The organism is Thermostichus sp. MS-CIW-25 (assembly GCF_054060015.1).
In genome coordinates this window covers 112,104-166,944 of sequence record NZ_JBSSCS010000001.1, presented here as the reverse complement: position 1 = coordinate 166,944, position 54,841 = coordinate 112,104, and the positions used below count along the sequence as shown (strand labels likewise).

The following is a 54,841-nucleotide window of genomic DNA, read 5'->3' as shown; positions in this document are numbered from 1 at the left end:
CTTGGCTGTTCCTCCTGGCGGTTTTGGAGCAGGGGATCCTTGACAAAGTCCGACAAAGTCCGGCCTTTGGGATCCCGCTGCTCTGGCCATCAACGAATTAAGTCGAAGGAGATGTCGGTTTTGCCGGGGATGATGCTGCGCCGATCGGCCTCATCCAGAAGGGTGTTGACCAGCCAGTTAAGGAGGTTGAGCGCCCCCACATAGCCATAGGTGGGATAGCGGTGCAGATGGTGGCGGTCGAAGATGGGGTAGCCGATGCGCACCAAAGGCGTGCCCGTATCCCGCCATAGGTATTTGCCGTAGGAATTGCCGATCAGCAGATCCACCGGCTCGGTGAACATCAGAGAGCGCAGATGCCAGAGATCCTTGCCCCCCCAGACGGTTGCCCCCTGTCCATAGGGACTGGAGGCCAGCAGTGCCCGCGCCTCGGCTTCGAACTCCTCGTTGCTGTTGGTCACCACCACATGGATCGGCTCCGCTCCCAGCTCCAGCAACAGGCTGAGCAAGCCCATCACCAGATCCGGATCCCCGTACAGGGCCACCCGCTTGCCGTGGATCCAGGCTTGGGAGTCGGTGAAAGCATCCACCGCCCGGCCCCGCTCGATCTCCAGCTCGGGGGGAATGGGCTTGCCGGTTAGCTGAGATAGCTGCATCAAAAACTCATCCGTGCCCCGAATGCCCACTGGCCGCACCGTCAGGGTGGGCCGACCCGAGGCCTCTGCTAGAAACTCCAGGGTCTTGGGTGTGGTGTAGCGCTGGAAGGAAAAAGTGGCCTCGGCGTTCAAGCATTGGGCGGCCACCTCCAGAGGGGTTCCGCCGGGATACATGTGGAAAGTGCCGTCGTTGGGCGAATCCAAATAGTCGGAGTTGTCCGCCAGCAAAGTCAGCGGGATCCCAAATAAGCCGAAGATGCGCTTGATCTCCCGCAAGTTGCCCACGTAGGTATCGAAGCCAGGGATGACGTTGATGTGGCCATTGCTGCCTGTGCGGCCCACCGGCTCGGTGAGGGTGCTGAGAATGGCCTTGAGCATGTTGTCATAGCCGGTGATGTGGGATCCCACAAAGCTTGGCGTGTGGGCATAGGGCACCGGGAAGTTGTGGGGAATAACTCCCTCATTTCTGGCCGTGGTGATGAAGGCTCCCAGGTCATCCCCGATCACCTCCGCCATGCAGGTGGTGCACACGGCGATCATCTTGGGTTTGTAGAGGGTGTAAGCGTTTTCCAGTCCCTCGATTAGGTTTTTGAGGCCGCCAAACACCGCCGCATCTTCCGTCATCGAGGTGGAGACCGCCGAAAAGGGCTCCTTAAAGTGGCGGGTGAGATGGGTGCGAAAATAGGCCACACACCCCTGGGATCCATGGACAAAGGGCAGAGTTCCCTCGAAGCCGACAGCGGCGAAGATGGCCCCTAAGGGCTGGCAAGCCTTGGCAGGGTTTATCGTCAAAGCTTCCCGCTGAAAGTTTTTCTCCCGGTATTCCCAAGATTTTGTCCATTCGGCCACCCGGGCCACTTCTTCCGGGGAAGGGAGATCTTCAAAGGTTTGTTTGCACTGCAGAAGCGCCTGATACTCCGGATCTTGAAACAGGCGGGCATGATCTTTGATGTCTTGGATATCTTGCGGCATGGTCGGTCTCCTAATGAGGGGCAGGGGAAGGAAGGGCCGTTCGCGTTTGGGATCCCGGCGGCAAGCTAGGATTTCCAGGGGGCTTTGACCAGATCCCAGGTGGGGCTATTCAAAGCCAAATCCATATCGCGAGCGAACACGGCAAAGCCGTCGTAGCCGTGGTAGGGGCCGGAGTAGTCCCAAGAGTGCATCTGGCGGAAGGGCAAAGCCATCTTTTGAAAGACGTACTTCTCCTTGATGCCGGAGGCGATGAGATCTGGCTTCAACCTCTTGGCAAATTCTTCAAACTCGTAGCCGGACACGTCATCGTAGATGAGGGTGCCATCGTCGATGTACTGGGTGGTGCGCTTGTAGTCGTCGCCGTGGCCGAATTCGTAGCCGGTGGCAATCACCTCCATGCCCAGCTCCCGGAAGGCCGGGATGACGTGGCGGGGCCGCAGTCCGCCCACCATCAGCATCACCCGCTTGCCCTCGAGGCGGGGACGATACTTGGCAATGATGGCCTCGCTCTGGGGCTTGTACTTGGCGATCACCTGCTCTGCCTTGGCCTGGATGGTCTCGTCAAACCGCTGGGCGATGGCCCGCAGGGATTTGGCAATTTGGGTGGGGCCAAAGAAGTTGAACTCCAGCCAGGGGATCCCGTAGGCTTCCTCCATGTGGCGGCAGATGTAGTTCATGGAGCGGTAGCAGTGGATGAGATTCAGCTTCACCCGAGGGGCAAGCAGCATCTCGTTCCAGGTGCCATCGCCGGAAAACTGGGTCACTACCCGCAGGCCCATCTCCTCCAGCAAAATCCGGGAAGACCAAGCGTCGCCGCCGATGTTGTAGTCCCCAATCAGGGCCACATCGTAGGGGCCGGGCTCAAAGTTGAGGGATCCCTCCTTCGCTTTCTTGTCAGCAATGGGCAAAACCCAGTCCCGCACCGTATCGTTGGCGATGTGGTGGCCCAGGGACTGGGAGACCCCCCGAAAGCCTTCGCAGCGCACCGGTACCACCGGCTTGCCAATTTCTTTGGAAACTCTCTTGGCCACTGCCTCGATGTCATCCCCGATCAAGCCGACGGGGCATTCGGACTGGATGGTAATGCCTTTGGCCAAGGGGAAGAGTTCGCTGGCTTCCACCAAGAGTTTGGCCAGTTTTTTGTCCCCCCCGAACACCACATCTCGCTCCTGAAAATCGGAGGTGAACTGCATGGTAACGAAGGTATCTACCCCGGTTGTGCCGACGTAGTAATTGCGCCTTCCCGACCAGGAGTAGTAGCCGCAGCCCACGGGGCCATGGCTGAGGTGGATCATGTCTTTGACCGGCCCCCACACCACCCCCTTGGAACCGGCATAGGCACAGCCGCGAGTGGTCATGACGCCGGGGATCGACTTGATGTTGGACTTTACTCCGCAATCCGTTTTGCCCTTGTCGTAGACGTTGAGGTGTTTGGCTCGCTTTTGCTTGGCCTTTTCCGGATAGGTTTCCAGAACTTCTGCAATAACTTTTCGGTTTTCCTCTTTGATGGCGCTTTTTGGAGTAGTCATGGGAAGAGCCTCATCTACTGGATTTTTTTGAGAAAGAAACTAGGGGGAACCGAGGGCCGAGGGAGGAAGGGATCCACCCCCAGCCCATCTTTAAGTTCACACTGGGGCCAACTCTTTTTCGGTTTTGCCGATGAGGTGGGCGATTTTCTGGTCGTCGTCCAAAACGCCGAACTCTATCAACAACTGTTCCAGCTCATCCATAGAGATGGGGGTGGGGATCCTCAGATCCGTGTTGTTGATGATCTTTTTGGCCAAGGCCCGATACTCGTCAGCTTGGTTGCAGTCGGGGGAGTACTCGATCACCGTCATGCGGCGCAATTCTGCGTGCTGAACCACATTGTCGCGGGGGATGAAATGCAGCATTTTGGTGTTGAGCTTTTCGGCCAGAGCTTCGATCAGCTCGATCTCGCGATCCACTTTGCGGCTGTTGCAGATCAAGCCACCCAAGCGCACGCCGCCAGAGTAGGCGTATTTCAGCACGCCGCGGGCGATGTTGTTGGCCGCATACATGGCCATCATTTCGCCAGAGCAAACAATGTAGATCTCTTGGGCCTTGCCCTCCCGAATGGGCATGGCAAAACCGCCGCAGACCACGTCCCCCAGCACGTCGTAGCAGACAAAGTCCAGATCCTCGTAGGCACCGTTTTCTTCCAAGAAATTGATGGCGGTGATGATGCCTCGTCCGGCACAGCCAACACCAGGCTCGGGGCCACCAGACTCCACACAGCGCACCCCTCGGTAGCCGGTGAGCACCACCTCTTCCAGCTCCACGTCTTCTACGGATCCCCGCTCAGCCGCCAGGTGAAGGACGGTGGTCTGGGCTTTGCAGTGCAACATGAGGCGGGTGGAATCGGCTTTCGGGTCGCAGCCGACGATCATGATCCGCTGCCCCAATTCGGCCATACCGGCAACGGTATTCTGACAGGTGGTGGATTTGCCGATACCGCCTTTGCCGTAGAATGCAATTTGTCTCATGGTTCAGTTCTCCTAATGAAGACTTGAGGAAAAACTTGAGGGCGACTTAAGGGTTAGAAATCTCTTGCCAATGGGCGCAACTGGTCGCATTAGCGAGACGGGATCCTTACTGCAAAGGATTTCAGCTCGCGGGAAGACAGCCTTGGATCCCTTGGAATCCAAAAGCAAACCGGTCGAGCGGTGGGGCCCTCCCGAATGGATGCAGGAGATGGGGGAAGCGACGGGGGGTGAGAGTAGGGCAGATCATAGGGCTCTCAGGCTTATCGAGAATGGGCAACTAGAGGGCATGCACGGTTAACGTGGGCCACACCTGTTCTTGCAGGCGGGTTTCGATGAGCAACCGCAGCGTGTTTTGCTGGCTGGGGCAGGCGGCGCAGGATCCCTTGAGGCGCACCCACACCTGATCCCCTTCCAGGTCGTACAGCTCCACATCGCCGCCATCGGCCAACAGCAGCGGGCGAACTTCCTCCTCCAGGACGGCCTGAATGCGGGCGATCTTTTGCAAGGTGGTGAGGGGAGAGGGAGCAGCGGGAGAGGGCTCTGTCTGGTTTTGGGAGTTCCCTTTTGAATTTCTTGAATCTTCTGAAGGGGTTGCGTCAGTCTCGGCCAGAACAGCGGCGATCAGGTCTTCAATCTGGGCCAGGCAGGAACCACAACCGCCGCCCGCTTTGCTGTAGGCTGTTACTTCCTCAACGGAGGTGAGGCGGTTTTCCCGGATCAAGCGGCGGATCTTCTGCTCGCTGACGCCAAAGCAGGAGCAGACCAAGGCGCTGTCATCATCCGTATGGTCAGGTAGGGGAAGGCCGCGATAGCTGTAGATGGCTGCCTCCAGAGCCTCTTGCCCCATCACCGAGCAGTGCATCTTGGCGGGGGGCAAGCCGCCCAGGTAATCGGCGATCTGGCGGTTGTCGATCTGCAGGGCTTCATCCAGAGTGAGGCCGGTGATCAGCTCCGTCAGGGCCGAGGAAGAGGCAATGGCGCTGGTGCAGCCGAAGGTTTGGAAGCTGGCAGCCAAGATGCGCTCGCTGGCCTCGTCCACCTTTAAGTAGAGCCGCAGGGCATCGCCACAGGTGATGCTGCCCACTTCTCCCACCACCACCCGAACACCAGGCTCGGAGCTGGGATCCATTGCCCCTTGGTTTTTGGGGTGGTAGAAGAGTTCCAAAACTTTTTCGCTGTAGTCCCACATGGCTGGATCCTGAGTTGAGGATGCGAACGGTCGAGCGAAGATGAGTTTGAGCCGGGCGGTCAGCGGTGAGCCAGTTCCCGCTCCTGCTGTTGCAGCCAGTCTTCCGCCTCGTGGCTGAAGGGGGAGATGGCCCGCAAATGCTCGATGATCCCCGGCAAAACCTCCAGCACCCGCTCCACCTCTGCCGGCTGGGTAAAGCGAGAGAGGCTGAAGCGGATTGAGCCGTGCAAAACGGTGTAGGGCAGGCCCATGGCCCGCAGCACATGGGAGGGCTCCAGGGATCCGGAAGTGCAGGCGGAGCCGGAGGAGGCGCAGATGCCGTATTTGTTCAGCCAGAAGAGGATCGCTTCCCCTTCCACGAACTTGAAGCCCAAGTTGGTGGTGTTGGGCAGCCGCTGAGTGGGGTGGCCGTTAACCTGGACATCCGGGATCCGCTGCAGCAAGCCCTGCTCCAGGCGATCCCGCAGCAGCCGCTCATGGGGATCCCCGAGGTGGGCTTGGGCCAGCTCAGCCGCTTTGCCCAGGGCGATGATGCCCGGCACATTTTCCGTCCCGGCGCGGCGGCCTCGCTCCTGATGCCCTCCCAGCAGCAACGGACGGAAGCGCAAGCCCCGCCGCACATAGAGAGCGCCGATCCCCTTGGGGGCATGCAGCTTGTGCCCGGAAAGGGTGAGGAGATCCACCGGCAGGCGCTGCAGATCGAGAGGGATCTTGCCCACCGCCTGTACTGCGTCCACATGGACAACAGCCCCATAGCTGCGAGCCAGGGATCCCACCGCCTCGATGGGGAAAAGCACGCCCGTCTCGTTGTTGGCGGCCATGCAGCTCACCAGGGCAGTATCGCCGGTCAGGGCTGCTTCCAACTCCAGCAAGTCCAGGCAGCCTTGCTCATCCACCGAGAGGTAGGTGACGCGGTAGCCTTGTTTTTCCAGGTGCTTGCAGACATTCAGCACTGAAGCATGCTCCACCTGCGTGGTGATGAGGTGGCGCTTCTGGGGTTGGGCTGCCAAGGCTGCATAAATGGCCGTGGTGTTGCCTTCGGTGCCGCCACTGGTGAAGACGATCTCCGTCGGGTCGGCTCCCAGAAGGGCTGCCACCTGTTCGCGGGCTTGGTTGAGGGCACGCCCCACCTGGCCGCCAAAACTGTGCATCGAGGAGGGGTTGCCGTAGAAGGTCTGCAAATAGGGCAGCATCGCCTCCAGAACCAGGGGATCCACAGCGGTGGTGGCGTTGTTGTCCAGGTAGATCACAGGGTTCATACAGGCTCCGGTACAAGATAGGGGTTGGGCAAAGTTAAACGGCTTGCGGAGCGTGAGAATGGCACTGCTTTGGGCAAATGCGGGCGCAAGCCTGACAGCCGATGCAGAGGGCAGCGTTGAGGATGATCATCACCTTACGCTCGCTTTCCTCTTCCTCTTCGTTGTCGACAAACTCGCCGTCTTCGTTGAGGGCTCTGAGGGCAAACACACCACGGCCACAGACTTTGAGGCAACGGCTACAGCCGAGGCAGCGGGTGATATCCAGGCTTTCGATAAACTGTGGGATCCAGGGCAGTCCGCCTTTGGTGAGAGCAGTTGCAGTAGCCATAGCCAAGCTCCAAAGCGAGATTTTTAGGATCGGGGAGATTTGCTGTCCAGGGCCTGGTTGACCAACCAGGTGCGGTAAAACTTGAGGGCCACCGTTTCGATGAGGTCGTAGTCTTCCACCACTTCGATGCCGGCCTCGCGAATACGCTTCATGGGGCAATCGCCGATCTTGGAGACCAGCACGGCTCGGCAATCCCTGATGAGATCCAGGATTTGCTCTAGGTTGTTGTCCTCCCCGGATCCCCCGTGGCAGTACTGCGGGATCTTGCGGTGGCCGACAAACTGCGCCCCACGGGCGTTGACCTCGTAGATCAAAAACTCCCGCGCATGGCCGAAGTGGCGATTGACCAAGCCACCGCCTTTGCTGGCCACGGCCACCAGGATGGAGGGGCTGTCGGGAGGCAGGTCGGCTGTCCAGTGGGTCGGGGCTGCCTGCTGCTGAGCTTGCAGTTGGGCAATGCTTGCCTGTACCTGGCGGCGTTTTTCGGGGTCGTACTCGGGGGTCATCTGCATAAAGCGCTCCTTGGTGAACTCTTGGCTGCGGTCTTCCCCCAGAAGGCCCACCGCGTCCGCCCGACACTGGCGACAGTGGCGCATCATCCGCATGTTGCCGGAGCACCGATCTTGCAGGGCTTTCAACTCCTGAGGGGTGGGGCCCCGCTGGCCGATAAGGCCGAAGTAGGTGCCGTGTTCAGGCGCCGAGATCAGGGGCATGATGTTGTGCAAGAAAGCCCCTTTCTCCTGGATCACCCGGTTCACTTCCAAGAGGTGGGTGTCGTTGATGCCGGGAATGAGAACGGAGTTGACTTTGCAGAGGATGTCTGCCTCCCGCAGCAGATCCAGGCTTTCCATCTGCCGTTCGTGCAGGATGCGGGCTGCCTCCACCCCTCGAATGCGCTTGCGCCGCCAGCGGATCCAGGGGTAGATCTTGGCTCCGATCTCTGGATCCACCATGTTGATGGTCAGGGTGACGTGGTCGATGTTCAGCCGTTTGATCTCGTCGATGTAGTCCGGCAACATCAGGCCGTTGGTGGAAAGGCAAAGCTTGAGATCCGGGGCTTTCTCGGCGATGCGGGCAAAGGTTTCGAAGGTTTGCTTGGGGTTGGCCAAGGGATCCCCAGGCCCAGCAATGCCCACCACCGTCAGTTGCGGGATCTTGCCGGCAATCACCAGCACTTTGTGGGCGGCTTCCGCCGGGGTCAGCAGCTCGCTGACCACACCGGGCCGGCTCTCGTTGGCACAGTCGAACTTGCGGTTGCAGTAGTTGCACTGGATGTTGCAGGCGGGGGCTACCGCCACGTGCATGCGGGCGTAGTGATGGTGAGCCGCTTCGCTGTAGCAGGGATGGGTGGCGATGCGCTGCTGCAGATGAGGGGGGAGGGCCTGGCGGGGGCTGCTGCTGCAAGCGCAGGCCGATGGGGAAGGGGATCCCTGGCGGGGCGGAGTTGAAAGGGGCGGCATAGTGGGGTCAACCAGGGGATAGAACGTTACTGGCGGTTATATCAACCGCCCTCTGCCCGCTCCGTTGCACTCAGCCCGGTAGAACTGATCGAGTTTATTGGCTTTGTACTCAAGACCTGCAAAGCCTGATGGCAGGCCAAATCCAACTTTTTTTAGGGGTCAAGGGTCTGGTTTTTCAAGGCCGGGGATGCCGTATTTTGACCCAAAGGGGCGGGGGATCCGGCTGTGGGGAGGATCCCCGGAATCCCTGATTCGACAAGGGCTTGGGGCAATGCTTAAGAAATACTAAAAATCTGCTCAGATGCACTCAAGCGCCGCAGCCTCGGCTGCGTTTTGCATCAATTGCTACGATTTAATATCGTATCAGCCCAAAAGTGTATTGAAAATAGCCGTTTGAGTTTGAGGAAAGATCCCCCTGGGGCAAAGTCCTCGCCAAGGAAGTGAAGACTATTGCGGCGGCAGGCCGTCGGACTTTCTTGTTGTGACAGGGGGGATGTACTCGCTCAAATACCCATACCCTTCCCCAAAAATACCGGATCCCTGCGGGCAAAAGACTCAACCCCCTGCCCTCAGAAAAACTTTTTTTGCCCTCTGGGCCAAGCTTCCAGGGTTTGAGTACATCGGCAATAACTCAATCAATCCTGATCGCCCGCTGCCAAGCCTGAGCCCCTGCAGCCGCTTGCTATAAGCGGGGGATATAAGCGGGGGAACAGAAACCCAACGGTTCTGCCCTCTGCTGAGACTCCCTCCTGCTTCCCAACCGGTGAGCTTATGTCCCCCCTTGTTTCTCCCCCACCGAAAACGGCTGAAGTGCTGCAGGTGCCCCGTTGCGATCGCTGGCGGATTCTCTACCGTCTGCAGGAGCTGGATTTGACCTGTGGCTGTACCCCGACCGGCCAACTGTGGGTGATGATTCGCACCCCCACCGAAGCCCTCCTCGTCCACAGTGTGCTCCGCCTTTTCGCCCTTGACCGCTCTGGCTGGCTGAATTGGTTGGATCGCTGCTGGTCTCTCCAAACCTGGGATCCCCCTGAGAGATCTGCAGGAGGGGATGACCACCCCTGAACCTCTGCCGTTTGCCTCCTTGCTTCTCCTGTTCACCTCGTTTTGGTAGCGCCAATGAGCACTCCATCCCCCTCGACTCGCTCCTTCCAACAAGTCCGAGACAACCCCGTTCACCTGGGACGGGAGATCACGGTTCCCATCTGCGAGGGCCTCAACCTAGTTTGGGCCAGTCTTCAGGGGCTGTATTTGCAGTATCTGAAGCACCATCTGGTTGTGGAAGGAGCAGAGTTCTACTCAATTCACCAATTTTTCAACGAAAGTCTACAGGAAGTTCAGAACCACGCCCATGAGGTGGGGGAGCGCCTGAACGGCCTGGGTGGGATCCCGGCCTCCAGCTTTGCCAAGCTGGCGGAGCTGTGCTGCTTCAGCCCGGAAGGGGACGATGCATTGGCCGTGCGGCCCATGCTGGAAGCGGATTTGCGGGCCGAGCAAAGCCTGATCGATCTGCTGCGTCGCCAGGCGGCTCTGGCGGAAAGTGTTGGGGATCGCGCCACCCGTCACCTCTACGAGCAGATTTTGCTGCGGACCGAAGAACGGGCCTTTCACCTGGCCCACTTTCTGGCTGCCGACAGCTTGGTTTTGGGCTTGTCCCCATCCTAGCTTGCCCATCTACGCCCACCCCTCGTTTTGGGAGACTCTGCCATGCTTACCCCCGATCGGGCGCCGCTGCTCCAGTTTTTGCAAGTCGAGCTTGGGATCCCGGAATCCGCCCTCACCTTCGCCCTGAAACGGCATGGGTGTGAACAGGGCCCCCTGCCGATGATCCTCTGGCATTACGGGCTGATTTCCTTGGAGCAACTGGAGCAGATTTTTGAATGGTGTGCTCCCCCTCCTCTTGTTACCAATTCTACCCATTCGGAGGTTTAAGCCATGACTTATCCCTACCCTTCTCTTCCCTTTCCCAGAGTCGGCAACCCTTTGGGATGGCTCGGCCTGGTTTTGAACTCAATTTTCAGATCCGCCCTGAAGTGGCCGCGCCGCTGGCTCAACAGCATTGAAATTCGGGGATCCCGGCAGGCGCGTTGGATTTGTCGTTTGATCCCGGCTTCCTGTCCCTTTGAGCGGGATATCCGACTGGGATCCCGCACCGTTCACATTCCGGCCCTCTGTCGCATCAACCCCCTCTACGAGGAGATCATCGCCCTGCGGCTGCGGGCGGCGGCTTATCTGGCCGAAGCTGCGGCTCAACCCCAGCCCCCCTCTTCTCAGGAGATCCCATCATGCCCTTGATCAGCCGGACTAAAGTGGCGGAGCTGCTCAACGAGACCGCCTGCGAGCACAACCACAAGAAAGACGGCAAAGGCAAAAACAAAGTCTGTGCCGAGCAAGCCAAGCCAGGAGGAGCGCAGGGAGGCTGTGCCTTTGACGGGGCTTCGATTGCCCTGGTGCCGATCGCCGATGCCGCCCATCTAGTACATGGGCCAATCGCCTGCAGCGGCAACTCTTGGGGGACGCGGGGCAGCCTCTCTTCTGGCCCCCAGCTTTATCGGGTGGGCTTCACCACCGATCTGAGCGAGAACGAGATCATCTTCGGGGGGGAGGAAAAGCTGTTCCAGGCCATCCTTGACTTGCAGGCCAAATACCAGCCTGCCGCCATTTTTGTCTATCTCACTTGTGTAACTGCCCTCATTGGCGACGATGTGGAGGCCGTGTGTCAGCGGGCCAGCCGCCAGCTTGGGATCCCGGTCATTCCGGTGAATGCGCCCGGCTTTGTGGGCAGCAAAAACCTAGGCAACCGTCTGGCCGGAGAAGCCCTGCTGGACTATGTGATCGGCACCGCCTCCCCGGAGTACACCACTCCCCGCGACATTAACCTCATCGGCGAGTACAACATTGCCGGCGAGCTGTGGGATGTCTTGCCTCTGTTTGACGAGCTGGGGATCCGCATCTTGGCCAAGATCACCGGCGATGGCCGCTACCACGAGATCTGTACCGCCCACCGGGCCAAGCTAAACGTTCTCATCTGCGCTAAAGCCTTGCTCAATGTGGGCCGCAAGATGCAGGAGCGCTATGGGATCCCCTACATTGAGGCTTCCTTTTACGGGCTGCAGGAGATGAACCACTGCCTACGGGCCATTGCCCAAGGGCTGAAGGATCCCGAACTGCAGGAGCGTACCGAGGCCCTCATCGAGCGGGAAACTCGCGCCACCGAGGCGGCTTTGGCCCCCTACCGGCAGCGGCTGGCGGGCAAACGAGTTGTCCTTTATACCGGCGGGGTGAAAAGTTGGTCGATCATCTCCGCCGCTCGAGATCTGGGGATGCAGGTAACGGCCACCAGCACCCGCAAAAGCACCGAAGAAGACAAAGCCCGCATCCGCGAGCTGCTTGGCCAGGATGGCATTCTCTTGGACAAGGGCAGCCCGCAAGAGCTGCTCAAGGTGGTGGAGCGCACGAAAGCGGACTTGCTCATCGCCGGCGGACGCAACCAGTACACCGCCCTCAAGGCCCGCATCCCCTTTCTGGACATCAACCAGGAGCGGCACCATGCCTATGCCGGCTATCGCGGCCTGGTGAACTTGGCGCGGGAGATCGATGCCGCCCTCCACAGTCCCATTTGGGAGCAGTTGCGACGGCCTGCCCCCTGGGAGACCTCAGCAGCAAAGGAGGTGGGAGGATGGCCCAGTTGATTCAAGAACGCAAGCCCCTCAGCGTCAACCCCCTCAAACTCAGCGCTCCGCTGGGGGCGGCCCTGGCCTTTCTGGGGATCAAGGGCTGTCTGCCGCTCTTCCACGGTTCCCAAGGCTGTACGGCCTTTGCCAAAGCGCTGCTGGTACGTCATTTCCGCGAGGCCATTCCCATGTCCACCACTGCCATGTCCGAAGTGGACACCATCTTGGGAGGCGAGGAGAATGTCGAAGCTGCCATCCTCACCTTGGTGGAGAAGGCCCAGCCGGAGCTGATTGGTCTTCTGACCACCGGCCTCACGGAAACCCGCGGGGACGATATGCCGCGCATCCTGCGGGAGCTGCGCCGACGCCAGCCGCAATTGCAGGATCTGCCCATCGTCTTGGCCTCCACGCCTGACTTTAAGGGATCCCTGCAAGACGGCTATGCCATCGCCGTCAACAGCTTGGTCAGCACCCTGCCGGAATCGCCGTCGGGATCCGTCCGCCCTGCCCAGGTAACGGTGCTGTGCGGGCCTGCCCTCACCCCTGCCGACGCCCAGGAGATCAAAGAAATGGCGGAGGCTTTTGGCCTAGAGCCGATCCTGGTGCCGGATCCCGCGGGTTCCCTGGACGGACACTTGGGCATCGGCTTTAGGGCGACCCCAGACGGCGGCACCACCCTTGAGCAATTGCGCCAGCTCGGGCGATCCGGCCTCACCATAGCTGTCGGCGAGAGCATGCGCCCTGCCGCTCAGATCCTGGCCCAGCGCTTTGGCACCCCCTATCGGGTTTTCCCCCACCTGACCGGTCTCAAGGCTGTGGATCCCTTTTTGGCAACCTTGGCCGATCACAGCCAGCAGCCGGTGCCCTCTCGCTACCGCCGCCAGCGCAGCCAAGTCCAGGATGCCCTCCTGGATTGCCACTTTTTCTTCGGCAACCAGCGGATTGCCTTGGCCCTAGAAGCCGATCTGCTCTGGGGGTGGGTGGACTGGCTGCTGGATATGGGCTGTCAGATCCAGGCGGCCATCAGTCCCACACCGGATCCCCACTTGACCACCCTTCCCATTGAGGCAGTGCGGGTGGGAGATCTGGGGGATCTGGAGGAGCTAGCACCCGGGGCTGACCTGCTGGTGGGCAACTCCCACGTGGCGCGCCTGGGCAAGCGGCTGGGGATCCCAGTGCATCGAATGGGGATCCCTATCTTCGACCGGCTGGGGGCCAACCACATCTGTCAGGTGGGCTATCGCGGCACCCTATCCCAACTGTTTGCCGTCGGCAACCTGCTGATGGAGCAGGAGGAAGCCCGTCACCCCAGCCCACCCCAGGTTTCTAGGCAGGGATTCTAAGGGATCCAGAGCTTCGAAGGGCAGCCCAAGTGCCCCTAGCTCCCCCAAACCCTCAAGTTCACGTTTCTAAGGAGAACGCCTATGCAAGTGGCCTTTACAACCCGCGACGGCAAGCACGTCAATGCCCACTTTGGCTGGGCCAACCAGATCGACCTCTACGAAGTCACCCCCGAAGGCTACCGATTTTGTAAGACCCTCACCTTTGGGGGCAACTTGGAGGCAGATGGCAACGAGGACAAGCTGGTGCCCAAGCTGCAGGCTTTGGCCGATGTCACCCTCATCTACGTGGCTGCCATTGGCAGCAGTGCCGCCGCCCGCCTGATCAACCGCCGCATCACCCCCATCAAAGTGCAGTCGGAAGAAGAATCCATCGAGAGCTTGTTGCAGCGCCTGGTAACCACCCTGCACAATCCTCCCCCCTGGCTGCGCAAAGTGCTCTTGGCCGAGCGCGCCCGCAAAGCCGAAGCCCCAAATCCCTCTACTTCCCCTGCGGAGGTTTAGCCATGACGGTTACCCCTCTTTCCCCCTCGACCAGCCCCATCCTGCAGGAGATCGTCCGCCAGCTGCGGGCGGCGGATCCCTACGGCACCTACCGCACCTGGAGTGATGAGTTGCTGCTCAAGCCCTTTGTCGTCACCAAAGCCCAAAAACGCCAGATATCCCTCGAAGGGGAGGTGGATCCGGCAGTGCGGAGCCGCATCCTCATCTACTACCGCGCCATTGCCGCCCTGATCGAAAAGGAGACGGGCCTCCTGGCTCAGGTGGTGCTGGATCTCAACAGCGAAGGCTTTGGTTGGGTGCTGGTCTTCTCGGGGCGGCTGTTGTTGGTGGTCAACACCCTGCGAGACGCCCATCGCTTTGGCTTTGACTCCCTCGAACAGCTCAGCGAAAAAGCCACTGCCCTTATCGACAAAGGGATCCAACTGGCCCGAACCTACCCCGAGGTGGGCCGGCTGTAGCCGCCTGCCTCCCCTTTTGTCTGTGCAGCAATTTCTTTAGCCATCAGGAGTGCCTTGCCCATGTTGAATGAGAGTGACGTTGAGAATGTTGTGAACGGCCTGGATTTCGAGCCCTTTGAACACCTGTCTGCCGACCAGCTCCGCAGCGAGATCAAGCGCCTAAACAGCAAAGCAGGCCAACTGAAAATGGATCTGCACGATCTGGCCGAGGGGCTACCCGACGGGTTCGAGCGACTCCCCGACTTGGCAGCCCGCACCTATGCCCTGTTTGCCCGGCTGCACACCCTCAGACAACGCTTGAAAACCCTGGAGACCTGCCGATGAGTTGGAACCACAACCGCCGTTGGAAAGACTTCCAAGCCCTAGTCAATGCCGAGGATTATTTCGCTTTTTTCGAGCTCCCCTACGATCCGCGGGTGGTCAACGTGAATCGCCTGCATATCTTACGCAAATTCGCTCAGTATCTGGCTCCTCTGGAGCACTTCCAGGGCAGCGAAGAAGAATGGCTGGAGCAAGCCCGGCAAGCGCTGGAAAAAGCGTACCAAACCTTTCTCACCTCTACTCCGCAGCAGGAGAAGCTATTCCGAGTCTTTCAAGACTACGGTTGTCCAGATGCTGTCGGCGGCTGTGCCGGCTGCAGCTCTTTGGGAGAGCGGGGCGAATGCAGCCCTGGGATCCCTGCCTAAGCTCCCTTGTTTACCCCTCGTCAACTCTCTGGAGATCTCATCATGGCTACCTACACAGTTCACTTGGTTAACCCAAAACGACGGCTCGACACCTATATCTCAGTAGATGAAGATTCAACCATCCTAGAAGCGGCTGAGGATCAAGATGTGGACTTGCCCTCTTCCTGCCGCTCCGGTAGTTGTTCCTCTTGCGTGGCCAAAGTGGTAGAAGGAGAAGTCGATCAATCGGAGCAAACCTTTCTGGATGAGGAGCAAATAGCCAAAGGATTTGTGCTGCTCTGCGTGGCTAAACCTCGCTCCAATTGTACGATTCGCACTCACCAGGAAGCTTACTTGGTTTGATAGACCGCCGCTCTCCAGCTGCTTGCCGCTAGGCTTAAGCAGCCTTTTTTCTATTTTTTTCTAGAATTAGGGATCCCTATATGTTGGCACCGCCCACCGTCCCTAAGATCTCAATAACCATATCTCCTCTCCAACTCATGAAGGTTGGAGAAGAAGGTCGCATCTACCAACTGCGCGGATCCGAAGCTGCTTGCGCCCAATTGCAGCAAATGGGTCTCACTCCAGGTACCTATCTCCAGGTTATCCAATGTCACCCTGAGTGGATCCTACTCCTACCCAGTGGCCAACTTTCCCTTCCTGCTCATTTAGCTAAACCCATCTGGGTTTACATGGATCCCCGTTGCACCCTAGCGCCTCCCCAAGAACCGAATAAGAAAACAATCTTAAATTTGCCAAGAGCCTTCTAAAATGTAGTCTATTTACCCAATTTTTAACTTGCAATGAGAGACACTCAAGGTAAGGGAAGCTCATCTCTTCATAACCTATCTTGATTTGGGAGCAAAGCTATGAACACCTGTTTGTTGCACCTGGGCTCCATCCTTAAAGCTGCTGAAGAGCTTAGCCTTGTGGAAAAGCCATTTCCCAAGTTGCAACACATTCAACTCTGCACAGGGCTCAGCCCAGAAGAAATCGTGCGGGCGCTGGAGCTAGAACCCAATCCCTTGGGTTGGCATCTAGAGCCAAGCCACAACCTTGCCGATGAATCGACGTATTGGGTGGGCGGACGACCTTGTGTCGGCTTGGTTATTGAGCGTTTCGCCTGACACTTGTTGCAGTTCGGATCCCTAAAAGGCTCTCAAGGGGGGAGGAGTAGCCTGCAAAGCCATCTCAAAAGTTCACTGCAAACATTAGAAGTTAAGAGAAAACAAAGCTTTCCAGAAGGTTCACCCTAGACCAAATCTCCCTGGCCTGCCGGGGATCTTTTGAGGTATCGTTCAATCCAGTTCACGAATTGAGCTTAGGAAACAGACCTTAAACTAAGGTCTCTCGCCGGGCTGCCACGGCTTTGCGAGGAAGGTCTCCATGGCCGGGTTTAGGGTTGCGCAGATGCGATAGCAGGTGTGAACGAGGGAGAGCTACAGGGAAACGTTATGGAGTTTGAGGGCTATGGCTTATCAAATCTCAGGGGATTGTATCGGTTGCAACGCTTGTGTAGATAGCTGTCCTACAAAAGCTATCGTTGTCCAGGATGGGGAATACTGGATTAATCCTCTGTTGTGCAATGACTGCGAAGGTTTCTTCCCAGAACCTCAGTGCGTTAGCCTGTGTCCCGGTTCTGCCCCGCAGCCTTATGAAGCCATGAAAGGGCGCAACCGCACGGTCACGGCCCGCATTCGCAGCAGTCCACCTCTATTTTTGAACGGCCATAGCCAGGCTTTTGCTTCATCGATTGTGGTTTGGGAAGCCTGCAATTTCCTATCTCAATTTCAATCTCTCAATCTTCAGAAGCAGGGAGACAACCAGGTTTGCTATCAGAAATCTGTTGGCCACAACCAGGGATCCCTGACCCTAACTCTATGTTTGGACGGGATCCCACAAAGTGCTCCGATCGATGTGCGAACTGCCTGTTTGCATCTTATTTTTGCTGCCTATGCCGCCGGGTTGGATAGCCCCTGGAAGGAATCCTTTGTTTTCACCGACTCACAATTGGAGTCCTATTTGGGCTGGGATAAACGTAAAGATCTGAGCAAGATGACCCGTCTCCACCTGTTCATGACCTGGATAGAGCAGCTCTGTCGGATTCAAGTCTCCATCGATTGGCCGGATCAGGGGCGGGTGAAGGGGTTTTCGGTACCGGCTGGCCCTCTGTGGAGGCTGCTCAAGATGCATCGCCACTTTCAAAAAGATGAGCAGGGCTGCAACCATCTGGTGGGCCTGACTTGGGCGATTCAGCCCGGCGAATGGACACGGTACTTTCTCAATCGACAAGGGTGCCGCCAGGGGCAAGCCTTTTATCAGTACAGCAGCCTGCCCCTATCCCTGCTGCAGGCCGTGATGAGCCATTGGCAACACCATGAAGGAGCCATGCGCCTGCTGCTGTGGCTGTTGTTCAAAGTGAGGATGGGGCGGCAACAGCGTCTGACGGTGCCCACCCTGATGCGAGTGGCCTACGGGGAAGAGCGACTGCAGGAAGCTTATCTCAATCTCCAAGAACGCAAACGGCTGGTGCGCACCTTTGAAAGCGATCTGGAGGTTCTCAACCACTACGGCCTCAAGCCGGAGTTCGATCCCCTCACCTATCCTTCTTCCATTCAACCCCTGTGGGCTCGCCTGGAAGCTGTGCCCGAGGATGCGGACGAGGCATTGAACTTTTGGATTGAAGATGCCAACAACGGTGGCTTGCTGACGGCTGCCGGGCCGCGGGGCAAGTGGGGACTCTTGATGCAGGCTCGCATTCAACGATTTCATCTGCCCCCCGACTGGCATCGTCGAGTAGTTCAAGAAGCCAGATCCCCAACCCGAGAATCGGGATCTCGGCGGCAGCGTAGGGCAAAGTCTGCGCCTGTTGCAACAGACTCGGATCTCCCTGGCCCTCCCGAAAACCCAAAAGACTTCCCCTCAAGCAAAGCTTTGCGTGGAGCGGATATCTCGGCGGCACGCCAGCAAAAGGGAATCAGCCAGCGGGAATTGGCCCAGAGGCTGGGGCGCAGCCAGAGCTGGGTGCGGGATGTAGAGAATGGGCGGCTTCAGATCAGCCTAAACGATCGCCAGCGCCTTATCAAAGCCCTGTATTTGGATCCCAGGCAACAGCAAGTCTAGGCCAGTCACTCAATTTGATAATCCACCACTAATCCACGGCGATGACCACATCCGAGGCTTTGATGGCAGCATACGCTTCTTTCCCAACTGCTATACCCAACCGTTCGGCAGAGTGCTTAGAAATAATGGCTGTTATTTCTATGCCTGGTGCAACTTCCAGAACAATTTCGGCATTGACCATGCCCACCTGGAAGCTTTTTACAGTTCCTTTAAAAAAGTTGCGAGTGCTGATTTGCATGACTTCTCCTTTGTTGAACAAGCAGAGCAACAGGGGTGTTGACCGAACTGAACAAGAGAGGAGCTTGCCGGATGGTCATTCAACACCGGTTTCAATACTATCAGATGCTTATCGTTGCCTCTGGGGAGGAAGGGCTGCCAATAGTCTAGATTATGTATCTCAGAGATACAAACTGCAACCTCTAATGGTCAAAGTACCAAGCGATTGGTGGATTTTCCTGTTCTGAAAGTCGTCACGGGTCAAAGAAAAATGGCTATGAAACGAAGAACTGCAATGTTATTCCTGGGGATCCTGGCCGCTCTGGCTTTGAGGTGGGGGTCGGCTCCCGGCTTGGCGCAATCTCAGCCCATTTTGGTGGGGGCTGCGGTGAGCTTGCAACCGGCTTTAACGGAAATCGACCGGTTGTTCACCGCCCGCTATCCCGACATCAAGGTTGAGTACAACTTCGCCAATTCCGGCTCTCTCCAGCAACAGGTGGAGCAGGGGGCTCCTTTGGACGTAGTATTTTTCGCAGCCGCCTCTTTTATGGACGCCCTTGCCAAGCAAAACCTGCTGGTGGAGGGATCCCGGCGAGATCTTCTCAGCAACCGCATGGCTTTAATTGTGCCTGCCAATGCCAGAACCAAGGTTCAGAATTTTGCCGACTTGGTGGCGGAAGAGATCCGGGTTCTGTCCATTGGGGATCTGCAGGCCATGCCCGCCGGACGCTATGCCCAGGAAATTCTCACCGAGGCGGGGGTGTTTGAGACGCTGCGGCCCAAGATGGTGTTTGCCAGCACGGTGCGGGAAATTTTGACGGCGGTGGAGCAGGGCAATGCCGACGCCGGGATCCTGTTTACCTCGGATGCTCAGCTTTCGGATCGGGTGCGGGTAGTGGCTACGGCGGATCCCATTACGCCAATTATCTACCCGGTGGCATTGGTGCGCGATACTCCCGCCGGACAGTCTTACTTGGAGTTTTTAACCTCAGAAGAAGCAGCAGAGGTGTTTGTGAAGTACGGCTTTATCCGCCTGTGAGGGATCCCTCTGCAATGGCGCGGATGAGTTACTCCAAATGAGCGACTACGACCTATCCCCGCTTTGGATCTCCCTACGGATTGCCGGCTTGGCCACGGGCATCACCTTTGGGGTGGGGACGCTGGCGGCTTACGGGATGTTGCACTACCGAGGTCGCTGGCGCTCTCTCCTCGAGGCCCTCTTGTTGGCGCCGCTGGTGTTGCCGCCCACCATGGTGGGGTTCCTATTGTTGCTGCTATTTGGCCGGCGAACCCTTCTGGGACAACTTTTGGCCTCGCTGAACTTGTCGGTCATCTTCACCTGGTATGCCGGGGTGATCACGGCAGCGGTGGTGGCCCTGCCCCTGATGTACCGCACGGCCCTGGGAGCTTTCCAGCAGATCGACCCGACGCTGGTGGCGGCAGCCCGCACCCTGGGAGCAAGTAGGGCCAAGATTTTTACGCGGGTGCTGATCCCTTTGGCCTTACCAGGGATCCTGGCGGGGATTACCCTCAGTTTTGCCCGCGCTCTGGGGGAGTTCGGCGCCACCTTAATGCTGGCAGGCAATATCCCGGGCCGCACGCAAACCCTATCCATGGCCATCTTCTTTGCCGTTCAGGCGGGGGACATGCGGGGGGCAGCCATTAGCTCGGCCTTGGTCTTGATGTTGTCCTTGGGGGTGATGACGGCAGTTAACCTTTGGTTTCAGCGACGGCCCTGGCAGCGACCTCCCTCTCGTCCTCTACAGGTTCTCACCAGAAGGGATCCGGATTTCTCAACTCCGGCCCCTCGCCTCTGGGTAGACATCTACAAGAAGCTGCCCCAGTTTGAGCTTCAGGCACAACTGAGCTGCGATGGGCGACCCCTGGGCTTGCTGGGGGCCTCTGGATCCGGCAAAAGCCTGCTTTTGCGCTGCATTGCCGGAATTGAAACCCCGGATGGGGGGCGCATTTTGCTCAACGAGCGGGCCCTGTTCGACGCCGAACAGGGGATCCGGCTGCCCCCCGCTCAGCGACGGGTAGGGGTGATCTTCCAGAACTACGCTCTGTTTCCCCACCTCACCGTTGCCCAGAACATCGCTTTTGGGATCCCTGCGGGCTTGAGCGAAGCGGAAAAACAAGAGCGGATCCAGGCCCAGCTCCAGTTGGTCAAGCTGAAAGGCTGGGAAAACCGCTATCCCACGGAGCTCTCCGGAGGACAGCAGCAGCGGGTGGCCCTGGCGCGAGCCTTGGCTTCTGAGCCGGAGATCTTGCTGCTGGATGAGCCTTTTTCTGCTTTGGATGCCCACCTGCGCAGCCAACTGGAGCAGGAGATGGGGGAAATCCTAGCGGGCTACAAGGGAGTCACGCTTTTGGTAACCCACAACATTGAGGAAGCCTTCCGCCTCTGCGGGGATCTGGCTGTAATGGAGCAGGGGCGAATCATTGCCCAGGGGGACAAGCGTCAGCTATTTGAGGCTCCCCCCTGCCTTAGTGTGGCGCAACTGACGGGTTGCAAAAACATCTCGCGGGCCAAGCTCCTGGGCCCTCAACGGGTGCTGGCCTTGGATTGGGGCTGTGAGCTGCAGGTACAGGGATCCCCAGCCGGAGAATACATCGCCATCCGCGCCCACCACCTCACCTTCAGGCCCGACGGGAAGCTGCCCAACACGTTTCCGGCTTGGCTGGTGAAGGGGAGCGAGACCCCCCACCGACTGACTCTCTTCTTTAGGCTGGGCGGTCCTCCTGCCCACCGCCAGGACTATCACCTGCAAGCTGAGGTGTGGCGGGAGCGCTGGCGCGAGGTGGAGACTTGGGGATCCCCCTGGTGGCTACAGTTGGATCCCCGGCATCTGAGGGTGTTTTGAGTCTGGAGCCCAGGAGTCAGGTGGGCTCGCCCAAGCGGTAGCCCCGCGGGGTAATCAGCCGCTCCCCATGGCGAAAGGTCTGGGAGTTGCCGATAAAGACCAGGGTGAGCATGTCCACCTCCTCTGGATCCAGCTCCCCCAGGGTGGTAAGGCGGAGAGTTTCGCCAGGGCGGTAGAGGTTGCGGGCCAAAGCCACAGGGGTATGGGCGGGCCGGGCCTGCAAAAAGATCTGCAGAGCCTTGAGGAAGGGATCCACCCGCTGCCGCGAGCGGGGGTTGTAAAGGGCCACCACAAAGTCCGCCTGGGCAGCCGCCTGCAGGCGTTTTGCAATCACCGGCCAGGGGGTAAGCAGATCCGAGAGGGAAATGGCGCAGAAGTCGTGCATCAGCGGAGCCCCCAGCCGGGCAGCAGCCGCCTGGAAGGCAGAGATCCCCGGCAGCACCTCCAGAGAAGGGCGGATCCCATCCCAGCCAGAGCGGACCAAGCACTCCAGCACCAAGCCCGCCATGCCGTAAATGCCGGCATCCCCCGAAGAAATCACCGCCACCTTCAGCCCCTGCTGCGCCCAAGCGATGGCCTGTTTGGCTCGCTGCAGCTCTTGGGTAATGGGAGAGGCCTCCCGGATTTGGCCGGGGTGCAAAAGGGGATCCACCAGATCCAGATAAAGCTGGTAGCCAACAACCACATCGGCCTGAGTTAAAGCCATACGGGCAGCCAAAGTCAATTGACCCAGATCCCCAGGACCAGTGCCAATAAGCCACAGATGGCCGCTGCGAGGGGAATACTCCTGCGCCGCGCGGGCAATGGCCAGGGTACAGGCCCCTTCGGTTTCTGACGTGAAGACCTGCTTGGGGCAGAGGAGGGTTGCTCCCCCAAAGGGCTCTACCTTCTCCGCAACACAGGATAGCCTCTCAGGAACCTTGTCACCTCTTCCCCAAGTCTGACAAGTCTGAGCCGCCAAAAGAGCAGCCGCCTCGGCTACGGAGGGGGTGCCCACCGCCTGCCGCACCGCCTCCGAAGGGTGGGGCACTGGGATCCCAGCCAAGGCCTCTGCCGAGAAAAACTCAATGGGCCAGCCATAGGCTTGGGCCAGCTCCAGAAGACCTGGCTCGTCTTGCTTGAGCTCTAGGGTGGCCAGGCCGGCAATGGCCTCAAAAGCCAGCCCCTGGGCCTGCAACAGGCGGCGCAGGGATCCCTCTAGCCAAACGCGGGTAGTGCCCCGCTCGCAGCCCACCCCCACCCAGAGCACCCGCGGATGCCAGTGCACGGTTGGGATCCCCGTGGCAGGGGAGAGGTATTCCCCAATCCAAATGTGGGCCACAGGATGGGGAGGGGAGGCAGCCACCAGGGGATACTCTGCCGGCCAAGCCCGCCGCCAAAGTTGCGTGCCACAGGTTTGGTGAACGGCCACGGGCTCCCCACGAGCCAAGGCAGCGGCCACCTCATTCCAATCCCCTTGGCCCCGCCGCCAGCCATAGGGATCCCCCAGCAAATCCAAAGGCGGGATCCCCAGCCCCTCGGAAGCAGAGGTGAGAACCGGCTGGGCTCCCAAGGTAGCGGCCACCTGCCGCGCCAGGGCATCGGCCCCCCCCACATGTCCCCCGCACAGGCTAATAGCCCAGCGACCGGCTTCGTCCACCACCACCACCGCCGGATCCCGCTGCTTATCCTGCAGGAGAGGGGCAATGAGCCGCACCACCGAGCCGGCAGCCAGGATGAAAAGACAGCCCTGCACCTGGGGCCAAGTTTGGGCAACAGCTTCTGCCAGAGATCTGGGCGCTGTGGGATGGCTGGGATCCCCGTAGGCTTGCCAGGGGGAGGGCAGCCCCTGCGGGTCAGCTTTGCTCCAGCAGCTCACCTCCTTGCCCAAGAGCGGGATCAGAGAGTTGGCCAACCGGCGGGCGCGCGGGCTGGGGGCAAACAGAGCAAGCTTCATCGAGCGTGGGCCAAGGCCAGGATTCTCCCCAGATCCTATACTGGACATAGAGCCACCCGCGAAGGGACAAGTGCCGATGGTCATCCCACCTGGACTGATGCTGCCCCTAATCCCCCTGGAGGTTTTGCTCTCCACGAAGGGGCTGATGTTTTTGCTGCTATCGGCCTATGGGGGGGCCATGTGGACATTCTTAAGCGGCGCTCCCCGCGTCCACACCATCATCGTGCCGGACTTGGAGCAGGCCAGAGGGTTTTACGAGAAGGTGTTGAAACTGCCGGAAGCGGAGCTGCCCCTGCAGTACTACTACGGCTACGAGCAAAGCATGGTCGGCTACAGCCTGGGATCCGCTTACTTTCCAGGGGATATTGGCCTCAGTCCCCGCTTCGATGCCAAAGCCCGTCCCACCTCTGGGCCCACCCAATTGGATACCCCCGGACTTTGGTACCAACTCTCCGACAATGTTCAATTGCACGTGATCCCTGGCTCTACAGATCCCTATGCGGGGTCCGGTTCCTACGGCAACGCCTCTAGGCCTAGCTCCTCATCTGCTTCTGCTTACGGGACTGTACCGGCAGCGGGCCGCAGCAGCGGCGTTCGCTATCGCCATGTCAGCTATGAGCGGGAGTCCCTTAAGGCCCTTCTGAAGCGAATCAACAAACAAGGGATCCGCAACAGCATTCGCTCCGAGAAACCCTTTGTCTTTTGGGTGCGGGATCACCAGGGTCAGATCATCGAATTTGCCGAACTGAAAGGCTAGCGAGATCCTCTAAGATTGGTAAAGGAAAGCAAAAAGTCGGCGGTGGGGAGACGCCAACGGATGAAACGGGTGCTGCTGTTGGTGCTGGGCTTGCTGTGGCTTGGGGTGTGGGGCGGCCAGCCGGCCATAGCTCTATCGCGGGCCAAGGACAATCCGGTGGTGAGCGTGCAATCCCCAGCCAAGGACTTCATCACCACCGAGTCGGGATTGCAATACTACGATATTGCTCAAGGCAGTGGGCCTTCGCCTCAGCCGGGGCAAACGGTGGTGGTCAACTACGTGGGCAAGCTACAGGATGGCACCATCTTCGATAGCTCCTACAAGCGCAATCAGCCTTTTGTCTTCACCTACGGAGTAGGGCAGGTGATCCGTGGCTGGGAGGAAGGGCTGGCCACCATGCGGGTGGGGGGCAAGCGCTACTTGCGCATTCCGCCGGAGTTGGCCTATGGCAGCCGCGGGGCAGGCGGGGTGATCCCCCCCAACGCCACCCTGGACTTTGAAGTGGAACTCCTGGCCATCCAGTAGATTCAGATCTTGCAGAGACCGAATATCCAAGCGGCATTGGGCTTGTGCAGGAACTCCCTTCCCCGGAACTGTCTTCTTCTTGGCGGCCCAGTTCTCTGGCAGCAGATCCTGCCCTAGAAAAAGCTCGCCTGCGCCAGCACTTTCGCCAGGTGCGGCAGGGGTTGGACAGATCCCTCATCAGTCAAAAGGTAGTGGCTCACTTGGCTTCTTGCCCCCAGCTCTTGGCTGCCAAAACCATCCTGGCTTACGTAGCTTTTGGCTCCGAGGTAGATCTGGGATCCCTGTTTGTCCTTTTCCCGGAGAAGCAGTGGGGGATCCCCCGTTGTCTGCCGCAGCGGCAAATGCAGTGGCACCGGTACGGCTCGGCTGAGCTGATTCCCAATCGCCGGGGGCTACTGGAGCCCTCTCCCCACAGCAAAACCCTCGACCCCACCGAGGCGGATTTGATCCTGGTGCCTGCCCTGGCCTGCGATCGTTGGGGAAGGCGTTTGGGCTATGGCGGCGGCTATTACGACCGCTTTTTGGCCGCTTTGCCGGATCCCAGTGTGCCCAAGTGGGGCATTGTCCCCCAAGCCTGCCTACTGGAGCAGCCTCTACCTCAGGATCCTTGGGATCAGCGCCTGGATGGGATCCAAACCGAGGAAAGGTTCTACGAGACGGGGATCCCCTAGACTAAAGAGGGTGGGCCTTGGAGGAAAAACGATGAGCCAAGTTTGGAAGCCGGCGCAGTGGCTAACCCAAAAGCTGCGTCTTGTCTGCATGAGCTTTGGCTGTGTGGCATTGGCGGTGCTCTTGATGGGCTTTGGGGCGATCCCCCTGCAACTGAAGGATCTCCACGTCACCCCCTGTCCCGATACCCCCGAATACACCAACCTGGTGACCAGCAACGGCAACCCCATACCGGCCAGGTGCCTGTTCGTCGAAGGCACAGTGGTCAACCGCTCCAAAAATACCCTGCTGAACGCGGATGTCTTCGGTCGGCTTTACGATGCCAACGGCAACGAGGTTCTGCCGGAGCGTACCCGCCTGGGGGCCATTGCAGAAGTTCCTCCCGGCGAGAGCCCTTTTTCAATTCGCATCTCGGTGCCCATAACCAGCCCCCTGCCCCTCACCCTGGAGCAATTCAAAGCCAGCGGCTTCAGCGGTACCGTGCGCCGATGAGGTCCAAAGCTGGCGGGTGAACTCCACCTGGGTGGGGCGCTCAGGCAAATGGAGTTGCGCGACCACAGGCGGCGTTTGGGCGATCAGCCGGCCCCGGCGGAAGACATACAGGCAAGCCGGTTTCAGGCGAATAGCTTCGACAGCATCAGCAGCCTGGAGCACCACCAGATCGGCATAGCAACCGGGTTCTAGGCCGTAGCCTTCCAACCCCAGAATGCGGGCCGGGTTTTCTGTTACCGCCAAAAAACACTGGCGCATCTGCTCATAGCCAGTCAGTTGGGCGGCGTGGATGGCCATGTGGGCCACCTCCAGCATGTTGCCGCTGCCCAAAGGGTACCAGGGATCCATCACACAGTCATGACCAAAGGCCACCGTCAAGCCTGCGGCCATCAGCTCGGGCACCCGGGTCAGCCCCCGTCGCTTGGGGTAGGTATCGTGGCGACCTTGGATGACCATATTGACCAGCGGGTTGGCGATCACCCCCAGCTCTGCCTCGGCCATCAGGGGGATCAGTTTGCTGACGTAGTAGTTGTCCATCGAGTGCATGGAAGTTAGATGGGATCCGGCTACCCGCCCCTGCAAGCCCAGCCGCAGCGTTTCGTAGGCCAAGGTTTCCACATGGCGCGAAAGCGGATCGTCGGTCTCGTCGCAGTGCAGATCCACCCGCAGACCCCGCGCTGCTGCAATCTCGCACAGGGCCCGCACCGAAGCCGTCCCTTCGGCCATCGTCCGCTCGAAGTGGGGGATTCCGCCCACCACCTCCACCCCCAAATCCAGAGCCTTCTCCAGGAGCTGCACCGCCCCTGGCGAGCGATAGTAGCCATCCTGGGGAAAAGCCACCAGTTGCAAATCCAAGTAGGGAGCCACTTTTTGCTTGACTTCCAGCAGCGCCCGCACCGCCAACAGCTTGGGATCGCACACATCCACATGGGTGCGGATGGCCAGGATCCCACGAGCCACCGCCCAGTCGCAATAGGTCAAGGCCCGCTCCATCACCGCCTCGGGGGTCAACAGCGGCTTCAACTCCCCCCAGAGGGCGATCCCTTCCAACAGCGTCCCCGATTGGTTGATGCGCGGGATCCCATAGGTGAGGGTGGCATCCATGTGAAAGTGGGCATCCACAAAGGGGGGCGACACCAAGCGGTTGCTGACATCAATTTCTTGGGGGGCAGTGGCTTGCAAGTTGTTTTCCAGAGCCACAATGCGATCCCCCTGGATACCGATATCGATTCCCTTGCGGCCATCCGGCAAATTGGCCCGGCGCAAAATGAGATCCATATGTTGTGGCTATTTGTTTGAACTTAGGATGGAAAGAAGCAACTACAGTTGACTGAATGATAGGCCAAATCAGATAAAGATGTCTTAAATTACCTCAAAGCCCGAATTTAGGAAACCAGTTGATTGGGTTATTGCTCACTTTATAAAAGAGGGCTGTAGTCCCCAACAGCATCCGGTTGTGCAAGATATCAACCAAGTAGTCAGAGGGATAATCTATCGAGAGCTGATTTGAGAGGACTTGGCCCTTACATCCATTCCAACCGTCAGCGAAACTTCGTTGTCCATTACAAACAAGCTCCTTCTCAAAAAATTGTATTTCAGGATACATATTTTCAGGGATCTCCCCCTTAGGATAAGCCGAGCAGTAACCCGATCTCGAACTAACCTCAACAGAAGCGACTATGGCACGTTTAGAACTCTCCCGGCGGGACTTCTGCCTGCGTTCTGGGGCTTTTGTGGCTGGCCTGATGGGGAGCCGCTGGTTGGTTCGCGATGCCGCGGTGGCTCAAGGAACCAAGCTGAAGGTGGCCGGGGTTTATACGGTTCCCATTGAGCAGCAGTGGGTGAGCCGGATCCATAAAGCGTTGATGGCTGCCCAGGAGCGGGGGGATATTGACTACACCTGGTCAGAGTCAGTTTCCAACACCGACTACCCACGGGTGCTGCGTCAGTATGCCGAGAGCGGCGTCCAACTGCTGGTGGGTGAGGTCTTCGGGGTGGAGCGGGAAGCGCGGGAAGTAGCCAAAGACTATCCCAAGGTCAGCTTTTTGATGGGATCCAGCCTCAAGCCGGATCCTGCCCTGAGCAATTTTGCCGTGTTTGACAACTACATCCACGAGCCTTCCTATCTGACGGGAATGGTGGCCGGGGGGCTGACGCGCTCCAAAATTATCGGCATGGTGGGGGGCTATCCCATTCCAGAGGTGAACCGCCTCATGAATGCTTTTATGGCAGGGGCGAGGGAACTGCAGCCGGAGGTGAAGTTTTTGGTCACCTTTATCGGCAGTTGGTTTGATCCCCCCAAAGCCAAAGAGGCGGCTTTTGCCCAAATTGATGCCGGCGCAGATATCCTCTATGCAGAGCGGTTTGGGGTATCTGATGCCGCCAAAGAGAGGGGCGTTTTGGCCATCGGCAATGTGATCGATACCCAGCCTGATTATCCAGAAACAGTGGTGGTCAGCGCCCTGTGGCACATGGAACCCACCATCGACAGAGCCATTGCCGCGGTGAAGGCCGGAGAGTTTAAGGCAGAGGACTACGGGATCTACAGCATGATGAAATATGGGGGATCCAGCCTCTCCGACTGGGGAACCTTTGCCGACAAAGTTCCGGCTGAACTGAAAGCTAAGGTGATGGAGCGGCAGGCAGAGATTCTGGCAGGGTCTTTTGTTGTAGCCATCGATGATAGCGAACCCAAGTCCACCCTCTGAAGCGCCTTTGGCCTTGAAGATGGTGGGCATTACTAAGCGCTTTGGTGCTCTGCTGGCCAACGACCAGATTGATCTTGAGCTGCGGGCCGGGGAGATTCTGGCCATCTTGGGGGAAAATGGGGCGGGCAAAACGACGCTGATGAATATCCTGTTTGGGCACTACGTTCCCGATCAGGGTCAGGTGTGGGTGTTTGGTCGGCCCCTCAAGCTGGGATCCCCGGCGGCTGCCCTGGCGGCAGGGATAGGCATGGTGCATCAGCATGTGGTCTTGGCCGATAATCTGTCGGTGCTGGACAACATTCTTCTGGGCACTCAGCCCCTGTGGCACCTGTGGTCTCGGCGGCGAGAGGGACGGCGGCGCATCCAAAAGCTGGCCGAGGAATTGGGGTTGGCCGTGGATCCCGATGCCCTGGTGGGATCCCTAACCTTAGGGGAGCGGCAGCGGGTGGAGATCCTCAAGGTGCTGTATCGAGGGGCGCGGATCCTGATTTTGGATGAGCCTACGGCGGTGTTGACCCCACCGGAAATTGAGCCGTTTTTTCACACCCTACGGCAGATGGCCGGTCGCGGGCTGGGGATCCTGCTGATTTCCCACAAGCTCCAGGAGGTGATGCGCACCAGTGACCGGGTGATGGTGCTGCGCTCAGGGCGGGTGGTGATGACGGGCAAGACGGCTGAGATCCATCCCACAGCTCTGGCGGAAGCGATGGTGGGGCAGCGGTTGGCGGCGGTGGTCAAAGCCCCTTTGTCTCCGGGGGAGACGGTCTTAGAGTTGCAGCAGGTCTCCTGTCGGGTGGGGCAGCAGCATCTGGAGCAGGTTTCTCTGACGGTGCGGCGTCACGAAATCGTGGGTATTGCTGGGGTGGCGGGCAATGGGCAATCCGTCCTGGCAGATCTGATCTGCGGGGTGATCCGGCCCCACCAAGGTCATCTGCATCTGTATGGCCGAGTCCTGCGGCTGATCTCTCCTGCTGAGATGGTGCGGCAAGGCATGGCCCGGATCCCAGAAGACCGCCACAAAACTGGGCTGATTGGTTCCCTTAGCCTATGGGAAAACTGGGTCATCGAGCGCTATCGGGATCCCGAATTCTCGCGGTGGGGGATCCTGCGTCACCGCCAAATCTATCAGCAGGCCCACACCTGGCTACAGACCTACGATGTGCGGGGGCTCCAGAGGGGGGATCCCTGGCGGGCGCTCCAGATGCCGGTGCAACTGCTGTCCGGCGGAAATATGCAAAAAGTGATCCTCTCGCGGGAGCTGTGTCGGGATCCCCAGGTGATTGTGGCTCACCAACCGACGCGGGGACTGGATCTGGGGGCTGTGGCCTATGTGCATGCCCAACTTCTGGCAGCAGCCCGGGCTGGAGCCGGGATCCTGCTCATTTCCGAAGACCTGGATGAATTGCTGAGTTTAGCGGATCGAGTGGCGGTGCTCTATCGCGGTCGGCTTTCCCCAGCAATCCCAACCCAAACCACAACGGTGACCGCCTTGGGGTTGCGCATGGCCGGGCAGGAGGTGGCTGATGCGTGTTGAACCCCGTTCCACGGTGCCCCTCTGGCTGATCCTGAGCGCGCCGATGGCAGCCATTGTCCTGGCTTTCCTCTCCTGTAGCCTGCTGATCCTGTGGACGGGATCCCCGGTTTTGGCAGCCTATGGAGCTTTGCTGCGGGGAGCGGTGGGATCCCCCTTTGCCCTGAGCGAAACTTTGACGCGGGCCATTCCCCTGATCCTGACGGGATTGGCGGTGGCGGTGTGTTTTCGGGCCAAGTTGTGGAACATCGGTGCAGAAGGCCAGTTTTATGGTGGGGCTCTGGCTGCCAGCCTCTTGGGCACCGCTGGGCTTTCGCTGCCGCGCCCGTGGTTGGTGCTGGTGCTGCTGCTGGCGGGCTGGATTGCCGGAGGGCTGTTGCTGTGGATCCCGGCCTGGCTCAAGACCCAGTTCCAGGTGGACGAAGTGGTGACCACCTTGCTGCTCAATTTTGTCATTCTTCTTGGGATCAGCTATCTCCTGGAAGGCCCCCTCAAAGATCCTCTGGCTCTGGGTTGGCCCCAAGGTCGTGCCCTTGTGGATGCTGCCCTACTGCCGCGGCTGATCCCCCGCAGTCGTCTCCACGCTGGTTTAATCATCGCCCTGCTTGCTGCCTTGGGGGTGTGGGGGCTGGAGCAGTTCACCGTTTGGGGCCTAGAAATGCGAGCCGTAGGCGCGAACCCGGAAGCGGCCAGGTTTCTCGGCATCCCAGTCCAGGGAGTTATTTTGTATACCTCACTGCTGGGAGGGGGGCTGGCAGGCTTGGCGGGAGCTTGTGAACTTCTCGGGCTCAAGGGCTATCTCACCTTGGATTTATCCCCGGGCTTTGGCTACACCGGCATTGTTGTTGCCCTGTTGGCCCAACTGCATCCCTTGGGAGTGGTGGGGGCCGCAGTTTTCATTGCCGGGGTTTATGTGGGAGCCGATACCATGGGGCGCAGCTTGGGCGTTCCCACCTACTTGGCCGATGTCATTGTTGCCGCTGCCCTGCTGTGGATGTTGGTCTGCATGGGGCTAGCCCGTTATCGTTTGCGCTGGGACTGAGCACCCGTGTCTGCACTCCTGAGTCTAATCAGCTTAATTAGCACCACCAGCTTTTGGGTAGCCACCCTGCGCATTGCCACTCCCTTACTCTTTGGCACTTTGGGCGAAGTTCTCTGTGAGCGGGCCGGCGTTCTCAATCTGGGCATCGAAGGGATCATGACCCTGGGGGCTATGGCCGGTTGGCTGGTGGTCTATCAGGGATCCGGATTGTGGTGGGGCGTAGCCTTTGCTGCCGTCCTCGGTGCAGGTGTGGGCTTGATTCACAGCCTGTTGACCGTCCGCCTTGGGGTTTCCCAGCACGTCACCGGCATTGGCATTACCCTCTTGACCATCAATGCTGCTTATTTTGTTTATCGCATGGCCCTGCCCCAGGTCACCTCTCCCCCCAAAATCGTCCCCTTCAGCCCTTGGCCGATCCCGGGTCTCTCCAGCCTGCCCTTTCTGGGAGAAACCCTGTTTACCCAGCCGCCCCTCACCTACCTCGGCCTTCTCCTGGTGCCCCTCATGGCCTACATCCTCTACCGAACTCCGCTGGGCCTGGCCGTGCGCATGGTTGGAGAAAATCCCCAGGCTGCCGCTTCCCAGGGGATCCCGGTCTATGCCGTTCGTACCGGAGCGGTGATGGTGGGCAGCGCTCTTATGGCCGTGGCCGGTGCTTTTTTAACCCTCTCTGCGTTCGATGCGTTTTTCTTCAATATCGTCAATGGGCGGGGGTGGATTTGCATTGCTCTGGTGGTTTTTGCCGCTTGGGATCCCTGGCGAGCCTTAGGAGGAGCGTTGCTGTTTGCCGGGTTTGATGCTTTGCAATTGCGCCTTCAGCAGCTTTGGGGTAGCCGGATCCCCTATCAGTTTTTCTTAATGTTGCCCTATCTGCTCAGTATTGTGGCGTTGATTTTGGTCTCTCGCCATGCCAGGGCGCCCCGCGCTCTTTTGATCCCCTTTCGCCCTGAAGAACGGATTTGACTACTGGACTTTCAAGAAGCCGAAAATTACTCCCATTGAGCCTTTGCCCTTGCCCCAGAAGCCTGTATGTCTTACGTCAAGACGATTGTCTGTTTCGCCAACTCCAGAAAAATGGCCGGTCGCTGTATTGCCGGCAAGGAATGGCAGAACGGAGAGCCAGGGGAATGGATGCGTCTTATGAGGCCCTAGAATCTCGTCTTCTTGCCCTTTGCAAACTTCCAGAGGGCGACTTGTTTAGAAGTCGGGAAGAGTTTATAGCCGAAGCCTATCTCATTCAAGGCAGGCGTGTCGCCTATCGAGATGAGAAAATGTCAAAAAATGATGAGCGGAGCGCGAGGCCATGAAGATATTTACGATAGGGTTTACGAAGAAAAGTGCAGAGCAATTTTTTTAATCGCTTAAAACAGCCTGGTCTGGTTCGAGTTGTTGATACTCGACTTAATAACACCTCGCAACTGGCGGGATTCACGAAAAAGAGGGATCTAGAGTTTTTTCTTCACGAGATCTGCAAGCTTGGATACATTCATTTGCCAGAATTGGCACCGACCCAAGAAATTCTTGATGCTTATAAAGCTAGTGGTGACTGGTCTAATTATGAGAGACAGTTTTTGTCGCTGATGGCCGAGCGTCGCATTGAAGATCAAGTGGATAAAAGTATTCTCGATGGAGGATGTCTGCTTTGTAGTGAAGCTACACCTGAGCACTGTCATCGTAGGCTGGTTGCTGAATATTTGCGCAGAAAATGGGGTGATGTTGAAATCGTGCATCTATGATAACTAAGAGCTGGCACTACGGATTTTTCCGATTTATGCAGCTACTCCGAGTTGCAGCAGGATTCCGGCAACACGGAGCGAAAGGGATCCCTGACTGCCCAACCGATTTGGAAACTCTCTCACCGACAGCAAGCTCAATACAGGGATCCCCGCTTGGGCAGCTCCAACACTGGGCCAGTGTTTGCCACCGTTGCTTTTGGATCCCAAGTTCCTGCTGTCAGCTAGCGTGTATGGTAGATGAAAGCTTGTTTTTGGGTCTTTCCCCGTCCCTATGCCCAGGGCTAGCACCTCTCGCCATCAGACCGACCCCCGCTTCAGCTCTGCTATCGCTACGCGAGGCTTTCGCGAACAGGCCAAAGGGTTAAAGCCCCACCAACAAAAGCAACTGCAACGGCTCTATCAACTGCGCCTACCCCCCGACCGCTTGGTGACGGTGGAGTTTGCCCAACGGCTGGGATCCCTGACCCAAGAGTTGGAAGGCCGGCCCATCAGCGTTTACCTCAACCGGCGCGGCCAGGTGATCCGCGTAGGGGTGGGATCCCCTTTTGAAACCCAGATTCCCGCTTGGGAATTGCCCCGCCAGGGGGCCGAGCGCCTATCCGGGATCCGCTGCATCACCACCCAAATGGGGGAGGGGGGCCCCGGTCAAAAAGCGCTGACGGCCATGGCTTTGCAGCGTTTGGATGCCCTCATCACCCTTTCCGTGTCCAAGTCAGGAGGGCACCGACGCCGGGGAGGAGCGGCTACGGGCTTTGTTCACCGGGCCTATCTGGCCCATCTGCTGCCGGAGGGAGAGCGCCGTTGGCAGGTTTCTGAGCCTTTGCCTTTGGGGATCCTGGCAGAACAGGATCTGCAGGAGCTGGTGGCGGAGCTGGAGGATGGGTTTCGGCGCCAGTTGACCGCCCGCCAGGTGGATCTGGATCAGGAGCGGGCCATCCTGGTGGGGCTGCAGGAGTCCGGGCAGAGCTACGAGGATCTCATGGATGGGTTGGCGGAGCTGAGCCGCCTGGTGGAGAGTGCCGGCGGACAGGTGCTGCAAGCCCTCTGGCAGAGGCGGGAAGGACCCAATTCGGCCACGGTAATCGGATCCGGTAAGGTGCAAGAGCTGGCTCTGCTGGTCCAGGATCTGGGCGCTAACTTGGTGGTGTTCGACCGGGAACTCACCCCCAGCCAGGTGCGCACCTTGGAAGAGGCGGTGGGGGTGCGGGTGGTGGATCGCAGCGAGGTGATCTTGGATATTTTTGCCCAGCGGGCCAGAACCCGGGCCGGAAAATTGCAGGTGGAGCTGGCCCAACTGCAGTATTTGCTACCTCGCTTGGCCGGTCGAGGGCGCACCATGTCTCGGCTAGGTGGGGGCATCGGCACCCGTGGCCCTGGGGAAACCCAACTGGAAATGGAGCGGCGGGCCATCCAACGGCGCATCGGCAAGCTGCGGCAAGAAGTGGAAGAATTGCGCCACCACCGGCAGCGGCTGCGCCAACGCCGCGAGGCATCCCAAATTCCCGTGGTGGCCCTGGTGGGCTACACCAACGCCGGCAAGTCCAGCCTTCTCAACGCCCTCACCCATGCTGAGGTATACGCCGCCGACCAGCTCTTTGCCACCTTGGATCCCACTACCCGGCGGCTGGATCTGCCCAACCGGCAGGCGGTGCTGTTGACCGACACGGTGGGATTTCTAACCGAATTGCCAGACCAACTGGTGGATGCCTTTCAAGCCACCCTGGAAGAGGTGACGGAAGCGGATGCCCTGCTGCATGTGGTGGATCTGTCTCACCCCAACTGGGAAGGACAGATCGAGGCGGTGGAAACCTTGCTGGACGAGATGCCCTTGGCCACCGGCCCCCGGCAACTGGTGTTTAACAAAATCGACCGCCTGGATCCCGAATGGGTAGAGGATGTGCGCCTGCTCTACCCGAAGGCCCTGTTTGTTTCCGCCACCACCGGCCAAAACCTGGATCAGTTGCGCCACACCCTGGCCCAATTTGCTGCAGTTCTAAGCCCCAACCCCTTCGATAGTCAGGAACCCAGAGATCCCTAGAAGCATTCCATAAGGATTTCGCAACTTGCAAATTGCATTTATACCCCCTGTCAACATAAACATTCAGTTACATTGAGATCAGGATTGTGACCCGACTTAAAGTTAGGGAGAGAACATGGCCACCACTGCAGTTGCACCTCAAGTCGCACCTCGCCTGGCCCAGCCCCATCTGACGCTGCAAACTCTGCCTATCGGGGCCGACACCCTCGCCATTCGCTCCCAAGATTGGGATCGGGATCGATTTGATATCGAATTTGCTCTGGAAAATGGCACCACCTACAACTCCTTCTTGATTCGCGGCGAGAAGGTGGCCCTCATCGACACCTCCCACGAGAAGTTTCGCCAGTTGTACCTGGATTGCCTGCAAGGGATCGTGGATCCCACTGCGATCGACTACCTGGTGGTCAGCCACACCGAGCCAGATCACAGCGGCCTAGTCGGTGATCTGCTGGAGCTGGCGCCCCAGATGACGGTGGTGGCCTCCAAGGTGGCCATGCAATTTCTGGAAGATCTGGTGCATCGGCCCTTCCGGCGGCTGGTGGTGAAACAGGGAGATCGCTTGGATCTGGGCAAAGGGCACGTTCTGGAGTTCATCTCGGCCCCCAACCTGCACTGGCCCGACACCATCCTCACCTACGACCACGGCACCCAGATCCTTTACACCTGCGACGTGTTTGGGATGCACTACTGCGACGACTTTGCCTGGGATGAGCATCCCCATCTGCTGCAGGCGGACTTTAAGCTCTACTACGACTGCCTCATGGGGCCCAATGCCCGCTCGGTGTTGTCCGCCCTGAAGCGCATGGAAGCCTTGCCTCCCATCGCTGCCATTGCTACCGGCCACGGCCCCCTACTGCGCCATCACCTGTCCGACTGGGTGGGGCAATATCGCACCTGGAGCCTGGAGCAGGCCAAAGCCGAGCGCCTGGTGGCAGTGTTCTACCTGTCCGGCTATGGCCAGGCGGAAACCTTGGCTCAAGCCATTGCCCGTGGGATCCAAAAAACCGGCATCCAGGTGGAGCTGGCAGATTTGCGGCTGGTGGATGCCCACGAGGTGCGGGAGCTGATGAGCTTGGCCGCCGGTGTGGTGATAGGCATGCCGCCCCAATCAGGGCCTGAGGCCGCCACCACTCAAGTGCTGCTGAAAACCCTTTTGGCCTCTGCCCACAGCAAGCAAGGCTTTGGTCTGTTTGAGTCGGGCGGCGAAGATGATGAGTCGGTGTACCTCTGCCGCAACACCCTGCAGGAGATCGGCGCCAAAGAGGTGTTTGCCCCCATTCTGCTTAAGCAGCCTGCCGGCGAGGCTCTGCTGCAACTGGCCGAAGAAGCAGGTACCGATCTGGGGCAGTGGCTGACGCGGGATCGCAACATTCAGCAGATGAAAGCCTTGGATGCCGACTTGGATCGCGCCCTGGGCCGCATCAGCAATGGCCTCTACATTATCACAGCCCGCAAAGGGCAAGCCACCAGCGCCATGCTCGCCTCCTGGGTAGCCCAAGCCAGCACCGATCCGCCAGGGATCAGCATTGCGGTGGCCAAGGATCGGGCCATCGAATCCTTCCTGCAGGTGGGAGATACCTTCGTGTTAAATGTGCTGCAAGAAGGCCATTACCAACCCTTGATGCGCCACTTCCTGAAGCGATTTCCACCGGGAGCCGACCGCTTTGCCGGGATCAAGACCTACCCTGCTGCCAACGGATCCCCCATCTTGGCCGATGCTTTGGCCTACCTGGAGTGCCGTGTGGTGAGCCGCCTGGAAACCAGCGATCACTGGGTGGTGTACAGCACCCTAGAAGCTGGTCGGGTCTCCAGCCCAGAGGGCCTCACCGCCATCCACCACCGCAAGGTAGGGAATCATTACTAATTGAGAAGAGAGAAGTGAGAGATAATTTCTCACTCCTAGCCCTTCTCCCTGGGGAAGCTGGGATCCCTGTGGCGAACAGACTCACAAATTCAATAGGACTGCCGATAGACCAAGCCATCGGGATGTAGGAAGAAGGGGCTGTCTTCTCCCAGGCGGATCCCGCTCTGCTCTAGCCAAAAGGGCAGTCTCTCTGTTCCCTGTTGAATCCTTTGGGATCCCTGCTGGGCTGGCCGATAAGGGACGCTGCCCAAACCCGAAGAGAGGGGATCTGAGGGGGCATACCTCTGTCGCCAGCGCTGGTAGGGGCTGACTTGGATCCCTGCCTTGTCCATCTGGGTTGTCGAGAGGGCAGAGGCAGGTGCTGACACCTCTGACAACTGCAGTGAAGAGGGCAGAAGGGCAACCGCCGGACATGGCTCAGCTTGTGCCCAAGCCCCCGGCGCAAAAAACAAGGCCAGAAGGCAGCCGCTCCAGCAAAAGAAGATGGCACGCCGCACGGGAAGATCCCTCCATAAGCTCAACCCAGCCGCTTCTCAGGCCATTTTCTGAAGAGGCAGGACTGAGAGCGCAGCTCCCATCTTGCCCATGCCAATTTGCAGGCCGAGTGACCGGGATCCCCTTGGCTGGGTGATCTGGATCAGCAGACCCACTCTTGACCCAAAAGTGCTGCGAGGCCCCCAGCTCATCCGCACCGCTAGAGCAACTGACTATAGGGGTGTATGGTCATTTCAATTCAAACTTCGATTCAAACTAGGACATTGCACCCACACCTCAAACAGTGAATGATTGAATGCACGAGGCCAGAAGGCTTTTCAAGGACTCCGTCCTGCTGGCGCGATCGGTAGTCCAGGCGTCTCACCCTAAACTGAAACGACCATAAAGCGCGGTGTCCCAAGCGAGATTTCAGCGGCAGGGCAGTCAACTGCTGAAAAAATGTGCTTTGAGTGCCAAAGTTTTGGCTTGTTTCCGCGAACGGTGCCCAAGGGCAAGGAGCATGTCATGAAACCGCGGATTTGCCAGGATGATCTGCGCTGCTGACCCGTACATAGGCGTGCCAAGCCAAGTCCAACAGGCCATCCAACACCGCTGCAGCCACTGCCGGGCCTCCTTTGCGTCCCTCAGTGCGGATGTGGGGCACCATGGAATCGGCCAGCTCCTGTTTGGCTTGCACCACGTTCACAAACCCAGCCGGGGTGGCAATGACCAGAGCAGGGGCCACCTCCTTCTCGGTAATCAGCCGTACCAAGGTGGAGAGGGCGGTCTGGGATTGGCCGATCACAAAGATCGCCTCAGGGTAGCGTTGGGCCAGAGTTTCCAAGCCCCAAGCAGAGCGGGTCTTGTCCCTTTGGGGGCGGGTAATGGCTTCGCTGCTGCAATAGATGGGGTTGGAAAAGGTGTTCTGAACAGCCCAGGCAATGCCCACCTGCACCATCGGCTCATCGACCACAATGGTGGTACGCGCTGCCAGAGCCGCCGCTCCGGCCTGTAAGGCTTCGTTGCCAAAACGGATGAGGTGCAAGTACTCGAAGTCAGCAGTAGCATAAATAACCCGACGAACCACCTCATACTCAGCAGGAGAAAGCTCGTGCTTGCCCACCTCCTGGTCGATGATCATCAGGCTCTCTGCATCGGTTACATGCCACTCCATCGGTTCCAGACCCCACCCGCTGTTTACCTCCGTAATGACAGGATTGTACCTGCAGAGGCTTCAGTTGGTGGGAAAAGCCATTGCTTAGCCCGGAGGCCAGCCCATCCCCCGACCGCCCAGAACGTGAATGTGGAGATGAAAGACGGTTTGCCCGCCGTCCTCTCCTTCGTTGATCACCAATCGATAACCTTTGTTTAAACCGGCCTCGGCAGCCACCCGTTGAGCGGTCAGCAGGAGATGTCCCAGCAATGCCTCATGTTCGGGCTTGGCCTGGGAAATGCCGGGGATGGGCTCTTTGGGCACCACCAAGATATGGACAGGGGCTTGGGGGGCGATGTCTTTGAAGGCCAGGGCTCTATCGTCTTCGTAAACGATTTGCGCAGGGATCTCCCTGCGGATGATCTTGCCGAAAACTGTGTCGCTCATGGGTGCTCACAAACCAGTTCTGCCCCTAGCCTACCTGCTAACCGCACATTCTCCCACCCAGGTGGCGAGAGTGGCGCTCGGCATCTACTGCTTCAGCAGCCATTCAAATTCCTGTTGCAGCGATTGAATGTGCCCCACCCGCGAGACCAACAGGGCATCTTGCCCGGCATCGCGAAAACGAGAGCGCCACATACTGACCAAATCGGGGTTGCTGCACCAAAAGCGGATAACGGTATCGACCAACTGATCCAAGTCCCAGCCGCGCCGGGCCGGCACTTCCTCCAGGGATCCCAGCAACGCATCGAGGGTGCAGGGGCTGGTACCCAGGTATTCCACCCCGCAGGGCCGCTGGGCCAGCTTCTGTTGCTGATGAAAGAACTGTAGAGCAGGGGCAATGCCGATGATCTCGAAGGTATAGACCATGTTGCTCCGCAACGCTGACGCGACTGGGCTCAGTCCTAACTTTTTGCGAAAATAAGGGTTCTCAAAAAATGGGGTTCAGCAGTCTCTCGACCGGTTTGAAGTCGGGATCCCTTCCCAACTGCCGTCGATCTCTGATTAGGCATTGATTATACCCAACTTGGGCAAGCTGCCAAGCCGGAAAAAACGCTGCCCTGCTGACGCGAGCGGCAGATAGAGACCTTATTGAGGGATCACGGCGACAGCGCTATTGCCTTGGTGTCCGGTGCATTTAGCTAGACCGCCGGGGAGCCCCGCCCTCTGTGCATCAGCGTGAGTGCGGGAGTATGTCACTGCTGCAGGGATCCTATCCAAGTTGGTATTGTGTCTTGGGTCTTTTCTTGAGTGGGGGGGAGTTGAAACTGAATGCGCGGCTGTCCCACTCCATAGGTGAGGGTGTAGCTCCACTGCAGGCAGCGCAGCCACAGACGGGGATAACGCGCTTCCAGCCAGGGCTGTAGGCGGCGCAGCAGCCTTGGGAGCCAGCCCCTCAGCACAGCAGAAGTCAAGACCAGGCCGGTATAGCTGAAGTAGGTGGGCAGCCACTGGGCAAAGCCTTTGGCCCCTACGGCCTCCCAGATCCACAGCAGCAGCCGTGGGTTTTGTAGGGCAGCTTTGATGGCCATGCGGTTAAACGCCAGCCAGCCGGCCCGGTCTTTGATGAAATCGTCCACCACCTCCGGCGGCTCGGTGGCGAGAATGCCAAAAAAGCTGTTGAGGGTGGCATTGATGCGCTCGGGGGGCAGCACCTTGCCGGTGGGCACCATCATCCCCCGCGAGAAGAGCCAGGTGACGGCGGAGTTGCCCTGGTAGGCCCGGATCTGGGCTAAGTCTGCAGCCCTGAGCAGGTCGTGGCGCAGCGCCGTATCCAGGAGATCGCACAGGCGGGGGCAGTTGCGCACCAGGGATCCAAAGCCGGTAAAGCTGAGGGGCGATTGCATAGCCGCCGCATCCCCTATGAGCAGTATCCGGTCAAAGGGTTCCGAAGACTCCGCCCCGCTGCCGCGAACAGGGTGCCGGTGCTGGCCAAATCGTCCGGGAATATAGCCGAAGGTCGCTTTTTTCCACTGCAGGCGCTCCGGGTCGCAGCGGCGGTATTCCGGCAGAATGGTGAAAAAATCTTCGTACAGTTCCAGCAGGGATCCGGGGTTTTCTGGATGCACCTGGTGGTAGTGGAACAGGTAGAAGGTGAGATCTTCGCCTGGCCCGGGGAACAGCTCCCAAATGAGTTGCCGACCGCGGCTGATGTCCCCATGGCTGGCCAGAATGTCCCCAAATTGGGGATCCCATACCCCCGGCTCAAACCCCCCCGCAATGGTAGCCCCCACCGTGGGGCAGACGCTATCAAAAGCCCGATGGCGGTAAAGCTGCTGGGCAATGGGAGAGGCCGTTCCCATAGCATCCACCACAAGGCGGGATCCCAGCCGAAACTCCTCGCCGGTGGGCAAATCCTTCAAAACCAGCGTGACGCCTTGTTCGCCAATGTAGGCCCGCTGAAACTCGGTGCGCTCGTAGATAGCTCCCCCGCAGGAAGTGAGAATTTGGCCACAGAGCTGCAGGAGTTTTTCGGCATCAATGGCCAGATTGAGTACCGTGGGCGTGTGCAGGACAGGGGCGCGAACCGGGCTATTGCCGTCAAAAAACTTGTTGAACCCATCTGTATATTCCCGCAGGATCAAGCTCTCCATCTGCTCGGCGCTCAGAAGGCCCAAATCCACCAGGGTTTGCAGCTCCCGCCGGGAGATGTTCCACTCGCGGTTCATGCGGCCAAAAGGAAGCCGCTCCACCAAGGCCACGCGGTAGCCCAAGCGGGCCATGGCCGCTCCATAGAGGGCTCCCAGCGCTCCCCCCACGATGGCCAGATCCCACTCCACCGGGGCCGGCTCAGGGGCAGGCTGGCGAAACAAGACCGGCTGAGCAGGGCGGTGGGCTGCGTGGCAATGTTGCACTTCTTCCCGCCAGCGCTTTTCCCACCAGTACACCCGCTGCAGGTCAAATTCTCCATTGGGGATCCGCCGAAAATACTTCACCGTTTGCGGGTAGAAAGGCTCAAGCTGATCGAAGATGGATCCCCGGTTCAGATCGATCTGGGGCAACTGCGGGTAGCGGTGGGGAAATTGGCTTTGGATGGCCTGTTCCAGCTCTCTCAGCCAGCGAGCTTGGCGGGGGAAGGGCTGCTCCGACCACTGGAACACCTTGAGATAGGTGGTGTTCAGCCCCGACCACAAGAAAAGGGCCAGCTCAGCGCCGGATCCCTGTAGGCGCAGGCCCGTGGGGGTAAGAACCTTCTGGCTGCCTTGGGGCAGGGGGATACACTCCTGTAGCCAGCGCAGCACTTGAGCACTATCGGGGCAAGGGATCTCGCGGTAGTAAAGGGAAGTAAGCACGGCGCCGAGATAAGAAACCGAGCAAATCTTTACCCATTGTGACATGAGGGGATCCCTCCCTTTGCCGATCCCGGGGATCACCCCCTACCCAGGTTTCCCCCCAGCTGCAGATCTGCAGGGGTGTTGCAATTGGTGAGCATCCTCTCAAGGGACTCCGTCCCGCTGTCGGGAACGGTCAGGGGCAGGATGGCTGTTGGCACCTGGGACAACCAGCCCTGAAAGGATCTTCCTCCTGCCTGCAAGAAACTCTCCAGAGAACCTAGCTGCGCCAGGCGATAGAAGCCACACAGGGGCTCCCAGCCCCGCTGACTTTTGGGCAGGGCGGCCACCGTCTGAGGGGGCAGGGTGGCAAGGCGCTGTCGCCAATCCCCAAGAACCTGCTCCTGCAAGCAGGGCAGATCGCAGGCCAGCAGCAGGATCCACGCCGGGGGAGCAGCCAAGGTTTGTAGCCGCCGGATCCCCTCTTGAAAGGCCAGCAGCGGGCCTCGGTGTTGCTCCGCAATGCTGTCCCGACCACGTGGGTCTTGCCCGACCAGGGGGGGAACGTTTTCCCGCCAGAGGTGCCAACCGGGATCCACCACCGGCGCATAGCGCTCCGGCCAGGGGGTGAGGATGTAAACCGCGTCGGCGCAGGCTGCTGCCACCTGAGCCACCCGTCGCAGCAGGGGGATCCCATCCCAAAGCACCAAGGCTTTGTCGGATCCCATGCGGCGGCTGTTGCCCCCGGCCAAGATCAGAGCCACGACCGCAGGCGGGGAATCTTCAGGCATTTTGGACATCCAGTTTTCCACAACGAGCAGCAGGTATTTGTGGAGGAATAGGATAGGGATCCCATCCTCTCCTCACTTTGGCCGCCATGTCTGAGCCTTCTGGTCGTCTGGTTTGGAACCACTCTACCCATATCTCAGGGTTGATCCCTGTTTTGGAACGCCTGACCCAGCAGGCCGGCATCAAGACCGTGACGCCGGGCGCTCTGTCCTGCAGTCGCGGGCGGATCCCCCAGTTGCAGTTGCGGGTTTCGGTGCCGATCCGGGGCGGGTACAAGCTGGTGGCCCGCAAGGGAAGCAGCGTGCAGGAGGTGTTTGTGGTGACGGATCTCAGCCAAACCGAGCTGGAGGCAGCCATTCTTCGCTGTTTGCAGTGAGCTCTTCTGGCAACGCAACCGAGCCTCGTTCTTGCTACACAACGCTGTCCCGATCCAGGACTCCGCCCTGCCAACGCGAATAGCACATCTGATTATGAGTCAATCTTATGTCTCGTACTAGCCTCAAGCCTGCCCGCATCAGTGCTGTTTTGCCGGGATCCCTGGCAGCAGAAGCAGGCATTCGACCTGGAGAGGCCCTGGTCAGCATCAACGGCGAGCGCCCCCGCGATCTCATCGACTACCGCTTCCTGATCGCCGAGGAGTATGTAAGCCTGGAGATCTTGGACAGCCAAGGGATCCCGCGCACAGTTGAGCTGGAGAAGGGGATCGACGAGGATCTGGGGCTGGAGTTTGAAACGGCCCTGTTCGATGGCCTGATCCAATGCGCCAACGCTTGCCCCTTTTGCTTCATCGACCAACAACCCCCGCAGATGCGGGCGACGCTGCACCTCAAGGACGACGACTACCGCCTCAGCTTTCTCTACGGCAGCTACCTCACCCTCACCAACTTGCCTGCTGCCGAATGGGATCGCATCGCTCGCCTGCGCCTTTCTCCCCTCTACGTGTCAGTGCATGCTACCGACCCGGAGCTGCGCAGCCGCTTGCTCAAAAACCCGCGGGCTGGCCTGATTTTGGAGCAGTTGGCCTGGTTTCGCCAGCATCGCTTGCAACTGCACGCACAGGTGGTGGTCTGCCCAGGCTGGAACGATGGGGATCACCTCACCCGCACACTCCTCGATTTGGCCGCCTTTCGCCGGCCCGTAGACGGGATCCCCACCGTCCTCTCGGCAGCAGTGGTGCCGGTGGGGTTGACGCGCTTTCGCCCCCCTGGTGATGAGCTGGTTCCTGTCGATGCGGCCAAGGCCCGAGAAGTGATCCAGCAGGTGGAAACTTTGCAGGTCGGGTTTCGGCAAACATTGGGATCCACCTTTGCCTGGCTGGCCGATGAGTGGTATCTGCTGGCGGGGTGGGAACTGCCCCCGGAAGAGCACTATGAAGATTACCCCCAACTGGGGAATGGCGTGGGATCCCTGCGCCTATTTTTGAGCCAGTTTGAGCAGGTGAGTTTGCCTGCCGGCTTGGCCTCTCCGGTAAAGGCCCTTTGGGTGGTGGGCAATGCCGTGGGGCAAGCCTTCCAGCCCATTGTGCAGCGCCTGAATCGCATCCACCATTTGCAGCTCACGCTGCTGCCCATCGCCAGCCGATTTTGGGGCCAAACCCTGACGGTAACCGGGCTGCTGACGGGGCAGGATATCTTGGATGCCCTGAAGTCTGTGGAAAACTTGGCGGACTATGATGGGCTATTGCTACCCCAGATCGCCCTTAAGGATGGGGAGCGCTTTTTGGACGATCTGACCTGGCAAGAGGTGCAGGCCCAGGTGGGGATCCCGGTGGTGCGGGTGGACGGCGGGCCGGCAGGCTTGGTGCAGGCGGTACAACAGCTAGAACAGGGCTATGCCTACGGCACCCTGTGTTGTTCCGCAACGCTCGGGCGAAGGGAAACTGCACCGCTGACGCGATCGAGAACAGCTTTAGGCCGAGGATCCTGAGGCGATGCAGAGGTTGCGGCGCGGATTGCTTCTGCTGCTTTGGGTGGGGCTGGGGATCCTGGCCATCACGGGCTTGGCGGCTTTCTACGTAGATCTGGCCTGGTTTGCCGAGCTGAATGCCCTGCCGGTGCTGTGGACGCGGGTGATTGCCCGCTGGGGGCTGGGCCTGGGCGCTTTCCTCTTTGCCCTGGCGGTGGTGGGATCCAACATCTGCTCCTGCTGGCGGGGGGCAACCTTGACCGGGGCCTGGGTGATCGCCATAGGTTTGAGTGGCTTCTTTGCTGGGTCTCTTTCCAATCACTGGTTTGCGCTGCTGCTCTGGCTCAACCAAGGGCCCGTCGGGGAGTCAGATCCGATTTTCAACCGCGATCTCAGTTTTTTTCTCTTCAGCCTGCCTTTCTGGGAGACGGTGCAGCATTGGTGCTTCAACCTGGTGCTGCTCACCTTGGTTACCGTTGTCCTCATCTACTTGGTGGAGCTCGGGCTTTCCGAGCAACGGCTGACCTTGGCCCTTTCTCTCTATGCCCAGCGGCACTTGCTGATCCTGGGGGGATCCCTGTTTCTCATTCGGGCTTGGGGCCATTGGCTGGATCGCTACGAGCTGCTCTATTCCACCCGCGGCGTTGTGTTTGGGGCCGGTTTTGCCGATGTGCATGCAACTCTGCCGGCCACGACCTTGATGAGCGGGGTGGCGGGCTTGACGGCGGTGGGATTCTGGGCTTTGGCCCGCCAGGGGATCCGCCTCAACCTTCCTTTCCTCAAGTCCTGGTGCCCCCCCTGGGCCAGCTCTCTCCTGGCGCCGGCCATCCTCTGGGGAGCCTACCTGGGGTTTGGGCTGCTGACCACCCAACTTTACCCCCAACTGGTGCAAACTTTCTTGGTGGCTCCCAACGAGCTGGAGCTGGAACGCCCTTACATCGAGCACAACATCCGCTTTACCCGTGCTGGCTTTGGCCTGGCCGATGTCGAAGTCCAACCCTTCCCGGAAGGGGGAGCCCTCACCTGGGAGATCCTGCAGCAAAATCAACCCATCCTGAGCAACGTGCGCCTCTGGGATGCGGATCCCCTATTGGCCACCTACCGCCAACTGCAAGAAATCCGCCCCTACTATCAATTCCCCTATGTGAATGTGGATCGCTACCGCATCGGGGGAGAATTGCGCCAAGTCATGCATGCCGCCCGCGAGCTGGACTTTGCCCAGGTACCCCCCGCTGCCCAAACCTGGGTCAACCGGCGGTTTTTTTACACCCACGGCTACGGCCTCACCCTCAGCCCGGTGAACGTGGTGACCCCTGAGGGCCTGCCGGACTTTTTCCTGTCGGATATCCCGCCGCGGGTTTCTCCTCGCTACCCTGAGGTGGCCTCCGTCTTGCGGGTGGAGCAGCCGGCCCTCTACTATGGCGAGCTGACCACCACCGATGTTTTCGTGGGCGCTGAGGCGCGGGAATTGGACTACCCTGCAGCAGAGCGCTATGTGTACAGCAGCTACCGGGGCAGCGGTGGCGTGCCCATTCCCCACCTCTGGCAGCGGTTTCTCTACGCCTGGCATTTTGGCGATCTGCGCATCCTTCTCAGCCGCGAGCTGTCTTCTACCACCCGCTTTCTCTATCGCCGCCAAATCCGCGAGCGCATCCGTCGGGTGATGCCCTTTTTGCTCTACGACCGGGATCCCTACCTAGTGATCGGAGATGGCAAGCTCTACTGGTTTTTCGATGCCTATACCACCAGCAGCCGCTACCCTTACTCCGAGCATGTGCCCGGCTTTTCCTTCAATTACATCCGCAACTCGGTCAAGGCGGTGATGGACGCCTACAACGGCAGCATCGATTGGTACATTGCCGACCCTCGGGATCCCCTCATCCAAGCCTACGCCCGCATCTACCCCACCCTCTTCAAGCCTCTGGAGGCAATGCCGGAGCCGCTGCGGCAACACATCCGCTATCCCCAAGACCTCTTCCGCCTGCAAGCGCAGCAGTTTGCCACCTACCACATGACGGATCCCCGCCTCTTCTACAACCGCGAGGATCAATGGCAGATCCCCGGCCAGTTCCGCAATCGACGGCGCATCCCCATGCAGCCGCAGTATCTCATTCTCACCTTGCCGAGGGATCCCCAAGGGGTTGCAAACCACACTCCTGAGTTCGTCCTCCTCTCCCCCTATGCCCCTGTTAACAAGCAGAACATGGTGGCTTGGATAGCGGCCCGCTGCGACGGGGAAAACTACGGCAAGCTCCTGGTGTACGAGTTTTCCAAGCAACGGCTCATCTATGGCCCGGAACAGGTGGAAGCACGGGTCAATCAGGATCCCTTAATCTCCGAGCAAATTTCCCTCTGGAACCAGCATGGGTCGCGGGTGAACCTGGGCACGCTGCTGGTCATTCCTATCGAGACTTCTTTGCTCTATGTTCAGCCCCTCTACATCGAAGCAGAACAGGGCCGCTTGCCTCAGCTCACCCGGGTGATCGCTGCCTACGAAGACCGGGTGGTGATGGAACCGACTCTCGGCCAGGCCTTAGAAGCCCTCTTTCTGCCGAGGGGCAGCCGATAGAGAAAGGGATCCCCTCCTCATTTTTGAGGCAGGTAGTTGACGAAACTTAACGGATGTTTTAAGTTTAGGTTGTCAATCTTCGCGCTTCCTTAGGGAAGTTTGACCTCATGACTACTGTTATCCAACGTCGCTCAACCAGCAACGTGTGGGAGCAGTTCTGCGAGTGGGTCACCTCCACCGATAACCGCCTTTACATTGGCTGGTTTGGGGTGCTGATGATTCCCACCCTCCTGACTGCCACCACCTGCTTTATCATCGCCTTCATTGGGGCTCCGCCGGTGGACATTGACGGCATCCGCGAGCCTGTTTCCGGTTCCTTGCTGTACGGGAACAACATCATTTCTGGGGCTGTAGTGCCCTCTTCGGCAGCCATTGGCCTGCACTTTTACCCGATTTGGGAAGCCGCCTCACTGGACGAGTGGCTGTACAACGGCGGTCCGTACCAGCTGATTGTGCTGCACTTTTTGATTGGGGTGTTCTGCTACATGGGACGCGAATGGGAGCTGAGCTACCGTTTGGGGATGCGGCCCTGGATTGCGGTGGCTTACTCTGCGCCCGTGGCAGCGGCCACAGCAGTGTTTTTGATTTACCCGATTGGGCAGGGGTCGTTTTCGGATGGGATGCCCCTGGGGATTTCGGGGACCTTCAACTTCATGCTGGTGTTCCAGGCAGAGCACAACATCCTGATGCACCCGTTCCACCAGCTGGGCGTGGCTGGCGTGTTTGGGGGTGCGCTGTTTAGTGCCATGCACGGGTCGCTGGTGACCTCGAGCCTGATTCGGGAGACCTCGGAAGAGGAGTCTCAGAACCTGGGGTACAAGTTTGGGCAAGAGGAAGAGACCTACAACATTGTGGCGGCGCACGGGTATTTTGGCCGGTTGATTTTCCAGTATGCGTCGTTCAACAACAGCCGGAGCCTGCACTTTTTCCTGGCGGCTTGGCCGGTGATTGGGATTTGGTTTACGGCGCTGGGGATCAGCATTATGGCGTTCAACCTGAACGGGTTCAACTTCAACCAGTCGATTGTGGACAGCAACGGTCGAGTGGTTGGGACGTGGGCTGATGTGCTGAACCGTGCCAACCTGGGGATGGAAGTGATGCACGAGCGGAATGCGCACAACTTCCCGCTGGATTTGGCGGCGGTGGAGGTAGCGCCTGCGGTGCGTGGCTGATGGCCTGACCTGACGGCTTGACAAAAGCAGACGATCCCCTGGCCAATGCCGGGGGATTTTCTTGTTGTTTCCCTGGCGGCAACAGTGAAGTTGCATCCATAGCCGTTTCAGTTTAGGGCGAGATGCCTGGGCTGCCAAGAAAGGCCCCACGATCAGGTGCATTCAAGGCCTTAGGTGTGGGTAGAGCAGGCAGGGTACACCGGCCAGGTAGTGGGGTTGGATGTGGGTCTGGCCAGCTTCTACACCGACAGCAATGGGCAAGTGGTGTCACATCCCCTCGCGACAGCGGGACGGAGTCCTTGGTTTCCGCTCAAACTAGGACACTGCACCCGCACCCAAAACGTTGAATTCATAGAGCCAGAAGGCTTCTCTCAATGGCCTGGGCGTCTCACCCTAACCTGAAGCGACTATAACTCAATTATCCAGACTCCATTATCTAGGCAGACATACCCCAGTTGCTTGAGGATTTGCAACTACTAAAATGTAGTTGCCCCAATCCTGATCCCCGCCAGAATTGACCGCGTTCCCCTATCCTACACATAACGGCTAATGTCTTCCCCCCGTTCTGCCAGAAACGACAAAGCCCGGAAGCGCAGCCCTACCACCTGGTCGTAGAAGGGGTTAAGTTTGCACATGGGCGGAATATGCATCACCTTGTGGCCAAACAACACCACATCTCGCTCGAAGGGACAGCGGGCCGGGATCCACCGGCAAAGGAAGTGGGCCAAGCGGGGATCGCGGATGCTGAAGTTATCGATAGCCGATTGGATGGGTCGCAATGGAGCCTGCAACCAGTCGCGCAGGTGAGTTGTAGGTTTGAAGTGCACGGAAGTCATGGAACCGGTCAGCTCCTGAGGAGCTCTGCGAGCACGTTGCCAAGAAATCGTTGTGGAACCCATAAGCTTTCACCTCACACCTTTACCTTTGAAGAAGGAGCAACCTTTGATCGATTACGGCGCATGAAATCGTCAATAATCGACAATTCTTATGCTTTGTGTCGAGTTTGTATTGAGGGAAACATCAGCCATCTCTCTTCCCTCTGTTAGTCTGCCTTCCTCAACAGAAAGCTTGCTTCTGTAAACAAGAATCTCTGCTCAATGTTGTAGAGCTACATGTTTTGTCTCCAAAAGTTAACATGTAACGAAAAATACAAAAACTCCTCTGCTCTTGTCCACCAGCCGATTCCCTGTCAGGATCCCTGAAGTTCCTCAGCTTGGGCTCTGGAGCCAGATGGGTATCCATCGCTCCTATTTCTAGGATGGAACAAGCCCTTTGGGCGGAGTAGGGGGATCCCCGTAATCACACTTGCCTTGGCAGGGTTGTTTTTCTTTTGATCGAGTTTGGCTTGGGAGCGTCTCGGTTGGGAGTTACGGAGGATAACAGCCAAGGGATGCCGGCTGCTGAGCGTTCTACAATGCCAGGAGAGATTCCCAGCGGGTGCACATCCGGCGGTGGGTTGGGATCCTTGATTTTGTCTCTGGCTTTCTTGAGAGGCTGCCCATGAAATTGGCCTATTGGATGTACGCTGGCCCTGCCCATATCGGCACGCTGCGGGTGGCCAGCTCCTTCAAAAACGTTCACAGCATCATGCACGCTCCTCTGGGAGACGACTATTTCAACGTGATGCGTTCCATGTTGGAGCGAGAGCGGGATTTTACTCCGGTAACCACCAGCGTCGTTGACCGGCAGGTGTTGGCGCGGGGATCCGACGAAAAGGTGATTCGCAACATCGTCCGCAAAGACGGGGAGGAGCACCCGGATTTGATCGTCGTCACCCCCACCTGCACTTCCAGCATTTTGCAGGAAGATCTGCATCACTTTGTCCGGCAGGCCCAGTTGGCCAGTCGCTGCGACGTAATGCTGGCAGATGTCAACCACTACCGGGTTAACGAATTGCAGGCAGCGGATCGCACCCTGCAGCAGATTGTGGAGTTCTATATCACCAAGGCTCGCAAACAGGGGGAGCTGAACGACTCGCCCCAAAAGACGGAGCGGCCTTCCTGTAACATCCTTGGCATTTCCACCCTAGGGTTTCACAATGCCCATGATCTGCGGGAGCTGAAGGTGCTGCTGCGGGATCTGGGGATCCAGCTCAACCTGGTGATCCCGCAAGGGGCCAGTGTCCACGATCTCAAACACCTGGGGCGGGCTTGGTTTAATGTGGTGCCCTACCGGGAGCTGGGGCCGATGACAGCTCGCTATCTGCAGCAGGAATTCGGCATGCCTTACATTGAGATCACCCCGATGGGGGTGGTGGAAACGGCTCGCTTCATCCGCCAGATCCAGCAGATCCTAAACGAGCAAGGGATCCCTGTCGATTATGAAGCCTACATCCAGGAGCAAACGCTGCACATTTCCCAAGCGGCCTGGTTTTCCCGCTCCATCGACTGCCAAAACCTAACCGGCAAAAAAGCGGTGGTCTTCGGGGATTCCACCCACGCGGCGGCCATCACCAAAATCCTGGCCCGCGAGATGGGGATCCACGTGGTGTGGGCGGGCAGCTATTGCACCTACGATGGGGAGTGGTTCCAGGCAGAGGTGGGAGGGTATTGCGATCAGATCTTGATGACGGAGGATCACACCCGCGTGGCGGATGCGATTGCCCAGGCGGAACCTGCCGCGATTTTCGGCACCCAGATGGAGCGGCATGTGGGCAAACGGCTGCGGATCCCTTGTGGGGTCATCTCGGCCCCCATCCACGTGCAGGATTTCCCTATCGGCTACCGGCCCTTTTTGGGCTACGAGGGCGCCAACCAAATTGTGGACTTGATCTACAACTCCTTTACCCTGGGCATGGAAGATCACCTGTTGGAGATCTTCGGTGGCCACGACACCAAGGAGGTGATTCACAAGAGCCTGAGCGCCGATTCCGACCTCATCTGGACGCGGGAAGCCCAGGCGGAGCTGAACAAGGTGCCCGGCTTTGTGCGCGGCAAGGTTAAACGCAACACCGAAAAATTTGCCCGCGAACGAGGCTTGACCGAGATCAGTGTGGAGGTCATGTACGCCGCCAAAGAAGCTTTTGGAGCTTGAAGGGATCCCGTTGACAACCTTTACCCTGGGTGGGATCTTCCATCTGACGTTTGCCTATGCGTCTCCTGGTTACCGGCGGGGCGGGCTACATCGGCAGCCACACCTGCAAAGCTCTGGCGGCCTCTGGCCATCTGCCCATCACTTACGACAACTTGGTTTACGGGCACCCCTGGGCAGTTCGCTGGGGGCCGTTGGAGATTGGGGATCTCGCCGACCGCCAGCGGCTTGATCAAGTCATCCAGCACTATCGCCCAGAAGGGGTGATTCACTTTGCTGCCTATGCCTATGTGGGCGAGTCGGTCAAGGATCCCGGCAAATACTACCGCAACAATGTGGCCGGATCCCTGAGTTTGTTGGAGGCCATGCGGGATCACGGGATCCCTTACATAGTGTTCTCCAGCACCTGTGCCACTTATGGGGTGCCAGAGCGGATTCCCATTCCCGAAAGTCATCCGCAACGTCCCATCAACCCCTACGGCCAGAGCAAGCTGATGGTGGAGCAGATCTTGCAAGATTTCCAGGTTGCCCACGGGATCCGATCCATTAGCCTGCGCTACTTCAATGCCGCCGGAGCCGATCCCGATGGCGAAATTGGGGAGGCCCACGACCCGGAAACCCACTTGATCCCCTTGGTGTTGGAGGCCGCCGGCGGCCAACGTCCTCACATCACGGTTTTTGGAGAGGACTACGATACCCCCGATGGCACCTGTATCCGCGACTACATTCACGTCACCGACCTGGCTCAAGCCCACGTGTTGGCAATAGAAGCGCTGGCCTCTGGCCGGCCCATACAACCAGCCTACAACCTGGGCAATGGCCAAGGCTTTTCCGTCAAAGAGGTCATTGCGACCGCAGCAGCCGTGACCGGAAAGCGGATCCCGGTGCAAATGGGAGCACGTCGACCTGGGGATCCCCCGCGCTTGGTGGGCGATGCCGGCGCCATCTTTCGGGATCTCAACTGGAAACCTCTCTACACCGACTTGGCCGAGATCATTCAAACTGCCTGGCGCTGGCACCAGAAGCGACCCTACTTTGGGAAAGCCAAGCCCTCGGTGAGCTAGGAACGCCTAGCCCGGCGGGCGATAGGATAGGGAGAAACCGCCCGGCTAACAACTTCCCCGCCCCGCATGGACGATAAGACCACACCCGATACCCTCGCGGTTGTCATGACCACGGTGGGATCCGAAACCGAGGCCCATCGCTTGGCTCATACCTTGGTGGCCGAACGTTATGTGGCCTGTGCCCAGGTCTTGCCCGGGATCACGTCCTACTATCGTTGGCAGGGATCCCTGCAGACCGATGCCGAGTTCCTCATCCTGCTCAAATTGCCCGCAACTGCCTATCCCCGCCTGGAACAACGGCTGCGAGAGCTGCACCCCTACGCTGAGCCCGAGATCCTGGCTCTGGCAGCCACTCAAGTGAGCACAACCTATTTGGCTTGGGCCCGAGACCAGGTAGGGTGAGGAATAGCACGAGGTTGGCCATGATCGCCCTCTACCCCGGCAGCTTTGACCCCATTACCCTTGGGCATCTCGATGTTATCGAGCGAGCCAGTCGTCTCTTTTCTAAGGTGATTGTCGCCGTCTTGAAAAACCCCAACAAAACCCCTCTGTTCAGCCCAGAGCAGCGGCAAGCCCAGATTAGCCTGTCCACGGCCCATCTCAAAAATGTTGAGGTTGATACGTTTTCAGGTCTGACGGTGGCCTACGCCCGTCAACGGGGGGCAAAGGTGATCGTGCGCGGCTTGCGAGTTTTGTCGGACTTCGATGTGGAGCTGCAAATGGCCCACACCAACAAGCTGCTGGCTCCCGAACTGGAAACCTTGTTCCTTGCCACCGCCAGCGAGCACAGTTTTGTCAGCAGCAGCCTGGTGAAGGAGGTCGCCAAGCTGGGCGGCCCCATCGATCATCTGGTGCCCGCTCCGGTGATTCGAGATTTGCGGGAGCGCTTTCCCTTGGCCTGAGGGCTCAGGGATCCCATCTCCTTCCCCAATCAAAATTCAAAGGGCTGCATCCCTGCCGTCACCGGATCAAACCCCACCGGGAAGCAGGTGCTGTGATTGTAGAGGGATCCCCTCAAATTGGCCCCTTCCAAGCAGGCTCCCTCAAGGTCGGCATAGCGCAGGTCGGCACAGCGCAGATCAGCCTTCGCCAGATTGCTGCCCCGCAGGTTGGCGTAGCGCAGGTTAGCCCCATGCAAATCGGATCCCTCGAGATTGGCCCCTCGCAGATCGACCCCCCTCAAGAAGGCATACTCCAAGCAGGACTGGGGAAAATGGCGCTCTCCCTGCCGGTAGCGGCTGAGCAACTCTGAGGCCCCTTGTAGAGCACACTGGGCAATGGTTTGAGTCATGGTACTGCTCCCAAATCAGACTGGATGCCTTATTTCTATCCTCATCCCTATCATCGGGTTGGCCGGGTTTTGATCATCCCTGCTTAACAAATAATTTCAGTTTTTGAGTGGATCGTTGCCCCCAAGTCTTTTTGATTGAAAAGATCTATCCTCAGAGATATCGAAGGCTTTCCCAATCTGCAGCTTGTGCAGCAATGTTTCTTAATCCTTTTTGCGAAGGATGCTTAACGGCTGGGCTTGATCGCCAACCCCAAACCCCACCGGGAACGCAAGCTGACCTGATCTTGCTGGGCTGTATGGATCCCTCAATTTCTTCTTTTTCAGCACTCCCCCAACCAGAAGGTGTTTCTCCAGAGCTGATTGAACCAAGATAATTGGGATAATGATCGACTGGATCACATCCGTAGTTTGCGATTGAGTAGGGATTCTCTGCAAGCGATATAGACCCTTATCTCTGTTCAGGATGTTCACCTTTCTTTAACTAGAGCTCTATGCCCAAACGTAAGCGAATCGGGATCCTCACCAGCGGCGGCGATTGTGGCGGCCTCAACGCTGTGATTCGAGCAGTGGTGCGGCGGGCCCGCGACTACGATATGGAAGTTTATGGCATCAAAGATGCGACGGCAGGGCTCATGGCTCGACCGGTGGAGGCGGAGCTGCTGGATGTGAAGCGGGTTTCCGGCATTTTGCGCTACGGCGGCACCATCTTGGGCACCGTGAACAAAGGCAACCCCTTCGCCTACCCTATGCCCGATGGCAGCTTGGTGGATCGCTCGGCAGAGGTGATCACCGGCTACCACCGGCTTGGGTTGGATGCGCTGATCGGGGTGGGGGGGGATGGCAGCTTGGCCATTCTCCGGCAACTGGCCCTGCAGGGGGATTGGAACTTTGTCGGGATCCCCAAGACCATCGACAACGATGTCGGTGCCACCGAGTACTCGGTGGGGTTCAACACGGCTTTGAGCGTGGCTGTGGAAGCTCTAGATCAGCTCACCTACACGGCCATCAGCCACAGCCGAGTCATGGTCATGGAAGTCATGGGGCGGGATGCCGGTCACATTGCCATCAGCGCCGGCATTGCCGGGGGGGCGCATGTGATTTTGATCCCGGAAATTCCCTACAAGCTGGAGAATGTCTGCAAAAGAATCCGCGACCGCAAAGAGCGGGGCAATAACTTCAGCATCGTGGTGGTGGCGGAGGCAGTTCGCACCGAGTCGGGGGAGCCGGTGACCTACACCAACAGCCTGGGGCAGTCTCTCTACGGCGGCATCGGCCATTACATCGGCAACGAGATCGCCCTGCGCACCGGCATCGAGACGCGGGTTATGGTTTTGGGCCACCTGCAGCGGGGAGGTACGCCCTCTCCTCTGGATCGCCTGCTGGGAGCAGCCTTTGGGGTGGCTGCTGTGGACTTGATCGCCCAAGGCAAATACGACCGCATGGTGGCCTGGCAAAATCGGCGGGTGGTGGATGTGCCCCTGGCAGAGGCCATCTCCCAGTATCGGCGGGTGGAGGTGGATGGGGCTTTGATCGCCACGGCCATTGGGCTGAATACCTACGTGGGCGAGGTGGATCCGCAGCTTTTGCGCAGCATTTCCCCCTGATCTTCCGGCAA

55 protein-coding genes and 2 pseudogenes (1 of these 57 running past the window's edge) are annotated in these 54,841 nt (G+C 58.8%); 38 read left to right on the top strand and 19 right to left on the bottom strand.

All coding sequences use genetic code 11. The features are described from left to right. Positions 1–89: 89 nt before the first annotated feature. The 7 genes from nifK to nifB form a co-directional block, all read right to left on the bottom strand. Positions 90–1,625, bottom strand: a complete 1,536-nt coding sequence (gene nifK / locus ACVWZ1_RS00820) for a nitrogenase molybdenum-iron protein subunit beta (RefSeq protein ID WP_457502277.1) — start codon at positions 1,623–1,625, stop codon at positions 90–92. A gap of 65 nt (positions 1,626–1,690) precedes the next feature. After that, on the bottom strand, positions 1,691–3,154 hold the full coding sequence (gene nifD, locus ACVWZ1_RS00815) for a nitrogenase molybdenum-iron protein alpha chain (RefSeq protein ID WP_457502276.1): 1,464 nt from the start codon (positions 3,152–3,154) through the stop codon (positions 1,691–1,693). A gap of 96 nt (positions 3,155–3,250) precedes the next feature. Next, positions 3,251–4,129: a nitrogenase iron protein gene (nifH, locus tag ACVWZ1_RS00810; protein WP_011430651.1), complete on the bottom strand. Its 879-nt coding sequence runs from the start codon at positions 4,127–4,129 to the stop codon at positions 3,251–3,253. Between the two features lie 277 nt (positions 4,130–4,406). Next, positions 4,407–5,318, bottom strand: coding sequence for a Fe-S cluster assembly protein NifU (gene nifU / locus ACVWZ1_RS00805; protein ID WP_457502275.1), 912 nt, complete (start codon positions 5,316–5,318; stop codon positions 4,407–4,409). A 59-nt stretch (positions 5,319–5,377) separates the two neighbouring features. After that, complete coding sequence (gene nifS / locus ACVWZ1_RS00800; RefSeq protein WP_457502274.1) at positions 5,378–6,577, bottom strand: cysteine desulfurase NifS; 1,200 nt, start codon at positions 6,575–6,577, stop codon at positions 5,378–5,380. A 34-nt stretch (positions 6,578–6,611) separates the two neighbouring features. Then, positions 6,612–6,905: a ferredoxin III, nif-specific gene (gene fdxB / locus ACVWZ1_RS00795; protein ID WP_457502273.1), complete on the bottom strand. Its 294-nt coding sequence runs from the start codon at positions 6,903–6,905 to the stop codon at positions 6,612–6,614. Between the two features lie 23 nt (positions 6,906–6,928). Next, positions 6,929–8,365 (bottom strand): nitrogenase cofactor biosynthesis protein NifB, encoded by a 1,437-nt coding sequence (gene nifB / locus ACVWZ1_RS00790; RefSeq protein ID WP_457465728.1) that lies wholly within the window; start codon positions 8,363–8,365, stop codon positions 6,929–6,931. A gap of 771 nt (positions 8,366–9,136) precedes the next feature. Between nifB and ACVWZ1_RS00785 the strand changes: the two genes are divergently transcribed. From ACVWZ1_RS00785 to ACVWZ1_RS00720, 14 genes are all read left to right on the top strand, one after another. Continuing rightward, on the top strand, positions 9,137–9,430 hold the full coding sequence (locus ACVWZ1_RS00785; RefSeq protein ID WP_011430657.1) for an Asr1405/Asl0597 family protein: 294 nt from the start codon (positions 9,137–9,139) through the stop codon (positions 9,428–9,430). A 54-nt stretch (positions 9,431–9,484) separates the two neighbouring features. Beyond that, positions 9,485–10,030: a ferritin-like domain-containing protein gene (locus ACVWZ1_RS00780; RefSeq protein ID WP_011430658.1), complete on the top strand. Its 546-nt coding sequence runs from the start codon at positions 9,485–9,487 to the stop codon at positions 10,028–10,030. A 42-nt stretch (positions 10,031–10,072) separates the two neighbouring features. Continuing rightward, complete coding sequence (locus ACVWZ1_RS00775) at positions 10,073–10,297, top strand: DUF2949 domain-containing protein (protein WP_011430659.1); 225 nt, start codon at positions 10,073–10,075, stop codon at positions 10,295–10,297. Between the two features lie 3 nt (positions 10,298–10,300). Then, on the top strand, positions 10,301–10,660 hold the full coding sequence (locus ACVWZ1_RS00770; protein WP_011430660.1) for a Mo-dependent nitrogenase C-terminal domain-containing protein: 360 nt from the start codon (positions 10,301–10,303) through the stop codon (positions 10,658–10,660). Continuing rightward, positions 10,651–12,057, top strand: a complete 1,407-nt coding sequence (gene nifE / locus ACVWZ1_RS00765) for a nitrogenase iron-molybdenum cofactor biosynthesis protein NifE (protein ID WP_099887423.1) — start codon at positions 10,651–10,653, stop codon at positions 12,055–12,057. The genes ACVWZ1_RS00770 and nifE overlap by 10 nt, the downstream gene beginning before the upstream one ends. Continuing rightward, the gene (gene nifN, locus ACVWZ1_RS00760) at positions 12,045–13,382 is read left to right on the top strand and encodes a nitrogenase iron-molybdenum cofactor biosynthesis protein NifN (RefSeq protein WP_457502272.1); all 1,338 of its coding nucleotides are present in this window, start codon (positions 12,045–12,047) and stop codon (positions 13,380–13,382) included. Before nifE ends, nifN begins: the two co-directional genes overlap by 13 nt. A gap of 81 nt (positions 13,383–13,463) precedes the next feature. After that, on the top strand, positions 13,464–13,883 hold the full coding sequence (gene nifX / locus ACVWZ1_RS00755; RefSeq protein WP_414342057.1) for a nitrogen fixation protein NifX: 420 nt from the start codon (positions 13,464–13,466) through the stop codon (positions 13,881–13,883). Positions 13,884–13,885: 2 nt separating this feature from the next. Then, positions 13,886–14,341, top strand: coding sequence for a NifX-associated nitrogen fixation protein (locus tag ACVWZ1_RS00750; protein WP_457465724.1), 456 nt, complete (start codon positions 13,886–13,888; stop codon positions 14,339–14,341). A gap of 60 nt (positions 14,342–14,401) precedes the next feature. Beyond that, the gene (locus ACVWZ1_RS00745) at positions 14,402–14,665 is read left to right on the top strand and encodes a CCE_0567 family metalloprotein (RefSeq protein ID WP_011430665.1); all 264 of its coding nucleotides are present in this window, start codon (positions 14,402–14,404) and stop codon (positions 14,663–14,665) included. Beyond that, complete coding sequence (gene nifW, locus ACVWZ1_RS00740) at positions 14,662–15,027, top strand: nitrogenase-stabilizing/protective protein NifW (protein ID WP_414522058.1); 366 nt, start codon at positions 14,662–14,664, stop codon at positions 15,025–15,027. The genes ACVWZ1_RS00745 and nifW overlap by 4 nt, the downstream gene beginning before the upstream one ends. Before the next feature lie 42 nt (positions 15,028–15,069). After that, complete coding sequence (locus ACVWZ1_RS00735; protein WP_099813376.1) at positions 15,070–15,369, top strand: 2Fe-2S iron-sulfur cluster-binding protein; 300 nt, start codon at positions 15,070–15,072, stop codon at positions 15,367–15,369. 80 nt (positions 15,370–15,449) lie between these two features. Then, positions 15,450–15,776, top strand: coding sequence for a ferrous iron transport protein A (locus ACVWZ1_RS00730; protein ID WP_457502271.1), 327 nt, complete (start codon positions 15,450–15,452; stop codon positions 15,774–15,776). A gap of 99 nt (positions 15,777–15,875) precedes the next feature. Further along, the gene (locus ACVWZ1_RS00725; RefSeq protein ID WP_011432066.1) at positions 15,876–16,133 is read left to right on the top strand and encodes a hypothetical protein; all 258 of its coding nucleotides are present in this window, start codon (positions 15,876–15,878) and stop codon (positions 16,131–16,133) included. A gap of 343 nt (positions 16,134–16,476) precedes the next feature. Continuing rightward, positions 16,477–18,129, top strand: coding sequence for a helix-turn-helix domain-containing protein (locus ACVWZ1_RS00720; RefSeq protein WP_457502270.1), 1,653 nt, complete (start codon positions 16,477–16,479; stop codon positions 18,127–18,129). Between the two features lie 28 nt (positions 18,130–18,157). Here ACVWZ1_RS00720 and ACVWZ1_RS00715 read toward each other — a convergent pair whose 3' ends face one another. Beyond that, the gene (locus ACVWZ1_RS00715) at positions 18,158–18,367 is read right to left on the bottom strand and encodes a TOBE domain-containing protein (RefSeq protein WP_011430671.1); all 210 of its coding nucleotides are present in this window, start codon (positions 18,365–18,367) and stop codon (positions 18,158–18,160) included. 255 nt (positions 18,368–18,622) lie between these two features. On the opposite strand from ACVWZ1_RS00715, the gene modA reads away from it, so the two are divergent. Continuing rightward, positions 18,623–19,384, top strand: a complete 762-nt coding sequence (gene modA, locus ACVWZ1_RS00710; protein WP_457502269.1) for a molybdate ABC transporter substrate-binding protein — start codon at positions 18,623–18,625, stop codon at positions 19,382–19,384. Between the two features lie 37 nt (positions 19,385–19,421). Next, positions 19,422–21,209, top strand: coding sequence for a molybdate ABC transporter permease subunit (modB, locus tag ACVWZ1_RS00705; protein WP_457502268.1), 1,788 nt, complete (start codon positions 19,422–19,424; stop codon positions 21,207–21,209). A 16-nt stretch (positions 21,210–21,225) separates the two neighbouring features. Here the strand turns inward: modB and cobJ are convergent, their stop codons facing one another. Continuing rightward, positions 21,226–23,145 carry a precorrin-3B C(17)-methyltransferase gene (gene cobJ / locus ACVWZ1_RS00700; protein WP_457502267.1) on the bottom strand — a complete coding sequence of 640 codons (1,920 nt, stop codon included), beginning with the start codon at positions 23,143–23,145 and terminating at the stop codon, positions 21,226–21,228. A gap of 76 nt (positions 23,146–23,221) precedes the next feature. Between cobJ and ACVWZ1_RS00695 the strand changes: the two genes are divergently transcribed. From ACVWZ1_RS00695 to ACVWZ1_RS00680, 4 genes are read left to right on the top strand one after another with little or no spacing between them, the layout of a single operon-like run. Further along, entirely contained in the window at positions 23,222–23,902 is a 681-nt protein-coding gene (locus ACVWZ1_RS00695; protein WP_011432060.1) for a VOC family protein, read from the top strand. A gap of 60 nt (positions 23,903–23,962) precedes the next feature. Then, entirely contained in the window at positions 23,963–24,427 is a 465-nt protein-coding gene (locus tag ACVWZ1_RS00690; protein WP_011432059.1) for an FKBP-type peptidyl-prolyl cis-trans isomerase, read from the top strand. A 44-nt stretch (positions 24,428–24,471) separates the two neighbouring features. Beyond that, complete coding sequence (locus tag ACVWZ1_RS00685) at positions 24,472–25,098, top strand: 5-formyltetrahydrofolate cyclo-ligase (RefSeq protein ID WP_457465717.1); 627 nt, start codon at positions 24,472–24,474, stop codon at positions 25,096–25,098. 31 nt (positions 25,099–25,129) lie between these two features. Further along, complete coding sequence (locus tag ACVWZ1_RS00680) at positions 25,130–25,588, top strand: FxLYD domain-containing protein (protein WP_414332474.1); 459 nt, start codon at positions 25,130–25,132, stop codon at positions 25,586–25,588. On the opposite strand, the gene ACVWZ1_RS00675 is transcribed toward ACVWZ1_RS00680, so the two are convergent. Beyond that, complete coding sequence (locus tag ACVWZ1_RS00675) at positions 25,496–26,866, bottom strand: amidohydrolase family protein (RefSeq protein WP_457465715.1); 1,371 nt, start codon at positions 26,864–26,866, stop codon at positions 25,496–25,498. The genes ACVWZ1_RS00680 and ACVWZ1_RS00675 overlap by 93 nt on opposite strands. A gap of 401 nt (positions 26,867–27,267) precedes the next feature. On the opposite strand from ACVWZ1_RS00675, the gene ACVWZ1_RS00670 reads away from it, so the two are divergent. The 9 genes and pseudogenes from ACVWZ1_RS00670 (at position 27,268) to ACVWZ1_RS00630 (ending at position 36,507) form a co-directional block, all read left to right on the top strand. After that, the gene (locus ACVWZ1_RS00670) at positions 27,268–28,296 is read left to right on the top strand and encodes a BMP family protein (RefSeq protein WP_457465714.1); all 1,029 of its coding nucleotides are present in this window, start codon (positions 27,268–27,270) and stop codon (positions 28,294–28,296) included. Beyond that, positions 28,268–29,830 carry an ABC transporter ATP-binding protein gene (locus ACVWZ1_RS00665; RefSeq protein WP_457465712.1) on the top strand — a complete coding sequence of 521 codons (1,563 nt, stop codon included), beginning with the start codon at positions 28,268–28,270 and terminating at the stop codon, positions 29,828–29,830. The genes ACVWZ1_RS00670 and ACVWZ1_RS00665 overlap by 29 nt, the downstream gene beginning before the upstream one ends. Continuing rightward, on the top strand, positions 29,820–30,869 hold the full coding sequence (locus ACVWZ1_RS00660; RefSeq protein ID WP_457465710.1) for an ABC transporter permease: 1,050 nt from the start codon (positions 29,820–29,822) through the stop codon (positions 30,867–30,869). Before ACVWZ1_RS00665 ends, ACVWZ1_RS00660 begins: the two co-directional genes overlap by 11 nt. Before the next feature lie 6 nt (positions 30,870–30,875). Beyond that, positions 30,876–31,832, top strand: coding sequence for an ABC transporter permease (locus ACVWZ1_RS00655; RefSeq protein WP_457465709.1), 957 nt, complete (start codon positions 30,876–30,878; stop codon positions 31,830–31,832). Positions 31,833–31,898: 66 nt separating this feature from the next. Beyond that, positions 31,899–32,021, top strand: coding sequence for a dual OB domain-containing protein (locus ACVWZ1_RS00650; protein WP_457465707.1), 123 nt, complete (start codon positions 31,899–31,901; stop codon positions 32,019–32,021). A gap of 151 nt (positions 32,022–32,172) precedes the next feature. Continuing rightward, positions 32,173–32,605 (top strand): annotated as a pseudogene (locus tag ACVWZ1_RS00645) (DUF488 domain-containing protein). A 51-nt stretch (positions 32,606–32,656) separates the two neighbouring features. Continuing rightward, positions 32,657–32,830, top strand: a complete 174-nt coding sequence (locus tag ACVWZ1_RS00640; RefSeq protein ID WP_457465705.1) for a hypothetical protein — start codon at positions 32,657–32,659, stop codon at positions 32,828–32,830. 46 nt (positions 32,831–32,876) lie between these two features. Next, the gene (hflX, locus tag ACVWZ1_RS00635) at positions 32,877–34,643 is read left to right on the top strand and encodes a GTPase HflX (RefSeq protein WP_457465704.1); all 1,767 of its coding nucleotides are present in this window, start codon (positions 32,877–32,879) and stop codon (positions 34,641–34,643) included. A 115-nt stretch (positions 34,644–34,758) separates the two neighbouring features. Next, positions 34,759–36,507, top strand: a complete 1,749-nt coding sequence (locus ACVWZ1_RS00630; protein WP_457465703.1) for a diflavin flavoprotein — start codon at positions 34,759–34,761, stop codon at positions 36,505–36,507. An 89-nt stretch (positions 36,508–36,596) separates the two neighbouring features. On the opposite strand, the gene ACVWZ1_RS00625 is transcribed toward ACVWZ1_RS00630, so the two are convergent. From ACVWZ1_RS00625 to ACVWZ1_RS00600, 6 genes are all read right to left on the bottom strand, one after another. Further along, positions 36,597–37,004, bottom strand: coding sequence for a hypothetical protein (locus ACVWZ1_RS00625; protein WP_457502266.1), 408 nt, complete (start codon positions 37,002–37,004; stop codon positions 36,597–36,599). A 500-nt stretch (positions 37,005–37,504) separates the two neighbouring features. Continuing rightward, positions 37,505–38,155: a precorrin-8X methylmutase gene (locus ACVWZ1_RS00620; RefSeq protein ID WP_457465700.1), complete on the bottom strand. Its 651-nt coding sequence runs from the start codon at positions 38,153–38,155 to the stop codon at positions 37,505–37,507. Positions 38,156–38,239: 84 nt separating this feature from the next. After that, complete coding sequence (locus ACVWZ1_RS00615) at positions 38,240–38,581, bottom strand: histidine triad nucleotide-binding protein (protein ID WP_011432043.1); 342 nt, start codon at positions 38,579–38,581, stop codon at positions 38,240–38,242. A gap of 84 nt (positions 38,582–38,665) precedes the next feature. Further along, complete coding sequence (locus tag ACVWZ1_RS00610; RefSeq protein WP_457465698.1) at positions 38,666–39,004, bottom strand: hypothetical protein; 339 nt, start codon at positions 39,002–39,004, stop codon at positions 38,666–38,668. Between the two features lie 326 nt (positions 39,005–39,330). After that, positions 39,331–41,472 carry an FAD-dependent oxidoreductase gene (locus tag ACVWZ1_RS00605; RefSeq protein ID WP_457502265.1) on the bottom strand — a complete coding sequence of 714 codons (2,142 nt, stop codon included), beginning with the start codon at positions 41,470–41,472 and terminating at the stop codon, positions 39,331–39,333. Between the two features lie 32 nt (positions 41,473–41,504). Next, a complete protein-coding gene (locus tag ACVWZ1_RS00600; protein WP_457502264.1) occupies positions 41,505–42,206 on the bottom strand; it encodes a molybdenum cofactor guanylyltransferase in 702 nt (233 codons plus the stop codon). Between the two features lie 77 nt (positions 42,207–42,283). On the opposite strand from ACVWZ1_RS00600, the gene ACVWZ1_RS00595 reads away from it, so the two are divergent. The 4 genes from ACVWZ1_RS00595 (at position 42,284) to psbA (ending at position 47,841) form a co-directional block, all read left to right on the top strand. Then, complete coding sequence (locus ACVWZ1_RS00595) at positions 42,284–42,571, top strand: DUF2103 domain-containing protein (RefSeq protein ID WP_457502263.1); 288 nt, start codon at positions 42,284–42,286, stop codon at positions 42,569–42,571. 107 nt (positions 42,572–42,678) lie between these two features. Then, on the top strand, positions 42,679–44,121 hold the full coding sequence (locus ACVWZ1_RS00590; RefSeq protein WP_457502262.1) for a TIGR03279 family radical SAM protein: 1,443 nt from the start codon (positions 42,679–42,681) through the stop codon (positions 44,119–44,121). 4 nt (positions 44,122–44,125) lie between these two features. Then, entirely contained in the window at positions 44,126–46,669 is a 2,544-nt protein-coding gene (locus ACVWZ1_RS00585) for a UPF0182 family membrane protein (protein ID WP_457502261.1), read from the top strand. A gap of 107 nt (positions 46,670–46,776) precedes the next feature. Continuing rightward, positions 46,777–47,841 (top strand): photosystem II q(b) protein, encoded by a 1,065-nt coding sequence (gene psbA, locus ACVWZ1_RS00580; RefSeq protein ID WP_011432036.1) that lies wholly within the window; start codon positions 46,777–46,779, stop codon positions 47,839–47,841. A 533-nt stretch (positions 47,842–48,374) separates the two neighbouring features. Here the strand turns inward: psbA and ACVWZ1_RS00575 are convergent. Next, a pseudogene (locus tag ACVWZ1_RS00575) lies at positions 48,375–48,620 on the bottom strand (Mo-dependent nitrogenase C-terminal domain-containing protein); the annotation flags it as partial. Positions 48,621–49,341: 721 nt separating this feature from the next. Between ACVWZ1_RS00575 and bchB the strand changes: the two are divergent. The 4 genes from bchB to coaD all read left to right on the top strand — a co-directional run bounded on the left by bchB (position 49,342) and on the right by coaD (position 52,837). Then, complete coding sequence (bchB, locus tag ACVWZ1_RS00570; RefSeq protein ID WP_457502260.1) at positions 49,342–50,874, top strand: ferredoxin:protochlorophyllide reductase (ATP-dependent) subunit B; 1,533 nt, start codon at positions 49,342–49,344, stop codon at positions 50,872–50,874. A 56-nt stretch (positions 50,875–50,930) separates the two neighbouring features. Continuing rightward, a complete protein-coding gene (gene galE / locus ACVWZ1_RS00565; RefSeq protein WP_457502259.1) occupies positions 50,931–51,935 on the top strand; it encodes a UDP-glucose 4-epimerase GalE in 1,005 nt (334 codons plus the stop codon). A 66-nt stretch (positions 51,936–52,001) separates the two neighbouring features. After that, positions 52,002–52,337 (top strand): divalent-cation tolerance protein CutA, encoded by a 336-nt coding sequence (gene cutA / locus ACVWZ1_RS00560; protein WP_414413293.1) that lies wholly within the window; start codon positions 52,002–52,004, stop codon positions 52,335–52,337. A gap of 20 nt (positions 52,338–52,357) precedes the next feature. Further along, the gene (gene coaD, locus ACVWZ1_RS00555; protein ID WP_011433776.1) at positions 52,358–52,837 is read left to right on the top strand and encodes a pantetheine-phosphate adenylyltransferase; all 480 of its coding nucleotides are present in this window, start codon (positions 52,358–52,360) and stop codon (positions 52,835–52,837) included. Between the two features lie 29 nt (positions 52,838–52,866). Here coaD and ACVWZ1_RS00550 read toward each other — a convergent pair whose 3' ends face one another. Further along, a complete protein-coding gene (locus ACVWZ1_RS00550; RefSeq protein WP_414350044.1) occupies positions 52,867–53,226 on the bottom strand; it encodes a pentapeptide repeat-containing protein in 360 nt (119 codons plus the stop codon). A 491-nt stretch (positions 53,227–53,717) separates the two neighbouring features. Here ACVWZ1_RS00550 and ACVWZ1_RS00545 point away from each other — a divergent pair, with 491 nt between their 5' ends. Then, on the top strand, positions 53,718–54,830 hold the full coding sequence (locus ACVWZ1_RS00545; protein WP_414344504.1) for an ATP-dependent 6-phosphofructokinase: 1,113 nt from the start codon (positions 53,718–53,720) through the stop codon (positions 54,828–54,830). Here the strand turns inward: ACVWZ1_RS00545 and hpxZ are convergent. Then, a protein-coding gene (gene hpxZ / locus ACVWZ1_RS00540) for an oxalurate catabolism protein HpxZ (protein WP_457465689.1) crosses the window boundary here: on the bottom strand, positions 54,782–54,841 show its end. The gene runs 378 nt beyond the window's last position; the window shows 60 of its 438 coding nt (coding positions 379–438); its start codon lies off the right edge, out of view; it ends in the stop codon at positions 54,782–54,784. The genes ACVWZ1_RS00545 and hpxZ overlap by 49 nt on opposite strands.

Excerpts from the sequence above, each read along its gene's own strand:
- ACVWZ1_RS00750 (WP_457465724.1), top strand. The coding sequence starts at position 13,886 with ATGACGGTTACCCCTCTTTCCCCCTCGACCAGCCCCATCCTGCAGGAG.
- modA (WP_457502269.1), top strand. The coding sequence starts at position 18,623 with ATGAAACGAAGAACTGCAATGTTATTCCTGGGGATCCTGGCCGCTCTG.
- nifX (WP_414342057.1), top strand. The coding sequence starts at position 13,464 with ATGCAAGTGGCCTTTACAACCCGCGACGGCAAGCACGTCAATGCCCAC.
- ACVWZ1_RS00730 (WP_457502271.1), top strand. The coding sequence starts at position 15,450 with ATGTTGGCACCGCCCACCGTCCCTAAGATCTCAATAACCATATCTCCT.
- ACVWZ1_RS00545 (WP_414344504.1), top strand. The coding sequence starts at position 53,718 with ATGCCCAAACGTAAGCGAATCGGGATCCTCACCAGCGGCGGCGATTGT.
- ACVWZ1_RS00695 (WP_011432060.1), top strand. The coding sequence starts at position 23,222 with ATGGTCATCCCACCTGGACTGATGCTGCCCCTAATCCCCCTGGAGGTT.
- cutA (WP_414413293.1), top strand. The coding sequence starts at position 52,002 with ATGGACGATAAGACCACACCCGATACCCTCGCGGTTGTCATGACCACG.
- ACVWZ1_RS00660 (WP_457465710.1), top strand. The coding sequence starts at position 29,820 with ATGCGTGTTGAACCCCGTTCCACGGTGCCCCTCTGGCTGATCCTGAGC.
- ACVWZ1_RS00665 (WP_457465712.1), top strand. The coding sequence starts at position 28,268 with ATGATAGCGAACCCAAGTCCACCCTCTGAAGCGCCTTTGGCCTTGAAG.
- ACVWZ1_RS00735 (WP_099813376.1), top strand. The coding sequence starts at position 15,070 with ATGGCTACCTACACAGTTCACTTGGTTAACCCAAAACGACGGCTCGAC.
- ACVWZ1_RS00720 (WP_457502270.1), top strand. The coding sequence starts at position 16,477 with ATGGCTTATCAAATCTCAGGGGATTGTATCGGTTGCAACGCTTGTGTA.
- nifE (WP_099887423.1), top strand. The coding sequence starts at position 10,651 with ATGCCCTTGATCAGCCGGACTAAAGTGGCGGAGCTGCTCAACGAGACC.
- ACVWZ1_RS00550 (WP_414350044.1), bottom strand. The coding sequence starts at position 53,226 with ATGACTCAAACCATTGCCCAGTGTGCTCTACAAGGGGCCTCAGAGTTG.
- ACVWZ1_RS00620 (WP_457465700.1), bottom strand. The coding sequence starts at position 38,155 with ATGGAGTGGCATGTAACCGATGCAGAGAGCCTGATGATCATCGACCAG.
- fdxB (WP_457502273.1), bottom strand. The coding sequence starts at position 6,905 with ATGGCTACTGCAACTGCTCTCACCAAAGGCGGACTGCCCTGGATCCCA.
- ACVWZ1_RS00780 (WP_011430658.1), top strand. The coding sequence starts at position 9,485 with ATGAGCACTCCATCCCCCTCGACTCGCTCCTTCCAACAAGTCCGAGAC.
- nifK (WP_457502277.1), bottom strand. The coding sequence starts at position 1,625 with ATGCCGCAAGATATCCAAGACATCAAAGATCATGCCCGCCTGTTTCAA.
- ACVWZ1_RS00725 (WP_011432066.1), top strand. The coding sequence starts at position 15,876 with ATGAACACCTGTTTGTTGCACCTGGGCTCCATCCTTAAAGCTGCTGAA.
- nifU (WP_457502275.1), bottom strand. The coding sequence starts at position 5,318 with ATGTGGGACTACAGCGAAAAAGTTTTGGAACTCTTCTACCACCCCAAA.
- nifD (WP_457502276.1), bottom strand. The coding sequence starts at position 3,154 with ATGACTACTCCAAAAAGCGCCATCAAAGAGGAAAACCGAAAAGTTATT.
- ACVWZ1_RS00600 (WP_457502264.1), bottom strand. The coding sequence starts at position 42,206 with ATGTCCAAAATGCCTGAAGATTCCCCGCCTGCGGTCGTGGCTCTGATC.
- ACVWZ1_RS00770 (WP_011430660.1), top strand. The coding sequence starts at position 10,301 with ATGACTTATCCCTACCCTTCTCTTCCCTTTCCCAGAGTCGGCAACCCT.
- ACVWZ1_RS00775 (WP_011430659.1), top strand. The coding sequence starts at position 10,073 with ATGCTTACCCCCGATCGGGCGCCGCTGCTCCAGTTTTTGCAAGTCGAG.
- ACVWZ1_RS00650 (WP_457465707.1), top strand. The coding sequence starts at position 31,899 with ATGTCTTACGTCAAGACGATTGTCTGTTTCGCCAACTCCAGAAAAATG.
- coaD (WP_011433776.1), top strand. The coding sequence starts at position 52,358 with ATGATCGCCCTCTACCCCGGCAGCTTTGACCCCATTACCCTTGGGCAT.
- ACVWZ1_RS00785 (WP_011430657.1), top strand. The coding sequence starts at position 9,137 with ATGTCCCCCCTTGTTTCTCCCCCACCGAAAACGGCTGAAGTGCTGCAG.
- ACVWZ1_RS00690 (WP_011432059.1), top strand. The coding sequence starts at position 23,963 with ATGAAACGGGTGCTGCTGTTGGTGCTGGGCTTGCTGTGGCTTGGGGTG.
- ACVWZ1_RS00680 (WP_414332474.1), top strand. The coding sequence starts at position 25,130 with ATGAGCCAAGTTTGGAAGCCGGCGCAGTGGCTAACCCAAAAGCTGCGT.
- ACVWZ1_RS00670 (WP_457465714.1), top strand. The coding sequence starts at position 27,268 with ATGGCACGTTTAGAACTCTCCCGGCGGGACTTCTGCCTGCGTTCTGGG.
- nifH (WP_011430651.1), bottom strand. The coding sequence starts at position 4,129 with ATGAGACAAATTGCATTCTACGGCAAAGGCGGTATCGGCAAATCCACC.
- bchB (WP_457502260.1), top strand. The coding sequence starts at position 49,342 with ATGAAATTGGCCTATTGGATGTACGCTGGCCCTGCCCATATCGGCACG.
- ACVWZ1_RS00595 (WP_457502263.1), top strand. The coding sequence starts at position 42,284 with ATGTCTGAGCCTTCTGGTCGTCTGGTTTGGAACCACTCTACCCATATC.
- modB (WP_457502268.1), top strand. The coding sequence starts at position 19,422 with ATGAGCGACTACGACCTATCCCCGCTTTGGATCTCCCTACGGATTGCC.
- nifN (WP_457502272.1), top strand. The coding sequence starts at position 12,045 with ATGGCCCAGTTGATTCAAGAACGCAAGCCCCTCAGCGTCAACCCCCTC.
- nifS (WP_457502274.1), bottom strand. The coding sequence starts at position 6,577 with ATGAACCCTGTGATCTACCTGGACAACAACGCCACCACCGCTGTGGAT.
- ACVWZ1_RS00715 (WP_011430671.1), bottom strand. The coding sequence starts at position 18,367 with ATGCAAATCAGCACTCGCAACTTTTTTAAAGGAACTGTAAAAAGCTTC.
- ACVWZ1_RS00610 (WP_457465698.1), bottom strand. The coding sequence starts at position 39,004 with ATGGTCTATACCTTCGAGATCATCGGCATTGCCCCTGCTCTACAGTTC.
- ACVWZ1_RS00605 (WP_457502265.1), bottom strand. The coding sequence starts at position 41,472 with ATGTCACAATGGGTAAAGATTTGCTCGGTTTCTTATCTCGGCGCCGTG.
- cobJ (WP_457502267.1), bottom strand. The coding sequence starts at position 23,145 with ATGAAGCTTGCTCTGTTTGCCCCCAGCCCGCGCGCCCGCCGGTTGGCC.
- ACVWZ1_RS00585 (WP_457502261.1), top strand. The coding sequence starts at position 44,126 with ATGCAGAGGTTGCGGCGCGGATTGCTTCTGCTGCTTTGGGTGGGGCTG.
- galE (WP_457502259.1), top strand. The coding sequence starts at position 50,931 with ATGCGTCTCCTGGTTACCGGCGGGGCGGGCTACATCGGCAGCCACACC.
- hflX (WP_457465704.1), top strand. The coding sequence starts at position 32,877 with ATGCCCAGGGCTAGCACCTCTCGCCATCAGACCGACCCCCGCTTCAGC.
- nifB (WP_457465728.1), bottom strand. The coding sequence starts at position 8,365 with ATGCCGCCCCTTTCAACTCCGCCCCGCCAGGGATCCCCTTCCCCATCG.
- ACVWZ1_RS00630 (WP_457465703.1), top strand. The coding sequence starts at position 34,759 with ATGGCCACCACTGCAGTTGCACCTCAAGTCGCACCTCGCCTGGCCCAG.
- ACVWZ1_RS00615 (WP_011432043.1), bottom strand. The coding sequence starts at position 38,581 with ATGAGCGACACAGTTTTCGGCAAGATCATCCGCAGGGAGATCCCTGCG.
- ACVWZ1_RS00590 (WP_457502262.1), top strand. The coding sequence starts at position 42,679 with ATGTCTCGTACTAGCCTCAAGCCTGCCCGCATCAGTGCTGTTTTGCCG.
- ACVWZ1_RS00675 (WP_457465715.1), bottom strand. The coding sequence starts at position 26,866 with ATGGATCTCATTTTGCGCCGGGCCAATTTGCCGGATGGCCGCAAGGGA.
- ACVWZ1_RS00745 (WP_011430665.1), top strand. The coding sequence starts at position 14,402 with ATGTTGAATGAGAGTGACGTTGAGAATGTTGTGAACGGCCTGGATTTC.
- nifW (WP_414522058.1), top strand. The coding sequence starts at position 14,662 with ATGAGTTGGAACCACAACCGCCGTTGGAAAGACTTCCAAGCCCTAGTC.
- psbA (WP_011432036.1), top strand. The coding sequence starts at position 46,777 with ATGACTACTGTTATCCAACGTCGCTCAACCAGCAACGTGTGGGAGCAG.